62 protein-coding genes, 1 other RNA gene and 2 pseudogenes (2 of these 65 only partly in view) are annotated in these 56980 nt (G+C 46.2%); 16 read left to right on the top strand and 49 right to left on the bottom strand.

Going from position 1 to position 56980, the window contains the following annotated elements; all coding sequences use genetic code 11:
• The 3 genes from ACJJIM_RS18560 to ACJJIM_RS18550 form a co-directional block, all read right to left on the bottom strand.
• Positions 1-428: the 5' portion of an NCS2 family permease gene (locus tag ACJJIM_RS18560; RefSeq protein WP_413663622.1), read on the bottom strand. The gene continues 934 nt to the left of window position 1, outside the view; only the first 428 of its 1362 coding nucleotides appear in the window; its start codon is at positions 426-428; the stop codon falls past the left edge of the window.
• Between the two features lies 1 nt (position 429).
• Positions 430-1215 (bottom strand): outer membrane protein OmpK, encoded by a 786-nt coding sequence (locus ACJJIM_RS18555; RefSeq protein ID WP_444911695.1) that lies wholly within the window; start codon positions 1213-1215, stop codon positions 430-432.
• A gap of 763 nt (positions 1216-1978) precedes the next feature.
• Positions 1979-3586 carry an ABC-F family ATPase gene (locus ACJJIM_RS18550; RefSeq protein WP_444911694.1) on the bottom strand — a complete coding sequence of 536 codons (1608 nt, stop codon included), beginning with the start codon at positions 3584-3586 and terminating at the stop codon, positions 1979-1981.
• 502 nt (positions 3587-4088) lie between these two features.
• Here ACJJIM_RS18550 and ACJJIM_RS18545 point away from each other — a divergent pair.
• Positions 4089-4505, top strand: coding sequence for a VOC family protein (locus ACJJIM_RS18545; protein ID WP_413663619.1), 417 nt, complete (start codon positions 4089-4091; stop codon positions 4503-4505).
• A gap of 75 nt (positions 4506-4580) precedes the next feature.
• On the opposite strand, the gene ACJJIM_RS18540 is transcribed toward ACJJIM_RS18545, so the two are convergent.
• From ACJJIM_RS18540 to ACJJIM_RS18500, 9 genes are all read right to left on the bottom strand, one after another.
• On the bottom strand, positions 4581-5501 hold the full coding sequence (locus ACJJIM_RS18540) for a DMT family transporter (protein WP_413663618.1): 921 nt from the start codon (positions 5499-5501) through the stop codon (positions 4581-4583).
• Positions 5498-6088, bottom strand: coding sequence for a cysteine hydrolase family protein (locus ACJJIM_RS18535; protein WP_413663617.1), 591 nt, complete (start codon positions 6086-6088; stop codon positions 5498-5500). Before ACJJIM_RS18535 ends, ACJJIM_RS18540 begins: the two co-directional genes overlap by 4 nt.
• 87 nt (positions 6089-6175) lie before the next feature.
• On the bottom strand, positions 6176-7702 hold the full coding sequence (locus ACJJIM_RS18530; protein WP_413663616.1) for a cryptochrome/photolyase family protein: 1527 nt from the start codon (positions 7700-7702) through the stop codon (positions 6176-6178).
• A gap of 32 nt (positions 7703-7734) precedes the next feature.
• On the bottom strand, positions 7735-9177 hold the full coding sequence (locus tag ACJJIM_RS18525) for an ATP-binding cassette domain-containing protein (RefSeq protein WP_444911693.1): 1443 nt from the start codon (positions 9175-9177) through the stop codon (positions 7735-7737).
• Complete coding sequence (locus ACJJIM_RS18520; protein WP_444911692.1) at positions 9128-9295, bottom strand: AAA family ATPase; 168 nt, start codon at positions 9293-9295, stop codon at positions 9128-9130. Before ACJJIM_RS18520 ends, ACJJIM_RS18525 begins: the two co-directional genes overlap by 50 nt.
• Positions 9296-10358: 1063 nt before the next feature.
• A complete protein-coding gene (locus ACJJIM_RS18515) occupies positions 10359-11555 on the bottom strand; it encodes a CaiB/BaiF CoA transferase family protein (RefSeq protein ID WP_444911691.1) in 1197 nt (398 codons plus the stop codon).
• A gap of 53 nt (positions 11556-11608) precedes the next feature.
• Positions 11609-12757 carry an acyl-CoA dehydrogenase family protein gene (locus ACJJIM_RS18510; protein ID WP_444911690.1) on the bottom strand — a complete coding sequence of 383 codons (1149 nt, stop codon included), beginning with the start codon at positions 12755-12757 and terminating at the stop codon, positions 11609-11611.
• 105 nt (positions 12758-12862) lie between these two features.
• Positions 12863-15019, bottom strand: a complete 2157-nt coding sequence (locus ACJJIM_RS18505; RefSeq protein WP_444911689.1) for a 3-hydroxyacyl-CoA dehydrogenase NAD-binding domain-containing protein — start codon at positions 15017-15019, stop codon at positions 12863-12865.
• Between the two features lie 10 nt (positions 15020-15029).
• Entirely contained in the window at positions 15030-16238 is a 1209-nt protein-coding gene (locus ACJJIM_RS18500) for an acetyl-CoA C-acetyltransferase (protein WP_444911688.1), read from the bottom strand.
• A 385-nt stretch (positions 16239-16623) separates the two neighbouring features.
• Here ACJJIM_RS18500 and ACJJIM_RS18495 point away from each other — a divergent pair, with 385 nt between their 5' ends.
• On the top strand, positions 16624-17868 hold the full coding sequence (locus tag ACJJIM_RS18495; protein ID WP_444911687.1) for an OmpA family protein: 1245 nt from the start codon (positions 16624-16626) through the stop codon (positions 17866-17868).
• 93 nt (positions 17869-17961) lie between these two features.
• Here the strand turns inward: ACJJIM_RS18495 and ACJJIM_RS18490 are convergent, their stop codons facing one another.
• A complete protein-coding gene (locus ACJJIM_RS18490) occupies positions 17962-18996 on the bottom strand; it encodes an AraC family transcriptional regulator (RefSeq protein ID WP_282930930.1) in 1035 nt (344 codons plus the stop codon).
• A gap of 364 nt (positions 18997-19360) precedes the next feature.
• Between ACJJIM_RS18490 and ACJJIM_RS18485 the strand changes: the two genes are divergently transcribed.
• Positions 19361-19693 (top strand): helix-turn-helix domain-containing protein, encoded by a 333-nt coding sequence (locus tag ACJJIM_RS18485; RefSeq protein WP_413663608.1) that lies wholly within the window; start codon positions 19361-19363, stop codon positions 19691-19693.
• A 25-nt stretch (positions 19694-19718) separates the two neighbouring features.
• Here ACJJIM_RS18485 and ACJJIM_RS18480 read toward each other — a convergent pair whose 3' ends face one another.
• The 3 genes from ACJJIM_RS18480 to rpiA form a co-directional block, all read right to left on the bottom strand.
• Positions 19719-20096 (bottom strand): DUF4168 domain-containing protein, encoded by a 378-nt coding sequence (locus tag ACJJIM_RS18480; RefSeq protein WP_282930932.1) that lies wholly within the window; start codon positions 20094-20096, stop codon positions 19719-19721.
• 312 nt (positions 20097-20408) lie between these two features.
• The gene (locus tag ACJJIM_RS18475) at positions 20409-21035 is read right to left on the bottom strand and encodes a transglycosylase SLT domain-containing protein (protein ID WP_282930933.1); all 627 of its coding nucleotides are present in this window, start codon (positions 21033-21035) and stop codon (positions 20409-20411) included.
• 17 nt (positions 21036-21052) lie between these two features.
• Positions 21053-21724, bottom strand: coding sequence for a ribose-5-phosphate isomerase RpiA (gene rpiA, locus ACJJIM_RS18470; RefSeq protein ID WP_444911686.1), 672 nt, complete (start codon positions 21722-21724; stop codon positions 21053-21055).
• A gap of 207 nt (positions 21725-21931) precedes the next feature.
• Here rpiA and ilvA point away from each other — a divergent pair.
• Together ilvA and ACJJIM_RS18460 are read left to right on the top strand one after the other, a co-directional pair.
• Positions 21932-23449 (top strand): annotated as a pseudogene (gene ilvA, locus ACJJIM_RS18465) (threonine ammonia-lyase, biosynthetic); the annotation flags it as partial.
• 244 nt (positions 23450-23693) lie between these two features.
• The gene (locus tag ACJJIM_RS18460) at positions 23694-23831 is read left to right on the top strand and encodes a hypothetical protein (RefSeq protein ID WP_192879435.1); all 138 of its coding nucleotides are present in this window, start codon (positions 23694-23696) and stop codon (positions 23829-23831) included.
• A 93-nt stretch (positions 23832-23924) separates the two neighbouring features.
• On the opposite strand, the gene ACJJIM_RS18455 is transcribed toward ACJJIM_RS18460, so the two are convergent.
• The 4 genes from ACJJIM_RS18455 to ACJJIM_RS18440 all read right to left on the bottom strand — a co-directional run bounded on the left by ACJJIM_RS18455 (position 23925) and on the right by ACJJIM_RS18440 (position 25330).
• Positions 23925-24503 (bottom strand): 5-formyltetrahydrofolate cyclo-ligase, encoded by a 579-nt coding sequence (locus ACJJIM_RS18455; RefSeq protein ID WP_413663606.1) that lies wholly within the window; start codon positions 24501-24503, stop codon positions 23925-23927.
• Between the two features lie 28 nt (positions 24504-24531).
• Positions 24532-24712: non-coding RNA, 6S RNA (ssrS, locus tag ACJJIM_RS18450), on the bottom strand.
• Between the two features lie 85 nt (positions 24713-24797).
• On the bottom strand, positions 24798-25127 hold the full coding sequence (locus ACJJIM_RS18445) for a cell division protein ZapA (protein ID WP_413663605.1): 330 nt from the start codon (positions 25125-25127) through the stop codon (positions 24798-24800).
• A complete protein-coding gene (locus ACJJIM_RS18440) occupies positions 25127-25330 on the bottom strand; it encodes a TIGR02449 family protein (RefSeq protein ID WP_108734784.1) in 204 nt (67 codons plus the stop codon). Before ACJJIM_RS18440 ends, ACJJIM_RS18445 begins: the two co-directional genes overlap by 1 nt.
• Positions 25331-25538: 208 nt before the next feature.
• Between ACJJIM_RS18440 and ACJJIM_RS18435 the strand changes: the two genes are divergently transcribed.
• The 8 genes from ACJJIM_RS18435 (at position 25539) to gcvH (ending at position 33979) form a co-directional block, all read left to right on the top strand.
• Complete coding sequence (locus tag ACJJIM_RS18435; protein ID WP_413663604.1) at positions 25539-26093, top strand: UPF0149 family protein; 555 nt, start codon at positions 25539-25541, stop codon at positions 26091-26093.
• Positions 26093-27445, top strand: coding sequence for a Xaa-Pro aminopeptidase (gene pepP, locus ACJJIM_RS18430; RefSeq protein ID WP_413663603.1), 1353 nt, complete (start codon positions 26093-26095; stop codon positions 27443-27445). The genes ACJJIM_RS18435 and pepP overlap by 1 nt, the downstream gene beginning before the upstream one ends.
• A gap of 64 nt (positions 27446-27509) precedes the next feature.
• Positions 27510-28748, top strand: a complete 1239-nt coding sequence (locus ACJJIM_RS18425) for an FAD-dependent monooxygenase (RefSeq protein WP_413663602.1) — start codon at positions 27510-27512, stop codon at positions 28746-28748.
• 50 nt (positions 28749-28798) lie between these two features.
• Positions 28799-30037, top strand: coding sequence for a UbiH/UbiF/VisC/COQ6 family ubiquinone biosynthesis hydroxylase (locus ACJJIM_RS18420; RefSeq protein WP_413663601.1), 1239 nt, complete (start codon positions 28799-28801; stop codon positions 30035-30037).
• Between the two features lie 50 nt (positions 30038-30087).
• A complete protein-coding gene (locus ACJJIM_RS18415; RefSeq protein ID WP_413663600.1) occupies positions 30088-31056 on the top strand; it encodes a rhomboid family intramembrane serine protease in 969 nt (322 codons plus the stop codon).
• Positions 31053-32168 (top strand): CNNM domain-containing protein, encoded by a 1116-nt coding sequence (locus tag ACJJIM_RS18410; RefSeq protein ID WP_413663599.1) that lies wholly within the window; start codon positions 31053-31055, stop codon positions 32166-32168. Before ACJJIM_RS18415 ends, ACJJIM_RS18410 begins: the two co-directional genes overlap by 4 nt.
• 269 nt (positions 32169-32437) lie before the next feature.
• Complete coding sequence (gene gcvT / locus ACJJIM_RS18405) at positions 32438-33526, top strand: glycine cleavage system aminomethyltransferase GcvT (RefSeq protein ID WP_413663598.1); 1089 nt, start codon at positions 32438-32440, stop codon at positions 33524-33526.
• A gap of 66 nt (positions 33527-33592) precedes the next feature.
• Entirely contained in the window at positions 33593-33979 is a 387-nt protein-coding gene (gene gcvH / locus ACJJIM_RS18400) for a glycine cleavage system protein GcvH (RefSeq protein ID WP_444895858.1), read from the top strand.
• Between the two features lie 126 nt (positions 33980-34105).
• On the opposite strand, the gene ACJJIM_RS18395 is transcribed toward gcvH, so the two are convergent.
• From ACJJIM_RS18395 to ACJJIM_RS18380, 4 genes are all read right to left on the bottom strand, one after another.
• Positions 34106-34870 (bottom strand): tRNA(His) guanylyltransferase Thg1 family protein, encoded by a 765-nt coding sequence (locus tag ACJJIM_RS18395; protein WP_413663596.1) that lies wholly within the window; start codon positions 34868-34870, stop codon positions 34106-34108.
• A complete protein-coding gene (locus ACJJIM_RS18390) occupies positions 34857-35306 on the bottom strand; it encodes an AAA family ATPase (RefSeq protein WP_444911685.1) in 450 nt (149 codons plus the stop codon). The genes ACJJIM_RS18395 and ACJJIM_RS18390 overlap by 14 nt, the downstream gene beginning before the upstream one ends.
• A 442-nt stretch (positions 35307-35748) precedes the next feature.
• Positions 35749-36315, bottom strand: a complete 567-nt coding sequence (locus ACJJIM_RS18385; RefSeq protein WP_444911684.1) for an alpha/beta fold hydrolase — start codon at positions 36313-36315, stop codon at positions 35749-35751.
• A gap of 434 nt (positions 36316-36749) precedes the next feature.
• The gene (locus ACJJIM_RS18380) at positions 36750-37022 is read right to left on the bottom strand and encodes a hypothetical protein (RefSeq protein WP_444911683.1); all 273 of its coding nucleotides are present in this window, start codon (positions 37020-37022) and stop codon (positions 36750-36752) included.
• A gap of 1527 nt (positions 37023-38549) precedes the next feature.
• On the opposite strand from ACJJIM_RS18380, the gene csrA reads away from it, so the two are divergent.
• Positions 38550-38738 carry a carbon storage regulator CsrA gene (gene csrA, locus ACJJIM_RS18375; protein WP_444895861.1) on the top strand — a complete coding sequence of 63 codons (189 nt, stop codon included), beginning with the start codon at positions 38550-38552 and terminating at the stop codon, positions 38736-38738.
• A 93-nt stretch (positions 38739-38831) separates the two neighbouring features.
• On the opposite strand, the gene ACJJIM_RS18370 is transcribed toward csrA, so the two are convergent.
• The 19 genes and pseudogenes from ACJJIM_RS18370 to ACJJIM_RS18280 all read right to left on the bottom strand — a co-directional run bounded on the left by ACJJIM_RS18370 (position 38832) and on the right by ACJJIM_RS18280 (position 51009).
• Positions 38832-39176: a hypothetical protein gene (locus ACJJIM_RS18370; protein ID WP_444911682.1), complete on the bottom strand. Its 345-nt coding sequence runs from the start codon at positions 39174-39176 to the stop codon at positions 38832-38834.
• 312 nt (positions 39177-39488) lie between these two features.
• A complete protein-coding gene (locus ACJJIM_RS18365) occupies positions 39489-39962 on the bottom strand; it encodes an MBL fold metallo-hydrolase (RefSeq protein WP_444913406.1) in 474 nt (157 codons plus the stop codon).
• Positions 39963-41384: 1422 nt separating this feature from the next.
• Entirely contained in the window at positions 41385-41912 is a 528-nt protein-coding gene (locus ACJJIM_RS18360) for a hypothetical protein (RefSeq protein ID WP_444911681.1), read from the bottom strand.
• 122 nt (positions 41913-42034) lie between these two features.
• Positions 42035-42424 (bottom strand): hypothetical protein, encoded by a 390-nt coding sequence (locus ACJJIM_RS18355; protein WP_444911680.1) that lies wholly within the window; start codon positions 42422-42424, stop codon positions 42035-42037.
• Positions 42425-42520: 96 nt separating this feature from the next.
• Complete coding sequence (locus tag ACJJIM_RS18350) at positions 42521-42871, bottom strand: hypothetical protein (RefSeq protein ID WP_444911679.1); 351 nt, start codon at positions 42869-42871, stop codon at positions 42521-42523.
• A 36-nt stretch (positions 42872-42907) separates the two neighbouring features.
• Entirely contained in the window at positions 42908-43321 is a 414-nt protein-coding gene (locus tag ACJJIM_RS18345; RefSeq protein WP_444911678.1) for a hypothetical protein, read from the bottom strand.
• A gap of 53 nt (positions 43322-43374) precedes the next feature.
• On the bottom strand, positions 43375-43518 hold the full coding sequence (locus tag ACJJIM_RS18340) for an IS3 family transposase (protein WP_444913405.1): 144 nt from the start codon (positions 43516-43518) through the stop codon (positions 43375-43377).
• A 154-nt stretch (positions 43519-43672) separates the two neighbouring features.
• A pseudogene (locus ACJJIM_RS18335) lies at positions 43673-43795 on the bottom strand (hypothetical protein); the annotation flags it as partial.
• 499 nt (positions 43796-44294) lie between these two features.
• The gene (locus ACJJIM_RS18330) at positions 44295-44723 is read right to left on the bottom strand and encodes a hypothetical protein (protein ID WP_444911677.1); all 429 of its coding nucleotides are present in this window, start codon (positions 44721-44723) and stop codon (positions 44295-44297) included.
• Between the two features lie 100 nt (positions 44724-44823).
• A protein-coding gene (locus tag ACJJIM_RS18325; protein WP_444911676.1) for an IS3 family transposase occupies positions 44824-45977 on the bottom strand; the annotation gives its coding sequence in 2 pieces (ribosomal slippage) (positions 44824-45695 and positions 45695-45977; 1155 coding nt in all).
• A gap of 118 nt (positions 45978-46095) precedes the next feature.
• Entirely contained in the window at positions 46096-46347 is a 252-nt protein-coding gene (locus ACJJIM_RS18320; RefSeq protein WP_444913404.1) for a DUF4253 domain-containing protein, read from the bottom strand.
• Positions 46236-46487: a hypothetical protein gene (locus ACJJIM_RS18315; RefSeq protein ID WP_444911675.1), complete on the bottom strand. Its 252-nt coding sequence runs from the start codon at positions 46485-46487 to the stop codon at positions 46236-46238. Before ACJJIM_RS18315 ends, ACJJIM_RS18320 begins: the two co-directional genes overlap by 112 nt.
• Before the next feature lie 895 nt (positions 46488-47382).
• Entirely contained in the window at positions 47383-47748 is a 366-nt protein-coding gene (locus tag ACJJIM_RS18310) for a hypothetical protein (protein ID WP_444911674.1), read from the bottom strand.
• Positions 47749-47824: 76 nt separating this feature from the next.
• A complete protein-coding gene (locus tag ACJJIM_RS18305; RefSeq protein ID WP_444911673.1) occupies positions 47825-48172 on the bottom strand; it encodes an SMI1/KNR4 family protein in 348 nt (115 codons plus the stop codon).
• Positions 48173-48897: 725 nt separating this feature from the next.
• Entirely contained in the window at positions 48898-49119 is a 222-nt protein-coding gene (locus tag ACJJIM_RS18300) for a hypothetical protein (protein ID WP_444911672.1), read from the bottom strand.
• A gap of 66 nt (positions 49120-49185) precedes the next feature.
• Positions 49186-49623, bottom strand: coding sequence for a hypothetical protein (locus ACJJIM_RS18295; protein ID WP_444911671.1), 438 nt, complete (start codon positions 49621-49623; stop codon positions 49186-49188).
• A 61-nt stretch (positions 49624-49684) separates the two neighbouring features.
• Entirely contained in the window at positions 49685-50131 is a 447-nt protein-coding gene (locus tag ACJJIM_RS18290; protein WP_444911670.1) for a hypothetical protein, read from the bottom strand.
• Between the two features lie 114 nt (positions 50132-50245).
• The gene (locus ACJJIM_RS18285) at positions 50246-50602 is read right to left on the bottom strand and encodes a hypothetical protein (protein ID WP_444911669.1); all 357 of its coding nucleotides are present in this window, start codon (positions 50600-50602) and stop codon (positions 50246-50248) included.
• Between the two features lie 65 nt (positions 50603-50667).
• On the bottom strand, positions 50668-51009 hold the full coding sequence (locus ACJJIM_RS18280; protein ID WP_444911668.1) for a hypothetical protein: 342 nt from the start codon (positions 51007-51009) through the stop codon (positions 50668-50670).
• A gap of 531 nt (positions 51010-51540) precedes the next feature.
• On the opposite strand from ACJJIM_RS18280, the gene ACJJIM_RS18275 reads away from it, so the two are divergent.
• Positions 51541-52467, top strand: a complete 927-nt coding sequence (locus ACJJIM_RS18275; protein WP_444913403.1) for an IS110 family transposase — start codon at positions 51541-51543, stop codon at positions 52465-52467.
• A gap of 28 nt (positions 52468-52495) precedes the next feature.
• On the opposite strand, the gene ACJJIM_RS18270 is transcribed toward ACJJIM_RS18275, so the two are convergent.
• From ACJJIM_RS18270 to ACJJIM_RS18245, 6 genes are all read right to left on the bottom strand, one after another.
• Entirely contained in the window at positions 52496-53104 is a 609-nt protein-coding gene (locus ACJJIM_RS18270; protein WP_444911667.1) for a tetratricopeptide repeat protein, read from the bottom strand.
• A 119-nt stretch (positions 53105-53223) separates the two neighbouring features.
• Positions 53224-53490 (bottom strand): hypothetical protein, encoded by a 267-nt coding sequence (locus ACJJIM_RS18265; RefSeq protein ID WP_444911666.1) that lies wholly within the window; start codon positions 53488-53490, stop codon positions 53224-53226.
• An 81-nt stretch (positions 53491-53571) separates the two neighbouring features.
• Positions 53572-53892 carry a hypothetical protein gene (locus tag ACJJIM_RS18260; protein ID WP_444911665.1) on the bottom strand — a complete coding sequence of 107 codons (321 nt, stop codon included), beginning with the start codon at positions 53890-53892 and terminating at the stop codon, positions 53572-53574.
• Between the two features lie 492 nt (positions 53893-54384).
• The gene (locus tag ACJJIM_RS18255; protein WP_444911664.1) at positions 54385-54639 is read right to left on the bottom strand and encodes a hypothetical protein; all 255 of its coding nucleotides are present in this window, start codon (positions 54637-54639) and stop codon (positions 54385-54387) included.
• Between the two features lie 76 nt (positions 54640-54715).
• Positions 54716-55228 (bottom strand): hypothetical protein, encoded by a 513-nt coding sequence (locus ACJJIM_RS18250; protein ID WP_444911663.1) that lies wholly within the window; start codon positions 55226-55228, stop codon positions 54716-54718.
• Between the two features lie 89 nt (positions 55229-55317).
• Entirely contained in the window at positions 55318-55644 is a 327-nt protein-coding gene (locus ACJJIM_RS18245; RefSeq protein WP_444911662.1) for a DUF440 family protein, read from the bottom strand.
• 673 nt (positions 55645-56317) lie between these two features.
• Between ACJJIM_RS18245 and ltrA the strand changes: the two genes are divergently transcribed.
• Positions 56318-56980, top strand: partial view of a group II intron reverse transcriptase/maturase gene (gene ltrA / locus ACJJIM_RS18240; RefSeq protein ID WP_413663583.1) — the 5' portion only. It continues 609 nt past the right edge of the window; the window shows 663 of its 1272 coding nt (coding positions 1-663); its start codon is at positions 56318-56320; its stop codon lies beyond the right edge, outside the window.

Genomic DNA, 56980 nt, shown 5'->3' with positions numbered 1-56980 from the left:
AGTTTGAAGATACTGAGCAGCAGGAAGATTACCCCTGATATAAACACCGCCCCCAGGGCTACTTGCCAGCTGTATCCCATTTCACCGACGACAACGTAGGCGAAGAAGGCATTGAGGCCCATACCTGGCGCCAATGCGATGGGGTAGTTGGCGTAGAGCCCCATAATCAGGCAGCCAATAGCGGCTGCAAGACAGGTCGCCATAAACACAGCACCCTTATCCATACCCGCTGCAGCCAGGATATTGGGGTTCACAAAAATGATGTAGGCCATCGTCAGGAATGTGGTAACGCCGGCAATCACTTCCCGGCGAACATTCGTCTGGCGCTCTGAGAGCTTGAACAACTTCTCCAGGAATGAGGCATTGCCTCCCACCTGCGGGATGTCGGACCCTGGGGTCGCCGATGTTTGGATATCAGTGGGTTTCATATCAGAAGTGGTACTTTACTAGCAGGTTAACGTTGCGCTCGTTGGAATCGACACCATAAGTGCCATCTTTGATTCCGAACTTGTCGTTCCAGTGTACGTACTCAATACCCGCGTACAGGGTCTTGGGTTCACCCCAGGCAGCGCCGGCATCCCATTTCAGCTGGGAGGTAAAGTTAGTGCTCGGATGTGAATCTTCAGAAGCACTGGTCCAATCGATAAATCCGTCGTAGACAAAGCTGGCATCACCCAGGGTAAAAGGCATGGCCCAAACCAGGGTCAGCTGCTCGTTGCTGGCCTTGTCATCGTTATCGCGGTGGTAAACATTCGCCTGTACAAAGGAGAAACCGGGTACCGCGAGATCAAAGCCCACACCCGTCAGGTAATTGGTAAAGTGGGGGCCGGTTGCTGCCAAGTGGTCCGGATCATCCATATTGCCCAGCTCAACTGCTGTGGCGATCAGTACATCGGTAACCGGTCCGAAAGCCAGTTCACTGCCGCTGAGCTTGCCTAAGCTCAGGCGGGGAGAAATCTCACTATACAGTTCTTTGGAGCCATCTTCCGAGTCCAGGTAGTCGGCAAAAATAAAGAGGTCACCCCAGCTGTGGCCACTGGCGTGCTCAAAAGTTACTACGGATCTCTCAGAGTCATCCGTGTTCTTGCTGTAGTCGACTTTGTAATCGTGGCCGTAAAGAAGGCTCAGGCTGTTGTCACTCCAGGTCATCTCAGCTTGGGCAGCTACGGACAACAGGCTAGAGGCCAGCAGTAGCAGGGGCTTGGTTGGTTTCATTCTATTACCTCTGTTACAGCGACAGGCGAATTTCGCACTGGCGGCCGATGAGAAAATCGGCAGTTGGTTAAAAAATAGTCGCGGAATGTACCAGAACTTAACCCCTGTTTTCCAGTGTTTTTTCTCGGCATTTACGCTTTTTTCCTAGCTTTTTAAGTAACTCTGCACCAAAAAATCACGCTTGGGGAAAACGAGATACTCATTTATTGGTTAGCGATGGGCCGGTGTAGCAAAAAAGTATTGTTTAATTGGTTTGATAGTAGGGAATCGCTACATTGCAGGGGCAAATTAGGTAAATAGTCCAGAAAGTCGGCATCTGCTCCCCAGTGGTGCTTGCACAGGCAACATGAATACTTTTGGTGCTTTTAGGGTTCGCGATAATAGATGTTGTTTAACTTTGATGACACTGGAAGTCATCCGCTTGGTAGCAGAATAAGGATGGTTGAAATGTATCTTCTGAGCGTCTTTCTTATATAGGCAGACATCGGCCTGAGGTCGATGGTGATGGTTGGGAAAAGTAAATCAACTTTTAACCTGTATAAAAATTATTTGGCTGTTTGGTTTTTTGGCTAGTTAGTTGGACATTGGCCCAGGAATGAGTCTGGAAGGGATTGCAGTAACGGGGGGCGACTTTAGGGGGGCTCAGGTGATGCCTACCGAGTCCCGTATTAGCTGGTGGTGATTGGTTACATTTTGCAGCTTTTGAGACCTGGGGCGAGTATTGTTATCGCCCCAATATGCCTTTTCCGATTCGAGTTTGGAATCAGGCTACCTGCTGTTCTGTACCTGACTGGTGCGCCACGTATTCCTCGTAAGTGCCTTGGAAATCAATCATTGCTTGATCTTTGATTTCAATAACTCGGGTTGCCAGGGATGAGACAAACTGACGATCGTGACTCACAAAAATAAGTGTGCCCTCATATTTCTCCAGTGCCTTGTTCAGGGCTTCGATGGCTTCCATGTCCAAGTGGTTGGTTGGCTCATCCATGATGAGCACATTGGTGTCCATCATCATTAGCTTGCCAAAGAGCAGGCGATTTTTCTCGCCGCCAGAGCAGACCTTTGCCTTTTTATTGGCATCATCTGCGGTAAATAATAGTCGGCCCAGAATACCCCGCACAGCCAGATCATCGTGCTTGGGGGTGCGCCACTGGGACATCCACTCAAATATCGTCAGGTCACCATCAAAATCTGCACTGCTGTCTTGCGGACAGTAGCCGATAGCGGCATTTTCTGACCACTTGACGACTCCGCTGTTTGCTTGGATCTCATTGACAAGACAGCGCAAGAAGGTTGTTTTACCAACGCCGTTCTCACCGATAATTGCCAGGCGCGCACCGGCTTCCAGCAGCATTTCGCCACCTTGAAATAGCGTTTCACTGTCAAAACCATGGGTAAGCCCCTCAAGAGTCAGTGCCTGGCGGTGCAATTTTTTACATTGGTTAAATGTAATATAAGGACTGACCCGACTGGAGGGTTTGATTTCGTCCAGCTTGATTTTTTCCATCCTCTTCGCGCGGGAGCTGGCCTGCTTGGCTTTGGATGCATTGGCAGAAAAGCGGTTCACAAAGCTCTGTAGCTCGTCCAGTTCGGCACTTTTCTTGGCATTCTCTGCGTGAAGTTGTTCTTGTATTAGCGTGGAGGCCGCAACAAAGTCCTCATAATTGCCGGGGAAAACCCGCAATTCACCATAATCTATGTCGGCCATATGGGTGCAGACAGAGTTCAGGAAGTGGCGATCGTGGGAAATGATGACCATGGTGCTTTTGCGTTGATTCAGTACATCTGCCAACCACTTGATAGTGTGGATGTCCAGGTTATTGGTCGGCTCATCCAACAATAAGATATCTGGGTCGGCAAATAGCGCTTGGGCGAGTAATACACGCAATTTCCAGCCGGGAGCTACCTGTTTCATCAGGCCAAAATGCAGGGATTCGTCGATGCCAGCTTCAAGCAGGATTTCTCCCGCACGGCTCTCTGCACTATAGCCATCCAGCTCAGCAAATTGGACTTCAAGCTCGGCTACGCGCATGCCGTCTTCTTCGCTCATTTCCGGTAGCGAGTATATACGGTCACGTTCCTGTTTAATTTCCCACAGGCGGACATCTCCCATGATGACCGCATCGACGACGGTGTACTCTTCAAATGCAAACTGGTCTTGGCTCAAAGTACCCATGGTGCATCCAGGCTCAATGGATACGTTGCCGGCCGAGGGCGCCAAGGCACCACTCAGGATCTTCATAAAGGTTGACTTTCCACATCCATTGGCCCCGATAAGGCCATATCGGTTGCCATTGCCGAACTTTACAGAAATGTTTTCAAACAGTGGTTGGGCACCAAACTGCATGGTGATATTCGCGGTGGAGATCAAGAGAGTATTCCTGAGGATTACAAATGGGCTCTGGTAAGCCAGTTTCGCCAAAATAGGAGGCGTGATGTGGGGGCCGCACTATAAGGATTTGGCGCTGAAGTGTCGAGGAGTACGTTCAATAACTAAGCAGTTTCTCCGCGGGTTCGATATTAGAGATTGAAATATATATGTTAAAGTATACTCCTAGGCTAGGAGGATATTCCATTTCGGGGTGGGGTGCGATGATATGCATCTGTATACTCCCTGAGTTCGGGCTCTTTAGCTAAAGCTATGGGCCCTAATATTAGGAATATTCCCGGTATAAGTTGCCAGCGCGTAAAGCGGCCACTTTTATTTAAATAATTAACGGGATCACTTGATCCTATTTGTATCCTTTGGGTGGCTCCGACGGCAAAGTAAATGTTAATGCAGTTAGGGGGGAGGGTTGAAGGGCTAATGACTAGCAGATGTCAGTCAATCAATTTTTGATCTCTATGAGGAGCTAGCAAAGGCTGGAGGCTATATGAAATCGAATTGTTTGCACCTTGCGATTCCGGCAGGGGACCTGGAAACCGCCAAGAAATTCTATTGCGATGTTTTAGGCTGCAAGACCGGCAACAGTGAAGAAGGTCGCTGGGTAGATATCGACTTTTGGGGTAACGAACTCACCCTGCACCAGAGTGAGGAGAAGCTCCCCAATGTTCGCCACAAGGTGGATATGGGAGAAGTGGCTGTTCCTCATTTTGGCATTCACCTGCCGGAAGATGAGTTTCAGGCACTGAAAGGCCGTATCGAAGCTACCGGGTTGGAATACCTGGACAAGCCCTACCGTCGCTTTGTCGGCAATGAATACGAACAGGAAACTTTCTTTATCGAAGATCCAAATGGCAACGTTCTGGAAATGAAAACGATGGTTAATCCTGAACTGATGTTCAAGTAATCGTCTGGGCCCTGCAGATAATTGAATCTGTGGGGCTGAGTTTCTCCCGCTATTCCCTGTCCTCGCTTATCCTTGCTAAGAATGAGATGCCTTAATCTGGGGTTGAGTTCTGATTGCCTGAATAATACCTCCGATAACTATCAGTAAGCTGCCGGCATAAGTATTCCAGGTTGGGAGTGTGCTATAAACAAACCAATCCAATATGCCGGAGAAAATCAGGCTTGTATATAAATAGGGAGATAGGCTGGCAGGCCTGTTTACCCGACGATAGGCTTTAGTGCGCAAGGATTGATTACTGATTGTCGCCAGGCTAAAAGCAATAATCACAATCACAAAACTTACCGAGTCTGATAGAGATACCGCGACTTTCGTAAGCTCCCCAAGATTTCCTTCAATCAATAAAATGGCAAGCATATAGAGGCTGGATAGGCCGAACATCTTGGTGGTTGAGGATATCGTATTTTGCTTCTTTGAAGAGTGGTGCATTACAAACTGTGAACAAGCTCCAAAGAAGCCCGATAGCAGGCCCACTATCATATAGCTATCAAAGCCAGCAGTTGGCTTCAATATAAAAGCAACGCCGATAAAGCTGATTAAACAGGCCGCTACTGTCTTCTTTTTTATCGGATCCTTTTTGGCAAACCGGGTAATAAAAGGGAGAAATAAACCTGACGTTGAAAATAGAAGGGCGGCGACAAGTAGAGAGCCTTTGGACAAATAATAAAACAGGCAATACTGAGCGAGACAAGTGAATAACGCCCTTGCACCATCAATCCTGTCTATTCGATGAGTTACAGGGTTTTTATCGAAAACAATGAGGCAAATCCAAGTTAGGAGTAAAAATGGGGCAAAGAAACGAATAAAGACCACCAGTGATAAGGAGCTAAAGGTGGTTAGTTCTTTACCAAATAGCCCGGTTAGCGACATACAGCTGGCCGCCAGAATTGCGGTAATGACACTGAGGGCAAATTCTCTATTGGAAATGCGGGTACTCATGGTTTACTAACACCCTCACTAGCAATAATCTCATCGACAGTTTTTACACTGCCTATCTTCGTGAGGAAGTTCAGGCTATTCTGTTTATTGTATTCCGTGTCAGATTCACAGGCATCTGAGGCAATGAGTACTGAAAAATCTCTATCGTGAGCTTCCCTGGCTGTCAGTTCGACTGTATTTTGTGTTGATACCCCACAGAGAACAATCCTTTCTATATTGTTGCTAGCAATAAGTACTGGGAGTTCGGTCCCATAGAAGCCACTGACACGCCTCTTATAAATAGATATATCGCTATCAGTAATATTGAGTTCATCAACAAAAGCAGTGCCCCAGCTTTTCTGACGGAGGGCGCCTATATCTTTGATATAGCTGAAGAGGGGAGAGTTAGAGGAGAATTCCCTGTAGTCGGTGGAAAAAGCGACTCTGATATGGCAAATAAGATGATGTCTTGCTCTTCCCCACATAAGGAGTTTATTGGTGTTCTCAATAACTCTATTCTTATGGACTCTTGGGGCCGCTGCTGATATTTGTCCTTTTGGATGACAAATATCGTTGATAAAATCGAGGGTAATGATTGCAGTATTCATGACCAGAGTCTAATAAGGCGAGTATTGGCTTAGTTTAGTAATGATTAAGGAAGCCTTCGATAAAGGATTTTATGATCTATATAGAGATTACGATTTCTTTGTCATAAATTGCTTTGCCCTTTTTTTTATTGCTGTCACTTCACTCTTCTCAAGCTTATCCAAAAGGCTGAACATCATTGTCATTCTATGATTGCCCTCTAGCATTTTTCTTTTTTCAATTAAGAAATTCCAGTAGAGACTGTTAAATGGGCAGGCCTTCTCTCCAGTTCGTTGTTTGACGTCATAAATACAGTCGCTGCAATAGTTACTCATTTTGTTGATATAGGAGCCACTACTAATATAGGGCTTTGTTGCAACCAATCCACCATCGGCGAACTGGCTCATTCCCCGGGTATTAGGCATTTCAACCCACTGAATAGCATCTATGTAAATACCGAGATACCAACTTTCCACCTGGTCAGGGTCAGTTTGTGTTAATAGCGCAAAATTACCGGTAATCATAAGCCTTTGGATATGGTGAGCATAGGCATTTTCCAAGCTATTCCTGATGGTGTTGTGAAGGCAGTTCATGGTCGTTTTGGCATCCCAGAAAAAATCTGGCAAATTATTTTTATTCTTCAACTTATTCTGATGCTCATAACTGGGCATAGACATCCAGTAGACACCACGCATATATTCTCGCCAGCCCAATATTTGGCGTACAAAACCTTCAATCTGGTTAAGTCCTATTGAAATTTTTCCATCTTTCCAAGATTTTATCGCTGTATCGATAGCCTCTTTTGGAGATATGAGTTTACTATTTAGGGAGAAGCTAATTCGGCTGTGATAAAGAAAGGCTTCATCTGGATCCATTGCGTCCTGAAAATCGCCAAAATGAGCAAGTAGATGTTTACAAAAATGACGAAGTAGTTTTATAGATTCCTCTCTGCTGGTTGGCCATATAAAATTCTCTGGATCAATCTCTCCAATACTCTTAACTCCAGACTTTTTTATACGAGATAAAGTTGAAGTGACATTACTTGTTATTTTTCCCTGCTTGGGTTTGTCCAGCTTTCCATTCCATTTCTTTCTATTGCTTTGGTCGAAATTCCATTTTCCCCCTTCAGGTTTTTCATTATTCATCAGAATGTCATGCTTCTTCCGCATATAGTGGTAGAAGCTTTCCATAAGTAGCGATTTTTTCCCCTGGAAGAAGTCTGCCAGCTCTTTTCGGGTGGTTAAAAAGTGCTCAGTGTCGTAGGCTTGAAATTCTATTGATAGTCTCTTTTCTAGTTGTAGCAGCTGCTGATCTAGTCGGTACTCATCGGGAAGTTGGTACTCAAATTTTTCAATTTTGCGTTTTCTAATAATATCTTCGATATTTTTTGTAAGGTTTTGTTTGTTGTTTTTATCGTCTATTCGATAGTAGATGACATTGCAGCCCCTATTTTTAAGCCACTCTGAGAAAATCTGCATAGCTTCAAAAAAGGCAACAATTTTTTGGATGTGGTGAACAACGTAATCGGTCTCTTGGCGCATTTCAGCCATAAAGTAGATTTTATCCTCCTGGTTACCTCTAAACCAGGAGTGTTTTTGGTTCAATTGATCCCCTAATAGCAAGCGCAGCGTTTTCACATCTCACTTCCTTTATTTAGGTCTTAATATGCCTATAGATAGACCCTTCTATTCACTCCCACATTTTCTACAAAAGTAGAGTCATGGGAGATCAATAAAAATGTCCCGGGGTATTCTACCAGCGCAGTTTCCAGCGCTATACGCGACTCCAGATCCAAATGATTATCCGGTTCGTCCAGTAGTAGCAGGTCTGGTGCCTCAGTGCCACGAGTAGCGGCAAGTAAAGCAACCTTTAGTCGCTCCCCTCCACTTAAAGTATTGGTAGAGCGAAGTGCAGAATCACCTCGAATATTCATTGTGGCTAGGGCTGTGCGCCAGAAGTTGGTATCTTTATCAGAGTGCAGGCGGGATAAAGTTTCCAAGGCAGATAGATTTCCATTTAGTTGACTTAGGTTCTGATCCAGATAAAAACAGCTGCCAAAAGTTTTACACAAACCGCTGCGAGGTTTAACTCGACCAGCAATGATCTTTAGTAGCGTTGTCTTTCCGCTACCATTGGCGCCACAAATATGCCAGCGATCGCCACTGTGCATGGTAAGTGATATGGGATCACTCTGAATACCGTAGGGCAGTTTGAGATCCTCAACATGCAGACGAATACCGCCAGTTAGCCCTGTTTTACTAAGTTGCATATTGGGGAGCTTATGACTCTTATAGTCCTTTTGGCAACTTTCTAAGTCTAGCTTTAACTTTTGGTGCTGACGATCCAGGTTTCTAGTCAGCTTGCCTAAACTTTGCCCTGCACGATCTTTTTTCGCATCTAGTAGCGATTTACATTGAGAACCTTTTAATTTCTTACCCTGGTTTTTTCTGGTTGTAGTTTTTTCAGCAGAACTTTGCTTAAGTTTGTTTAGGCTTTTTATATTCTTTTTGGTACTTTCAATTTTCTTTTCTACAGACTGTCTCTGTATCTCTTTTTCTTTCTTGTAGTGTGAATAGTTACCACCATATGTGCGTAGTTTTCCTGAATCTAGTTCCACTATCGTGTCAGCTTGTTGGAGTAAGCTTCGATCATGACTGACCAATAGAATTCCGGCAGAATGGTTTCTAATTTTCTGCTGTAACCATTTTCTACCGTCTGAATCTAGGTGATTACTAGGCTCATCCAGTAGTAGGTAGTGTTTTTTATGAGAGAAGGCATTGATTAAAGCCAGTCGGACTCTTTCACCACCGCTAAGATTGCCGATAGGAGTGTCTAACGTGAGATTTATTCCGGTGCTGTATAAATGCTGTTGCCAAATTATAGGTAGCTCCCATGAATCTGAGACACGCATCAGATCTTCCTCACTCTGATTGCCAGATTCAATACGTGAAAAACAGTCATAGAGGCCCGTAGGGTCGAATATATCTACAATTCTCTTGTTGGAATTGCTGCTCACTTGATCCACTTTAAGATAGTCTGTATACCAAGTAATACTTCCCTGTTCAGGCTTTAGTTTCCCAATCAAAGCCTCTAAAAAAGGTCGATTTTCCACTGCCATTATTTCCCACTAAGCCAGTAAATCCCGGAGGGAAGTCAAGATGGATCCCTTTAAATAGAGATTTCTCAGGGACGTTTAAGTAAAGATTTTTTATAGAACAAATGCTCTGCATTTCACCCTCCGGTAGTCGGAATGGGTGGCGCAATACCATGATCTTGAGAAAAAATTGTAGAGAATGGAGTACGCCACTTGCACGGGAATTGATGGCCTCTTAAGAAACCGGTTTATCTCCAGTGTGTGCAAGGCTTAATTCATTGGCGTAGATAGCTCCAAAAAGAAAAGTTGTTAAGTGTTAGATTAATAAAAATTCAAAAATACTTCAAGTCCCAACTTATAAGCGCTCGCTTGGTACTCTCAACTCCTAAAATAGAGTGGTATAAGAGTGTTATTGATATTGCATTGAGATAAAGCATTTTTACGACTTGATTTAGAACAATAATTGTTTAAAAGTGGGGGTTACTATGGTAATTGAAGGTTTTATAGCAATTTGTCTATTGATCGTAAGTACTATGCTTTTTTCTTTTACCGAAAATCACGGCGGGAACGATTTTTAAGAGACTATCAATTCCATCCGTCTCTCAAACAAAGAGTGAAGAAAAAATACCCTCATCTCAGCAACAAGCAGCTGGGTATGGTACTTGATGGGTTGAGGGAATATTTGTCAAACGGCTGGTAGACAAATGATCGCTATGCCATCTCAAGTGCTTGATGTCGCTTGGCATGAATTTATATTAAGCACACAGGTGTATCGCAATTTTTGTAATAAAGCTTTTGGACACTTTCTGCACCACACACCCAATGAAGTTTTGCCAGATAAGGATATAGCTAGTGAGGGGATTAAGAGGATGTGGCGAATTGCTTGTGCTCGAAGTGGTATAAGTCCATCCAAGCCAAAGTCGTTACCTCTGGTTTTCTCAATTGATAAAAAGTTGGGGATTAAAGATGGATTTCATTATTCGCTAAACTGTCGATCGAGAAATAGTCCCGCTGCGGATCACTGTGCCAGTCATATTGGTTGTGCCGCGAGCTGTCAAGGCGGAACTTCCGGCAGTGTCTTCTCTGGTATTTGGGGTGGCGGCTCCTCTTCAGATTCTGGAAGCAGTTGTGGTGGGGGCTGTGGCGGGGGTGGCAGCTAGAGGCAGCTATCACTGCTCTAGCAACCCTGTTCAACGTGATTAATGAGTGACACCCTGAACTTCGCAAAGCTCTTCAATTTCTTCAGCGCTAAAGCCGAGCTCACCCAGCACAACGTGATTGTGCTCTCCCAGAGCTGCCCCTCGGTTAAATAAGTGGGGCTTTTGGCCGTTAAATCTAAAGGGTGTGTTGATCTGTTTAATGTCTCCATTCACAGAGCAGATCATCTCTCTGGATTGGATAAGATTGCTATCAGCAGCTTCTGTAAAATTAAGTACGGGTTCAATGCACGCATCAATATCCTGAAATATATCAATCCATTCTTTCTGGGTTTTTGTAGCAATAATTGCTGCAATATCTTTCTTAAGTGTTTCTTGTTGTCCGTCTTGGACAATGCGAGTCAGCCACTCCTTTCGGCCTATTTTTGTTAAAAATTGCTCAGCAAATTGTGGCTCTAAACTTCCCACAGAAAGATAGCGGTTATCTGCCGTGCGATAGTAATCATAATAACTTCCACCGTTTAGCAGCTCGGATTCCAGCTTGGGATCGGTATTTAAAGCCAGTGCATTGGCCCCACTAATTGCGTTTAACGCGAAACTACAGTCCGTCATACTGATATCGATATAACTGCCTTCCCCGGTTCTCTGGCGATGATATACCGCAGCCAGTATCGACATAACCGCATGGTGTGAACCGCCGGCGATGTCTGCTATCTGTGTGCCGCTCAGGCAGGGGCCATGGTCACGGTTGCCGGAATAGCTGGCCAGGCCAGATAGTGCGAGATAATTGATATCGTGCCCAGCACGTTGCTTTAATGGTCCAGTCTGGCCATATCCGGTAATCGAACAGTAAATAATGTCTGCGCGCTGTTGGCTTAAGCTTTGGTGGCCAAGGCCCAGCCTATCCATCACTCCGGGGCGGAATTGCTCGATTACAATATCGTATTGCTGAAGCAGTCGGTGAATCACCGCTTGCGCCTTTGGATTTTTTAGATCGATCGCCAGGGAGCGTTTGTTGCGGTTAATGGTTGCGTGGGCGGCGGATAGGGAAGCCGTGTCATCGACTAAAGGGGGAAAGCCCCGTAGTAAGTCTGGCCGTGTGGGAGACTCGATTCTTAGTACTTCTGCGCCTAAGTCCGCCAATAACATAGTGGCATAGGGACCGGGAAGTAGGGTAGAAAAGTCGAGTACTTTTAGCCCCTCAAGAGGGGCGCAGTGATTCTTCGTTTGCTGTTTCACTTTTTATTTCATTATTTTAATTGAGAACAGAAATTTCAATCTAGCACTTTAATTTAGTCATCGCGCAGGAGGTCTCGGGAAATAATTAATTTCATAATTTCATTGGTTCCGGCATAAATACGTGCTACACGAGCATCGGCCCAAGACCGGGCGATGGGGTATTCCCACATATAGCCATAGCCGCCATGTAACTGAACACATTCATCCAAAAGTTTGCATTGGAAATCTGTACTCAATAACTTGGCTTTCGCTGCAGTTGCAACGTCGAGTTCCTTATTATAGTGAAGCTCCAAGCAGCGATCGATAAATACCCGAAGAGCGGTTAACTCACTATCCAGCTCAGCCAGCTTGAATTGTGTATTTTGGAAGGCAGAGATGGGTTTGCCGAAAGCCTTGCGATCCCGTACGTAATCAATCGTCCATTGCAGGGCTGCTTCTGCATTAGCTATTGCATAAATTGCCACACTTAAACGTTCTTGAGGCAATTCCTGCATTAAATAAATAAATCCCTGTCCCTCTCCACCGAGAAGGTTTTCCGCAGGGACTTTGACATCATCAAAGAACAGCTCTGAAGTATCCTGGGCCTTCATGCCTATTTTTTCTAGGTTACTGCCTCTCTTGAATCCAGGGCTATCTGCTTCCACAAGCAGCAAACTGACCCCAGAGGCCCCTTCGTGAGGGTCGGTTTTGGCCACGACAATAACCAGGTCTGCCTGCTGTCCATTGGTAATAAAAATCTTGGAACCATTGAGCAGATAGTGATCCCCTTTGCGCACCGCTGTGGTTCTCACGCCTTGGAGATCCGATCCTGCACCGGGTTCGGACATGGCGATAGCGGTAATCATCTCACCACTAATGCATTTGGGAAGGTACTTTTTCTTCTGTTCTTCCGTGCCATAATTAATAATGTAGGGCACTGCAATATTAGAGTGCAGGCCCCAGCCAATACCGGAAAGTCCCGCTCGGGCTACCTCTTCATCAATAATGGAGTTGTAGCCATAGTCCAGCCCCAAGCCACCATACTTTTCGTCAACTTGCGGACACAGAAAGCCCATTTCTCCAGCTTTATTCCACAGTTTACGATCTACCTGACCATCTTTTTCCCACTGATGGTGGTAGGGTACAGCTTCATTCTCTAAAAATTTACGTAAAGTTTCTCGAAACTGTTCGTGATCTTCGTTGTAAACAGTTCTTGGTACCATCCTTACACCACCGCATTTTATTACTGAAAAATTGAACCAGTGTTTTGATTGGCGATGTAAACAGCAAGACTTTAAAAGCCTGTTTACATCGCTCAAACCCCTGGGTTAAGGGTTGTCCGCCAGAGCTTTTCCTGACTCTGCCAGATCCAGCAAAATTGCTGGCGGGGCAAATCGATCCCCATAGGCATCAGCCAGTTGCTGGGCGCGTTGGGTAAACGCTTTCAGGCCAAACTGGCTGATGTATTGCAATGCACCACCGGTCCAGGGTGGGAAGCCGATACCGAAGATAGAGCCAATATTGGCATCGCGTACGCTGCGTAGCACATCCTCTTGATAACAGCGAAGTGTCTCCAGAGCCATAATAAACAGCAGCCGTTCCTTCACATCTTCTATCGGCAGTGCCTCTTTGGCGGGAAACTCCTTCTCAAGGCCACTCCATAAGTGCTTTTTCCCGCCCTCAGGGTAAGTATAGAAGCCGCCACCTGCGGCCTTACCAGCGCGACCCACTTCAAGCATTCGGTCGATCACTCCGTCGGCGGGATGCGTGGGGGCGGGTTTACCCTCTTTTTGCAGGTCATTGATGGTCTGCTGGCGTATCCGGCTCATCAGCGTTAAGGAGACCTCGTCACTAACAGCTAGAGGGCCGACTGGGAAGCCAGCTAGGGCTGCGGCATTTTCAATGGTGGCGGGATTAACCCCTTCGCTGAGCATGCCGATACCTTCATTGGTAAAGCAGCCGAATACCCTTGAGGTGAAGAAGCCACGGCTGTCGTTAACAACGATAGGAGTCTTGCCAATCTGCAATACAAAGGCGAAGGCTTGGGCGAGAGTCTCATCACTGGTTTGCTCCCCACAGATAATTTCCACCAGTGGCATCTTGTCGGCAGGGGAGAAGAAATGTAGACCGATAAATTGCTGGGGACGGTCGGAAGCTTGAGCGAGCCCAGTGATCGGCAGTGTCGAAGTGTTGGAGGCAAATACTGCATTTTTCGGCAGCTGTACTTCGGCTTCCTGGGTAACTTTACGCTTGAGTTCCCGGTCTTCGAAAACTGCTTCTATCACCAACTCACAATCAGCCAGGTCGGTATTGCTGTCTGTGGGCGTGATACGGGAGAGGATCTGATTGACCTTGTCCTCGGTAATGCGACCCCGCTGTAAGCGTTTTTGCAGGGATTTCTCTGCATATTGTTTGCCGGCTAAGGCACCTTCCATGGATACATCTTTTAATACGACATCAACACCTTTACTGGCACAGGCGTAGGCAATGGCTGAGCCCATCATGCCGGCGCCGAGTATGCCAATTTTTTGCATGGGCGACGTTTTATGATCGCGGGCGGCGGCGGGCAGTGATGCTCCGGCTTTGACCTCATTGAGTGCAAACCAGAAAGTACCGATCATGTTTTTGGCAACCTGCCCGCAAGCGAGGCCTACAAAATGTCGGGATTCAATTCGCGTAGCAGTTTCGAAGTCGACCCGGGACCCTTCGACGACGGTTGCCATTATCGACTCTGGCGCCGGCAGACATCCCTTGGTTTTTTTCTCCAGCATTGCTGGGGCGATCATCAGTAACTGCGCATTTTTAGGGTTCTTTGCGTCCCCTCCCGGCATCCGGTAATCCGGTTGATCCCAAGGCTGAGCAACAGGTTGCTCACTATTCTCTCGAATATAAGAGACAGCCTTCTCTAGTAATTCATTTTCACTGGTAACGAGCTGATGTACCAGACCGGCTTTGAGAGCCTGTTGCGGCCTCACCTGTTTTCCTTCCAGTAAGTAGGGTAGAGACTCCTGGATGCCTAAAAGGCGGGGCATACGTACACAGCCGCCACCACCAGGTAGTAAGCCTAATGTGACTTCAGGCAATCCCAGTTTTATTGCGGTGCTATCGATAACAATACGCTGATGGCAGCTGAGGGCAATTTCCCAGCCACCGCCCAAAGCTGTGCCATTAATCGCAGCAACGACGGGTTTACCCTGGGTTTCCAGCCAGCGCAGGTTGGCTTTCATTGATTCGCAAGATTCGAAGAAAGGTTTAGCTTCTTCAATTTTTGCCGCAAATAAAGATTTGAGGTCGCCGCCGGCAAAAAAGGTATTTTTTGTGGAGCGAACAATAATTCCAGAAAACTCTTGCTGCTTGAGTTGTTCAACCGCTGCGCTCAGCGACTCGGTAAAATCCCGGTCCATCACATTGGCTGAGGCATTGGGGTTGTCCATGATCAGGTGGACAATATTGTGATCGTCTTTTTCCAGGCGAATGGATTTCATAGTCTGCCCCCTAAACTCTTTCGATAATGGTTGCTACACCCATACCGCCACCCACACATAGTGTGACCAGGCCGTAGCGAAGTTGCCGTTGTTCCAGCTCATCCAGTACTGTGCCGATCAGCATTGCACCAGTCGCGCCGAGGGGGTGGCCCATAGCGATTGAGCCGCCGTTAACGTTGAGTTTTTGTGGGTCCACGTCCAACTCGTGTTGGAAACGCATCACCACTGCCGCGAAGGCTTCATTCACCTCAAAGAGGTCAATATCCTGCACCGTCAGGCCTGCGGCCTTCAGGGCTTTGCGAGTGGCGGGCGCGGGGCCTGTGAGCATGATAGTGGGTTCGGTACCCACTACCGCAGCGGAGACAATACGGGCGCGGGGGCTGAGCCCCAGATCTCGCCCGGCCTGTTCACTGCCGATCAGTAGGGCGGCTGCGCCATCGACGATTCCTGAGGAATTTCCCGCAGTGTGAACATGGTTGATTGATTCGACCTGTGGGTAACGGGATATGGCAATGCTGTCGAAGCACAGCTCACCCATCCCGGCAAAGGATGGCTTGAGTTGTGCCAGGGCCTCTATGGACGCATCTGGGCGCACCAGCTGGTCGTGATCGAGAATGGTCAGGCCATTTTGGTCACGTACGGGAATCACAGATTTTTCGAAAGCACCGCGTTTCCAGGCGGCTGCCGCTTTGTGCTGAGAGTCCAGCGCAAAGTTATCCACATCCTCGCGGGAAAATCCTCCGAGTGTAGCGATCAAGTCCGCGCCAATGCCCTGGGGTGCAAATCCAGTATCTATTGCTGTGCGTGGGTCCATCGCCCAGGCGCCGCCGTCGCTGCCCATGGGCACCCGCGACATGGACTCTACGCCTCCGGCCACTACCAGATGCTCCCACCCGGAGCGAACTTTGGTAGCGGCGAGATTGACCGCTTCGGCACCGGAGGCACAGAAGCGATTTAGAGTTACGCCACCGATATCCCAGTCCCAATTGGCAGCTAAAGCTGCAACTTTTGCGATATCGGCACCCTGATCTCCGATCGGTGTAACACAGCCCATAACGATGTCGTCCACTTTGGCAGTGTCGAATCTATTGCGGGTCTGTAATTCTTTCAGGAGATCTGAAAGCAGGGTGATAGGTTTGACTTCGTGAAGGGCACCGCTGGATTTGCCTCTGCCCCGCGGGGTGCGGATAGCATCGTAGATGTAGGCTTCGGTTGGCACGGTTTTAGCCTCTTTTTATTTTATGGTTTCGCTTATTACCATAGTGCGGTGCAGCTTGGGTTCAATGATAAAAATTGCCACGGAAGATGACTCAGCTTCCAGGTACTACCGAAAAATTCCTAGTCAAATATCTTTTTATTTATTCCAAATTAACCTAACCATGTGGAGGTACTGCCGTACACTCAAGTAAGGCGCCTAAATCTATTGAAATTTTGGCACGGTAAATTGGCACTTAAATTATCTTTGCGGCTGGAGAAATTCCATGTCAGGCAGGGTAATGGGTGATTCAGGGCATCTGAGAAAAGTTTGAATGGGTAACACACGGGTGACCCCGGACAAATAAATGTACTTTGACGGTCCCTGAGGTGGTGAGCGAGGTTTGGCTATGGCGGATAATGTTTTGGATATGGCTACCGGCCAATTGGGCTCCGGGGGTATTGATGCGCTGACAAAGGCTTTGAATTTGCCGGCAGGGCAAGGTGAAGCTGCACTCTGCTCAGGCGTTGCTTACATACTGGCTGGTATGTTGAACAGGGCCAGTAGTAAAACAGGAATGGGTTATTTATTTAATTTAATTTCTGAAAGTGAAGCGCTGGATTTGTCTAAATTCGCCACCGCTATTTCCTCACCAGAAAAGTTGAAGTCAATTACAGACATCGGTGAGAAAATGCTGGAAAAAATTTTCAGCAGTCGTAAAAAAGAGGTCCTGGAAGTTGCAGCGAATAATTTGGGGAACGAGGGCGGAGATCTATTGAGTGTATCCGCACCGATAGTTACTTCGTTGATGCAAAACCAGGCCAAAGCTCAAAAAATGGATATTTCCGACTTGGCTTCATTCCTGATTGGGCAGCGGGAGCATTTACAGGGGTATATACCGGATAACCTTCTTCAAGCAATCGACGTTCCAGATTTTGGGAAGTTGGGAGATGCTCTGGTTACCCATGGCCACGCCAAACCCCAGGAACCTCGGGCTACAGCAATTCAAGGGCCCGAAGAAAAACGTAAACCGGTTAGTTTCAGTAGCTGGTTTTTTCCTTTGCTGTTGGTACTTGTGGTTCTCTACGCATTGAATATGTGTATGTTGAAAGGAAAAAAGGAAAAATCAGAAAGTAATCCTTCCATGACCTCCCAGGAAGCGAGCTTTATGGAGTCCGCTTCACAGCCGGTAGGGGATTCCCCCCTTGAAAAAGCGGAAGAGGAAGCGCAACTGGGCCCCGATAACTTTTCCAGTAATTTACGTGATTATCTCAAGAGCTTTTCAGACAATCCCGACCGGGAATTCCCCATGCGAGTGAACTTTGAAAAGGGAACTGCAAAAATCACCAACCCTGCAGCTGAGGATATCGATGCTCTGGCAAAAATCATGCAGGACAACCCCAACTTAACCATTGCTATTGAAGGGCATGTAAAAGGTGAGGGTAATGAAATTGCAGAGCAGGAAATGTCCCAAGAACGTGCGGATGTAGTGAAAGAACTTCTACTGAAGAAGGGGATAGCGGCAAATCGTATCACTGCAACAGGAATGGGCTCAGCTAAGCTTGTCCCGGAAGATATGGCGGAGAAGAGGGACCAAAAAGCCCTTAATGTTGAGCGAGTTAGTATCCGGGTAGTGACAAACTCTCAGGAGTAGCCGGGATACGGGAATCCCTTTAAAGGATATTTTCCAAGGTAGATTTCATTTATAAAAAATCCCGGTCTTTTGACCGGGATTTTTAGCGTCGCCTTAACTACGGAATTTATCCCTGTAAGCTCCAGGAGCTAGCCCCGTCCACTTTTTAAATGCGCGATTAAAAGCGCTGGGTTCGGAAAAGCCCAGGCGCTCGGCAATTTCAGCTACAGCAGTTTCCTGCTGCTTCAACTGGTAAACCGCCATATCCCGCCGAACAGAGTCTTTAATATCCTGCCAGCTGTTGCCCTCCTCTTTGAGGCGGCGGCGCAGCGTCTGTGGAGATGTGTATAAACGTGCGGCGACATCATCCAGTGACAGATTTTCGATACTGTTTTGCTGTTGCAGCATACGGCGAATACGACCGGTGAAACTGTGGTCGGATTTGTATTGGGTCAACAGGCACTCGGGGGCGCGGGACAGGAAGTCTGCCAGCTGTTGCTCATCGCGTACCAGGGGCATTTGCAAATAGCGAGTGTTAAATACCAGGCAGGTTTCACCTTGGTTAAAGTAGTGCCTGCAAGGGAACATATCGCTGTAGTCTTCGTTGTAGTCGGGCGGGGGAAACGCCAGAAGAACGCGCTCTAATAAAATGGTACGGTCGATCAGCCAGCTAAAAAAGCGCAACCAGATTACCGCGATAGATTCGACGAAAATTTGGTTGGGCAATTTTTTTTCATTGGTGTGGTGAATGATCAGTCGAGCTTCTTCACCGTCCTCGACCAGCTTGATGTGCAAGTCGTCACTCACCATGCTGATAAAGCGGCTAGAGCGAAGCAGAGCTCGGCGCAGGTTGGGACAGGTGATACAAGCGTGCCCCATCATGGCAAAAGTGCCCGGCAGCCAAGGGCGCGCCAGGAATCCTCCTGACTCATCGTTCAGAAAATCCCACTCAAGGCGTAACAAGTTGGCCATCTGCTCCCGGCCAACGCGGCTATCGGGATCATCTAGCTGGGCGGGGGCGATTCCGCTATCGATGAGTAGTTGTTGGCAGTCCAGTCCGGTCGCTTGTGCGCCAACCAGATGGGCCTTTACCGCAGCGGCGGGAATACCTAGCCCCGCTTCGCGGAGTTTGGGGTTTTCATTGTCCACTCTTTCAGCCTCACAATTATTTTCTGTCTGCTGCTGTATTACGGTATGGATTATGCGCAAACAGAGAGAGAAAGTCAGGCTTCTGCTTAATTTATATGCAACTGCCTGTGCTTTTATTAGTGGTGACAGTTTCGAACTTAATGGGCTTATGGAATAAAAGTTGTCTATTTCTGTCTTTTAATGTGTATTTTTTGCGTTAACGACTGAAAATCCCAGTTTTGCTCTCAACAATTTTCTATGCTTGATCCTCTGTGGACTGACAGTTCTTTTAAAGTTTGATAGCGATAGTGAATCACTATTTCCTCGACCTGTAAGTCATATTCGTCAACAATAGGAAAAATTCCGTTAGTGAAGGACTGGTCAAATGTCACCGACGTCTGTTGCAAGTCTGTTAAACCCGACCATCTGCCGGCGAATGTTGATTGCTTACCTGATCGAGCATATTCCGCGTCCCAATAATCCTACTTTGGAGGAGGCAACTGGATGGCCTCGCCGTACGGTGCAGGACATTATTGCGAAAGGATTGCCGGGGCATGGCACAGTTGTAGAGTTCATTCAGGAAGGCGTGCGCCACAATGACGGCTACTACCTGCTGCGTGATTGGGGCTCTTTTGACAAGAATTGGGTGAAAACCAATTTGCCGATTATTTGCCAGGTGTTAGATGTAAAGCTGGATTTGAGTGACGCAATGAGCTGATCAGAGCGCCACTCACAAAGTTGTATTACTGCTGTGGCGCGTGGCTTTGCTGAAGAATTTTGTTCACTTTCTCCAGTAGGGCGGGATTCGATTTAATGCTGTTGGCAATTTCCTGGTATTTGGTTTTGGAAAGGCCGGCTTTTTCAATTGCGGCGATCATTTTTCCCTGTGCTTCTTTGTTGATCGCTTCCGCTTCCTTGATATCGGCAGCCGCTTTCAGTTTGGGTGCGTATTCTCGACTCAGCATCACGATAGAGCGATAGGCGTTGGCAAATTGCTTGAGCTGCGGTTCGCTAAACGAAGCTTTGGGGGCGGTTGTTTGGCTGGTAGCAGGTTGTGCGAAGGTCATCGGCACGCTGAGTGATATTGCCAATACAGCCAGGTATTTCAAAAAGAGCTTCATCGGGCACTCCAAAAAGTATAAGGACGCTTTTGCTTCTCAGAGGGAGCACCCAGCGTCACGTTGGGGCTGTAAATTTATGCTTGTGGCGGAGCTTTAGTGACCTGTACCAAGTCTAAAGCGGGTAGCTATTAGTCTTCAGCGTAGTCAGTTTCTGGCGCCTTGTAGCGCCTTTTTCCGCCAGCAAGGAGAATTTTTCCTGGAGTGGTTGTGAGGTCATAAAATTTAGTGAGCGGCTGCCGCCGCTCATAATGCAGAGAACTGCACCGAATTTAAACCGAGGTGGGCCTTGCGACTAACGGTCGCTGTGATCAGCTAGAAAATCCAGAGAAATTTCTTGCGTTTTTTCAGCGACTGTTCGCAGCTATTGAGTTGTTGCTGATATTTTTGCGCCCTGGCAGATACCTTGTGGGATACATTCTTTAGCCAGGCTTTATTCTGGAAAGTGCGCCGATTAAAACCACCGTGCCCCTCGTGGTAGGCGAGGTAAAGGCTGTAGGTGTCATTGGCGCGTATCTGGCACTGGCGTGCACTGGTGTTGTTATACCAGCCGATAAAATCGATGGCGTCGCCAAAATCATCCCGATCGGCACCGTAGTTAAAGGAAGACCTTTGGTAGTGGCGCCAAGTGGTCCCCAGAGCCTGGGGATAACCGTAGGCATCGGACGGCCTCGGGCCGGGGATAAAGCCCAGGATCTTGGTGCGCGGGGGCTTGGCATCATGCACAAAACGGGATTCCTGGTGCATGATTGCCATCATCACTGCAATTGGAGAGCCCCATTTTTCCTCCGCATCTTTTGCCTCGCCGTACCACTTCTTTTTTTCCTGGAAAATAGAGCAGACGTTGTCGAGATTACTTGGAGGCGCGGTTGCACAGCCGCTGCTCAGTGCAACAGCACTGAGCAAAACCAGCAGTCCGCATTTTTTATTTTTTTTGTGCATAACTATTTACGACATGTTTAAACGGTAATGGTCTTCACTCCGGCACCGGTGCCAAGCAGTAAAATATCGGCGGAGCGCTTGGCAAAGATACCATTGGTTACCACACCGGTAATGTTATTGATGGTTTCTTCAAGGACAGTGGGGTGTTCGATACGCAGATTGTATACATCGAGAATGGCATTGCCATTATCTGTGATCACACCTTGACGATAAACCGGATCACCGCCCAGTTTAACCAGCTCCCGGGCAACCAGTGAGCGTGCCATGGGGATAACTTCAACCGGTAGGGGAAACTCTCCCAGGACTTTTACCCACTTGCTCTCATCGGCAATGCAGATAAATTCTTCAGAGCAGGCCGCCACGATTTTTTCTCTAGTCAATGCAGCACCACCACCTTTGATCATTTCAAGGGCCGGGTTCACTTCATCGGCACCATCCACATAGAACTGGATGCCGTCGACGGCATTAAGCTCATAAACGGGAATGCCGTGGGATTTGAGTCGCTGTGCGGAGGCTTCAGAACTGGCCACAGTACCGTCAAAGGTACCTTTGATCTCCGCCAGGTAATCGATAAAGAAGTTAGCGGTGGAACCGGTACCTACGCCGACAATGGAATTGTCCTCCAGGCGCGGGGCGATATAGTCGATAGCGGCGCGAGCTGTCGCCTGTTTCAATTCATCCTGGGTCATACTCTGGATAGTTTCCTTTGCAATTATTTCGCCTTAATTTGTATCTGACGATAAAAAAAAGCGCATCTGGTTGTTTTTTGTGGCAAATATGCTTCTCAAGGCTTAGACTGTCATGCCGGTGCTGCGCTTCACACAGGGCCTTTGTAACCCTGCTATTAGTCTACGCTGAGTCGCGCACAGTAATTAACCGCTACGGCCGTCAAACACGTCATGCCCAAGTCCTATATCAAGCGCATTTTAGACGCACGTATTTACGATGTCGCTACCGAGACGCCATTGGAGCAAATGCGCCAACTCTCCCATCGCTTTAACAACCGGATTCTGTTGAAGCGCGAAGATCTGCAGCCGGTGTTTTCCTTCAAGATTCGAGGGGCATACAACAAGCTCCTGCAGTTGCCCGCCGAGGAGCGGGCCCGGGGAGTGATTGCTGCATCGGCGGGTAACCATGCCCAGGGGCTTGCCCTGAGCGCTGCCCAAATGGGAGTGCGCGCCACTATAGTGATGCCCAAAACCACCCCGCAAATTAAGGTGAGTGCTGTGCGCATGCGCGGTGCCGAAGTCGTGCTACATGGAGATACTTTTGATGAAGCGGCGGCGAGGGCTCGAGAGCTGGTTGAAGAGCGGGGGTTGGTATTTATCCACCCCTACGATGACCCCGATGTAATCGCCGGCCAGGGCACCGTGGCTATGGAGATGCTGCGACAGCACTCGGGTAACCTGGACGCGGTGTTTATTCCGGTCGGAGGGGGTGGTTTAGCTGCGGGTATGGCCGCCTATATCAAATATGTACGTCCGGAAACCAAAGTGTACGGTGTAGAGCCGCAGGATGCTGCCTGTCTGGAGGCCGCGCTGAAAGCCGGCGAGCGCGCTCGGCTAGCGGAGGTGGGCTTGTTTGCCGATGGTGTTGCCGTTGCACAAATCGGTGAGGAGACCTTCCGGGTTCTGCGCGAAACCGTGGATGGGGTTATCACTGTTAGTACCGATGAAATCTGTGCGGCCATTAAGGATATATTCGAGGATACACGCTCTATCGCTGAGCCGGCCGGGGCCGTCGGTTTGGCGGGGCTGAAGAAATATCTGGAGCAAAACGACAATCGCAATGGCACCTTCGCCACAGTGTGCAGTGGAGCCAATATTAATTTTGATCGCCTGCGCTACATTAGTGAGCGCACTGAGATCGGTGAAAAGCGCGAGGCGGTCCTCGCAGTAAAAATTGCTGAGCAACCGGGAAGTTACCTGCAGTTCTGCCGGGATTTAGGGGACCGCTCAATTACTGAGTTTAACTATCGTTTTGCCAGCGATAACGAAGCGCATATCTTTGTGGGCCTGCAGGTGGTATCTGAGGAAGACCGCAGCCAATTGGTCAGTCAGCTTGAGTCCAAAGATTATCAGGTTACAGATCTCACCGATAACGAAATGGCGAAACTGCATATTCGCCATTTAGTGGGAGGTAGAGTGCCGGGCTTGCCCGACGAAGTTATTTACCGCTTTGAATTTCCCGAGCGCCCGGGGGCCTTACGCAAGTTCCTCGAGCATCTCGCCGGGCGTTGGAATATAACGCTGTTTCACTACCGCAATCACGGTGCAGCTTATGGGCGTGTCCTTGTGGGATTGCAGGTGGAGCCGGCAGCGAGGGACGAACTACAGACACTATTACACCAACTTCAATTTCGTTTTTGGGATGAAACGCAGAATCCGGCTTATCGGTTATTTTTGGGCGCTTAAACCATCGCTTCCCGATACCTGAGAAAGACGTCTCATTTATCGAAACGTGTATAGACTGCAAATCCTGTTTTGTCGAACTTGCTTGTCTAATTTTGAGACAAAAAACTCATAAAATATCCAATAAACGGTTACTATTACGCCGCTTCTTGAGTATTGTCTATTCGCGTGGAACTTTTGCTGTGGCTCTGGTCATAAGCGGGGCGAAACGCATATAAAAACAAAATTATCGTACAGGATGGTCCCAATGAAAGCCGATGCGCTGACAATCGCTGTGGTTGTCTTTGTCGCGGGCGTTCTGTTGAGTACCAGTGGTTTATCTGAGGTATTTTCTTCCGAAGCTGAACCGCCGGCTGCTCTGCAACAGGGAGTGGTTACCCGTTAGGCTGATGCCGGGGGGGCGCTCTGCCCACGAGCAAACACAAAAAAAGCCGGACACTTAGGTGTCCGGCTTTTTTTGTACTCCACTATCCACTTTTTAGCGGCAGCGGTAAATCCTTTGCTCTGTAACCACCATATCCAGTGGGATATCCCAATTGTCTGTGGGCAGGTTATCCACACATTGTAGATGGTGCGCCGCGCCGATAAGTTGTGGTCCAGTGCCTGGTAATAACTGTTTGCGCTCAAAAGTCCGATCGTAGAAACCGGCCCCCATACCCAAGCGCGCTCCGCTGGGGTCGAAGGCGACCAGAGGAACCAAAACAAGATCCAGGAGCTTGGGAGCGCGGTGAGCTGTGCGCACAGGCTCCGGAATGCGATAGCGATTGCGAAAAGCCAGGGGTTCGCCTTGCCAACGCCTGAACCGGAGGTGGGGGTGTGGTTCTGCCGGCAGCTGTGGCAAATAAAAATGTTTTTGTGGAAAACGTTGCAGCAGGTAGCGGACATCCAGCTCGCCATCAGTCGGCCAATAGATACCGACATGCACTGCTCGATTCATTTGTGGGATACGGCTCAGGAGAGTGATGGCTGCACGGCCATGCAAACGCTGTTGATAGGCGCTGAGTTCCCGTCGCCCCGCGCGCATACGGCGGCGCAGTTGCGTTTTGGTTTCAGTCATTGTGGGAAGAGAAGAGCGTGAAGAAATAGGGTACCCCGAGTGTGCGGCTGTAGACGGAGCCTTGAACCGTAAGGTTCAAGGTGGTGGGATCCGGAGTACATAAGGCTTTCCGCTACAAGGCGGACTTGCTCACCAGCACCCGCTGGAAACCACCGGGGTAAGATTATCGGCTCAAGGACATAGTCTGCTGGCCAACACCCCAGGGTATGAACCAATTATAACTTGTAGAGCGGGGGGCTGTTAACCAGAAATTTAAATGAAGTGACCGGTAGCAGAAAGTGGCTTCTTGTCACCTTACTCCTGAAGTTTTTCTTCCGAGTCTATTTCGCCCAATGCACTTTGCACCTTATCAGTAAGCCGCTCCAACATTTCCTCTTGCAGGGGAATGGAGCTGAGCTCAGCTTTCGCCTGGATAAGCTCGTGGGCAATATTAAGCGCTGCCATTACGGCGATACGCTCTAAGCCGATGACAGTACCTGTTGCGCGGATGCGGGACATGCGTTCGTGTAGCAGGTGTGCCGAAGCCTGTAGTCCGGCGCGCTCGCTTTCCGCGCAGGCGACACGGTACTCTTTATCGAGAATAGAAACAGTTACAGTTTCGGAGGGTGATGCGGTTTCAGACATCAGGTATCTTGCGTTAGCCCCTTAAGACGGTTAATCATAGCTTCTACCCGCGAGCGGGCGGCCTCGTTATTTTTTATCAGGCGCTGGCGTTCACGCAGCCAGTCGGCTTCCTGCCGGCGTAATTCACGATTGTCATCCGCCAATTGTTGACAGCGGGCAATGAGTGAATCCACGGTGCTTTCTAGCGCTTGCAGCTTATCCATATTTCCTGCATTTGAGGTCGACGTCTGAGTTCGCAACACGACAGACTGCGAGGGATTCCGCTACTATATTGCCGGCGTATTGGTGGGTCAATCGCTGCACCTGCGCGGACAATCACAAAATTGTCTCTTAATGCCTCAAATTCCCGGTTTGGCACTAGTGTGACGGCCGGATTGAAAAGCCTAATTTACAAAAAGCTGTACGGTAACCATGACTTCTGAAGCTAGCCGATTTGAACTCCTCGCCAACGCCATTCTCTCAGCTGGGGGGCAGGCTGACCCCAGTGAATTGCACGGTTTTATCTGTGGCATTTTGGCGGCGGGCGAGCGACCGGACAAACAGCGTTGGCAGAATGAGCTGGCCGGATTGCTCGATGTGGAGGCGGTGCCGGCAGATCTCAATCGGGATTTTTTCCAGCTGACTGAGGAAAGCCACAAGCAGCTCGACGGCTCTAACTTCGATTTTCAGTTGGTGCTGTGCGATGACGAAGATGTTGTCTCCCGCGCTCTGGCGCTGGGTCATTGGTGCGATGGATTCCTGCACGGCTTTGGTGTCGGCGGGGCCCGGGAAAAATTGATGCCCACCAGTGACGAAGCTTTAAAAGATATTAGTGCCATCGCTCAATTGGATGCCGAACATGTTGAAGAGGGTGAGGAGACTGAGCTGCAACTGGTGGAACTGCAGGAATACGTGCGCGTAGCCGTACTCAATATATTTACTGAGGTAAAGGGTAAGGACTCCAATAGCGAGCCCACCATTCACTGATGTCTAAGACCCCGAAAACCACAGCGGGAATCAGTCGATCTGAGTACGCCCGCCGACGCAACCGCCTGATGGCAGATTTGCCCGCAGGTAGTTTGGCAATCGTGTCATCTGCTGGGGAGCAACTGCGTTCCCGGGATACTTATTTTCCGTTTCGCCAGGACAGTGATTTTTTGTATTTCACTGGGTTTGATGAACCGGAAGCGCTGCTGGTTTTGGTGCCGGGACGAACACAGGGAGAAACCCTGTTGTTCTGTCGCGAGCGCGATGCGGAAAAAGAAAAGTGGGATGGCCCGCGCCTGGGGCCGGAGCGCGCGATGCAGCAGTGCGGCTTGAACGATGCATTTCCCATCGGTGATCTCGATGATATTTTGCCGGGGCTGCTAGAAGGGCGCGAGCTGCTCTATTTCCCCATGGGCCGCTACGCCCATTTGGATAAGCGAATCCGCAATTACCTGGAGCGGATTACCGCAGCGCCGGATACCGGGGGGGCACCGGAAATGGTCGACCTCGATTACCAGTTGCGGGAAATGCGACTGATCAAGTCGGCCCAGGAAATTCGCTTAATGGAGCAGGCGGCCAAAATCAGTGCCGAGGCACACAGCCGGGCTATGACCCGATGCCAGCCGGGCCTTTACGAATACCAGCTGGAGGCTGCTCTCCTGCATACCTTTGTCGACTCCGGAGCTCGGGAAACAGCCTATCCCACTATCGTTGGGGGTGGCGGCAATGCGTTGGTGATGCACTATTGCAGTAATAATGCCCAGTTGCGCGATGGGGACTTGGTGCTGGTGGATGCGGGCTGTGAGTACCGTGGTTATGTGGCCGATATTACTCGCACCTATCCGGTTAATGGTTCATTTAGCGGACCGCAGCGCGCACTTTATGAGATCGTTTTGGCGGCACAGCAAGCGGCGATTGAACAGGTTTCAGTGGGCAATCACTGGGACCATCCCCACGCTGCCAGTGTTGAGATAATCACTCAGGGGTTGGTCGATTTAGGACTGTTGCGAGGCGACACCCAGGGGTTGATAGAGTCTGGCGCTTATCGGCAGTTTTATATGCACCGGGTTGGCCATTGGCTGGGCATGGATGTGCACGATGTGGGTGATTATCGCATTCATGGAGCCTGGCGCCAGCTGGAAGCCGGAATGGTAATGACGGTCGAACCCGGAATTTATGTCCCGGAGGACGATGAGAGTATTCCCGCAGAATTTCGCGGGATCGGGATTCGAATCGAAGATGATGTCGCACTTACCAATAGAGGGCCTCAGATCCTCTCAGCAGCGGCTCCAAAAGCGATTGAAGATATTGAATACACCATGCTTCACGGACGGGACTTACTGACCCGTTAGAAGTGATTGTTGGATTGTTCGGCCAATAATATTTCAATGCCGAATAATCAAAGGGGGAATTGGGATGGGTGAGTCGGCGCGTAAAGTAGATGTGGCCATTGTCGGTGGCGGCATGGCGGGAGCCAGCCTGGCATTAATGTTGTCACATTTTTGTCCTCAACTCAGTGTGGCGCTCCTGGAGCAGAGAGCACTGCCGGATGCCGCTGCCAGTATTCAGTTGCCGAGTTTCGACACGCGAGCCACAGCCATTGCCGCAGGCAGCTTGCAGTTGTTTGCGGAGCTTGGACTCTGGCCTGCTCTGCAAGCCTATAGCGCCCCGATTGATCGTATTCATGTGAGTGACCGGGGGCATGCATTTGGCGCCGCCCTCTCGACCCGTGAGGGACAGGGAGTCAACTTTGAGGGCATTCTGGGTGCAGTGATAGAAAATGCAGCGCTGGGCCCGATTCTCCACAGTGCACTGACTAGCACTTCCACCCAATTATTAGCGCCGGCGCAGGTTACTGACATTAACATGACCTCTGCGGGCGCAAACCTGTTGTGGCGATCCGGTGAGAATTCCCCCGATGAGGCACTGTTCTGCGGATTGGTGGTCGTTGCCGATGGGGTGAACTCTCCCCTTTGCCGCCAGCTGGGAATAGAAATCAGCTCGGTTAAGTACCCTCAGAGAGCGCTGGTCGCTACTGTCGCTCTGCAACAGCCTCACCAAGGTGTGGCTTACGAGCGCTTCACCCGAATGGGGCCCATGGCACTTTTACCGCTGCCAGATAGAGAAGGGCAGCACCGCGCGGCACTAGTGTGGGCTTGCGAGGAAGCAGAAGCTGAGCGTGTCGGTGTAATGCCTGAGGCTGAACGCCTGAAAAAACTGCAGCAGGTATTTGGTTGGCGTGCCGGACGTTTTATTAAGGTTGGAGCCGTTCAGGGGTATCCACTGAGTTTATCGATCGCCCAGGAACAGTGGCGCCGGAATGTGGTGTTGATGGGCAATTGTGCCCACTTTTTGCACCCAGTAGCAGGGCAGGGTTTTAACCTGACTCTGCGGGACTGTTATGGATTGGCACAAGCGCTGTCGACAGTGACGTCGGATACATTGCCAGGGCGGCTCGATTTCCTGCAGCAATACGGAGAGATGCGCCAGCTGGACCAGCAATTGACGATTGGATTCAGTGACCGTATTCCCACACTGTTTTCCTCTTCCGGCTGGCTGCAACAGGGAATTCGTCAGTTGGGAATGCTCGGCCTTACAATGGTCCCGCCGCTGCGCCGGGAATTTGTCAGTCAAGCGGCGGGATTTGGGCTTTAAAAGGTGCAGGGTCGGGGACGGCTACTGCCACTTCAGCGGAATTGGCTTTTATGAACAGACATCGTTTGGATTTTGCCATTGTGGGTGCGGGCATGGTGGGCATGGCCCAGGCAGCGCTGCTGGCAGTTCGGCACCCGGGCATGCGTCTGGCCTTGCTGGAGGCGTCCCCGGAAACAACGCCGCAATTGTCACCGCAGTATGAACCTCGCGTGGTGGCCCTGACACAGGCCTCCCGCGAGCTGCTCGAAGAGGTGGGAGCCTGGGATGATATTGCCAGCCGCCGCGCCTGCCCCTATGTGGAAATGCGGGTTTGGGATGCAGATGGAACCGGCTCAGTAAGCTTTAACAGCCGCGATGTGCAGCTGCCGAATCTCGGTCATATCGTCGAGAATAATGTCATTGTCGCCGCGTTAAGAGCACGGCTGGAAACCCTACCCAACGTGGAGTTGGTCAATGGTTTTCGCCTGGAGAGCTGGTGGCGCGACTGCGGACTCTGGCATTTACAGCCCCGCGGTGAAGATCGCTTAAATGAAGAGGATGGCCTCCGTGAGCAACCTGAGATAGTGCGCACCCGCCTGTTAATCGGTGCCGATGGCGCCCGCTCTAAAGTGCGGGACTTACTGCATATCCGCTCCCAGGATACCGATTACCATCAAACTGCGTTGGTGTGTGTCGCGCGCAGTGAGAAATCTCACCGTCACACCGCTTGGCAGCGCTTTTTACAAACGGGTCCACTGGCATTTTTACCTCTCGCGGGGTTGGGGGATGACAATCACTGCGCCGTGGTTTGGTCTGCGGATGAAGCGTTGGCGCAGGAGCTATTGATGCTGGATGACCAGGCCTTTGCCCTGAACCTGGAAAAAGCCTTTGAGAGCCGTTTGGGCAAAGTGGAATCCGTCAGTGAGCGCTTTTCCTTCCCCCTGCGCGCGCGCCATGCAGAACGTTATCGTGGCCCTGGTGCTGTATTGGTGGGAGACGCCGCCCACAGTATCCACCCCCTCGCGGGCCAGGGTGTAAATCTTGGGCTGCAGGATGTACGGGTGCTGGCAGATGAAATTGACCGCGCTATGGCACGCGGCCTGGAGCCCTCTCACTCTTCAGTTTTGGCCCGCTACGAACGCCGCCGTCGCGGCGACAACGCCGCCACTATGAAAGCGATGAGTGCCTTTAAGTCTTTGTTCGGTGCTGGCGATGTGCACTGGCGCTGGCTGCGTAACACTGGGTTGAGCATGGTAGATGCAAGCCCCATGTTAAAGAAGCGGATTATTATGCGGGCTATGGCGGTTTAGTTGTAGCTCGGATTTTGACTCAGATTCTATTAGAAAAAAGGTTGTGATAAGTGAGCCAATGGATAACCGTTTATTCTTTCCCGATGGAGAAAGAATTGACGGAATTAGCCCGTTTTATACAAAGTCACGGTTTGCCAGTACGAATTATTGAAAAAGGCAAACAACAATGCGTAATAGCCGAAGATACTAAATTGGCGGAACTCTTAAGGCCACTGATTAGTCACTGGGATACTGAAAAAATAGATCTTGATTTTTATTTTTCTCAGTTGATCCGGGGTTTGGAAATTAATGAAGTGGATTCAGAGTTAAATGAATCTAAAGGCAAGGAGAGTAGCGAGCCAGATTCTGAGAGGGGTGAGAGGACTTACTATATACCAAGCTTCCCTCTGGATAGCACCCCTTTAACTTTTCTGTTAATTACTCTTTGTTTTCTGGGGTGGTTTTTATTCACTAGTAGCTTGGCGGGCTTGCTTTTAATTACTCCTGACCCGGCTGGCACTAGCGTCGGTCAGTCAACATTGGCTAAGCACTTGCAGGAAGGTGAGTATTGGAGGTTGTGGAGCCCTGCAATTGTACATTTTTCATTCTTGCAGGCCCTTATGAATGCTTTAGCCCTATGGATTTTAGCCCGGCCAATTGAAGTTCGAGGAGGGGCCTCAGTTTTAATTGCGTTGGTGGTGCTTGGAGGGCTTGTGGCAAACCTCACACAGTTCTTGTGGGCTCCACAGTCCTATTTTGCCGGCATGTCGGGAGTAATTTACACACTTGTTGGTTTTGCTTTGGTAGTTCAGCGTTGGCAACCTGCTTGGCAGGATATTCCTAGGAGTATTTTACTCGTAATGACGGCTTGGCTTGTTCTAAGTGCGTTGGGGATATTTGGTTTCATCTTGGGGGTTAATTTTGCCAACCCAGCAAATATTGGAGGGCTACTCAGTGGATTGCTGAGTGGACTGATTTATTGCGCAATAGGTGGAGCGCGAAACTTTTATTCTGGTGATATTTACGCTCGAGAATTATGATTTTACTGATAACCTACATTTTTATTGCCCTTGGCTTTTCTTTTCTGTGCTCGATAGCCGAGTCGGTTATTCTCAGCGTAACAACGCCATACGTGCGCCTAATGGAACGGGAAGGGCATAAAGCGGGGTCTTTGCTGCGCAAATTAAAATCCGATATTAATGCCCCCCTGGCCGCTATCCTCACCCTGAATACCGTCGCGCACACAGCGGGTGCTGCAGGTGCCGGTGCCCAGGCAGCAGCGGTTTTTGGCAATGAATACCTGGGTATCGCATCAGCGATCCTGACTCTGTTGATTCTGGTCTTTTCTGAAATTATCCCCAAGACACTGGGAGCCGTGTACTGGCGCCAACTGGCCCCCACTACCGCTTATGTATTGCGCGGTCTGGTTTGGTTGCTCCACCCGTTTGTAAAAATGTCCGAGTGGTTGACCAAAGGCCTGTCCCACGGCCCAACCCTTACGGGCTTTAGCCGCGATGAGTTCGCCATTATGGCGGAAATTGGCGAGGCCGAAGGGCAGTTAGAGCAGCGGGAGTCCAGTATCCTGCGCAACCTATTCTTCACCCTGCGGGACCACTCCGTGCGCGAGGTGATGACTCCCCGCACGGTGGTCTTCTCCCTGCCGCAGGACATCACTGTGGAAGAGGCCTACGAGGATGCAGAGAAAGGGCGTTTCTCCCGTATCCCGGTCTATGAAAATCGCGACCCGGATTGTGTGGTGGGTTTTGTATTGCGGCAGGAGCTATTGCTGGCCTACGCCAAAGGCGAGCACCAGAAAACTCTGGCGGATTATCGCCGTGAAATGTTGATCCTGCCGGAAACAGCCACTATCTACCAAGCGTTCCAGAAAATGCTGTCCCGCCGCGTGCAGATTAGTGCTGTTATGGACGAATATGGCAGTCTCGAAGGTTTGGTGACCCTGGAGGATCTGCTGGAGACCCTGCTCGGCGAAGAAATTGTCGACGAGGCAGATAAAACACCCGACCGCCAGGAGCTGGCTAAGCGTTTGTGGCGCTGGAGATCGAAGAAGTACGGCCTCAAAGTCGACGAATCTGCAAACACAGAAGAGAACGCGGAAGAGGCTGGTCAAGGGCGCGACCGGGGCAGCGACTGATTAAGAATTTATCTGATCAAAAAATGATCATCTCTGCACTAGCCCAATACAGCGGGTATTGGGTATTGCCCGATTCCCAAACGCGGGCGAATGCAGGATAGAGCGCCAGCGGAATCTTTGACGGCCTCTGTGAACCTGGACAGGTTTTACTACCAATGCCTGCTAGGCTTGCAGAGCATATATATTGCCGCGCCTGCCCCGCTGGAAAGGCCGGTACCCAAGCCGCTAGAATACGCCGCTTCGGAACCTGACGGACTGAGATTTTAAAAATGGGAAATAGAACTCCTCTGTATGACACGCATGTCGCTATGGGCGGCAAAATGGTGGATTTCGGTGGATGGGACATGCCGCTGCACTATGGTTCGCAGCTGGATGAGCACAACAAGGTGCGCACCGATGCGGGGATGTTCGATGTCTCCCATATGACCGTGGTCGACGTAGATGGCGCCCAAGCTCGCGACTACCTGCGCTACCTGCTGGCCAATGATGTGGCCAAGCTGGATGGCAACCCGGGTAAAGCCCTTTACACCGGCATGCTCAATGACAAAGGCGGCGTGATTGACGACCTGATCGTCTACCTGCGCGATCCCGGCTACCGAGTGGTTGTTAACTGTGCAACTCGTGAGAAAGATCTGGCGTGGATGCGCAAGCAGGCAGAGTCCTTCGATGTGACCCTGACAGAGTGCCCGGATGTAGCGATGGTCGCTATCCAGGGCCCCAATGCCATCGAGAAAACCAAAGAGGTTTTGGGCATTGATTGGACTTCCGCGATTGATGCACTAAAAGTTTTCCAAAGCGTTGCCCGGGGTGGCTGGTTCGTAGCGCGCACCGGTTACACCGGTGAAGATGGCCTGGAAATTATGTTACCGGGTGAAGACGCCAGTGGTTTCTGGCGCGCCCTGGCCGAAGCGGGCGTTTCCCCTTGTGGACTGGGTGCACGCGACACCCTGCGCCTGGAAGCGGGTATGAACCTGTACGGGCATGAGATGGACGATGAGACCTCTCCACTGGTTGCCAACATGGCCTGGACGGTTGCCTGGGCACCGGAGAGCCGCAACTTTATCGGCCGTGGTGTTCTGGAGCAGGAAAAAGCCGATGGCGTTAAGCACAAGCTTGTAGGCCTGGTGCTGGAAGAGCGCGGTGTATTGCGCGCTGGTCAACCAGTAGTGGTAGACGATAGTGATGACCGGGGTATCATTACCAGCGGCACTTTCTCCCCCACACTGGGTTACTCTATCGCCTTGGCGCGAGTTCCGGTGAGTGTTGGTGATACCGCACAGGTGGAAATCCGCAAGAAACTGCAGCCAGTCAAGGTGGTTAAGCCCTGCTTCGTACGCAACGGCAAGTCAGTTATTTAAGCGTCGCCCAGAGGTGTACGCGTCACTAAGACAATAAACTTAGATGCTTAATCAAGGGATAACAGCATGAGCGAAATCCGCAATGAATTGAAATACCTCTCCAGCCACGAGTGGGCACGCCTGGAAGAGGACGGCACTGTAACCATCGGCATCAGCGATCACGCACAAGATGCCCTGGGTGATGTGGTTTACGTTGAGACTCCAGAAGTGGGCACCAACCTGGCTGCTGGTGACGAGGCAGGTGTAGTTGAATCCGTTAAAGCTGCCAGCGATATCTACTCCCCGGTTTCCGGTGAAGTAGTTGCTGTCAATGAAGCTCTGGAAGATGCTCCGGAAACTGTAAATTCCTCTCCTTACGACGATGGCTGGTTCTTCCGCATCAAGCCCTCCGACGTGAGCGAGCTGGACAATATGCTGGATGCAGACACGTATCGCTCAGAGTCTGAAGACTAATAGAGCGAGTGTGCTAAAAAGCATATTAAAAAAAGGCTGTGGGTAATCCCCACAGCCTTTTTTGTTTTATAAGCGTCTAAATCAATTTCTGCTTATTGATCAAATGATACCGCGTTGCGAATTTCCTCATGTGATTTCAGGAACGATATCATCAATAAAATCACTGTATTGGTTCTTCATCGGAAGATTGAGGTCAACTTTCAGTCGGTTGCGACTTGCTTTAACTGCCTCACCGGTAATGGGATTATATGCGTCTTTTTCGTAAGGCTCCCAATAAATTCCCACACCTCTTTTTTGCCAGTTCGGAAGGTCATTGAAGTTGATTCCCTTTTGGAAAAGGAATTCATTTTTATGAACTACTGACATTTTTGTAAATGTAGCGGCAGACTCTTCGGGAGATAAGCCTTCCTTGCGTAGACTCCAGTAGCAGTGGGCATTCAGAGCGTTCCTGTGAGCATCCTCATTCCTCCAACGGAAATAATCGATGACAAGCTGCCTATGGGGCAGCTGGCAAATACGGCAATCAAAAGCCCCAATGTCGCCTAGAAGCAAACTAAATTTTGCACTCGCCTCTCCTGCAAGAATTGAATTTAGTTTTCGCTCCTTCCTCTCGAAAGTATTCTCATTCAAATCAAGAAGTAGTGATATTTCATCGCTTTGTGTATATCCATAAAGAACCTTAAATCCACATTGCATCAAGTGTTTAACGGTTTCGACCATCATATCTCGAAATTTGGGGTCATAAGGTGCTTCAAAACTGTGCTTATCTTTAGTTAGTGTTGTAAAACAACGACCATCAATCCGAGCAACGATATATATACCGGGTAAAACAATGTGATCATGCGCAGTTTCATATACGCGCATTTTCTTATCTAACTCATTGAACTTCATCTTTCCACTCTTCTATTGTGAAACCCCCGTTTTTCATTGTTACATAATATAACTTGTCAAAACCTTCTGAATATTCCGGTAGTTCCAGCTTGTTGTATGTCCCTTTTAGCCCAACGTCTGGTATTCGCTCTTTACCCTCTCTGGAGGCATTTCTTTGAATACAATCAGCCAAATTTGATGAAAAATAATACCCAATGACTTCAAAGCGGTGCTCTTTAAAGCCATTAATATACTTTTCCCGCTCTGCTTTCGTTGGATTTGTGTTGTCAATCACAACTGGCTGCTTAGATTTCAAGCAGGCATTGAATAGAATCTTCTCTCTATGTCGTGTTCTAAGCATATCCAAATTCAGGCGGAGATGGCTTTTATAGAAATTTTTAAGATAAAAAGAGGATTTCCCGCTGGCCTGTAAGCCAATGAATATAACACCATTCAAGGTTCGTCACTCCGTTTAATAGTGGATTAAATGCTAAGCCGGTTATGCCGAAATCGTCATCTTGATAGCTTGCCGAACCAGTGAATTAACTCCCGACTTTCATTGTCACCAATTATTGACATACTTGGGTGGTTTCGGTCGTCAACTTTTACAATTGAAACACTATTCGATGCTAGATTGCTATAGCTTCTGTGTGGAGCAATAGGATCTGAAGATGATGCAAAAATAATTATAGGTAAATTAGAAGATCCAATAATTGGCTTAATGTCCGTCTGTTCAAGGGTGATATCGGATCTAACTAAACTATCTAACGCTCCTTGCTTGATGCTTTCCTCTGAGAAAAGCATTATCATACTCGGAAAGTTAGCTTTAGTATAATTTAAAACTGCCTTATCAAATCGAAGCATTGGAGCTTATAGAAATATTCCATCAATGTCATTTCTTAAAGTAAAATGTGCATTGCAGTTGTACCGCCCATAGAGTTGTCAACAATATACAGGGTATTATTTTCATATTTGTTGATAATTTCGTTAACTATTTTACTGTCACCAACACCATATTCTTTATCCTCATCAGATTCACCATGCCCTAATAAATCAGGGACTATAACTCTAAAACCTAACATCCTGATGTACAGAGTCGAGTTCAGCATAAACTCTTTAGATGCCCTAAAACCATGTATAAGAACAACTGTGCCTGAATGTAATTCAGGTAGTGAGCTTTTTGAAATATCTAAGCTGACAGTACTTTCCACACCGCTAAATGATTCCAGGAAAACCTCATAGCGAAGTTTATTTTTTTCAAGTGGCTCCCCTAGAAGGTTATTTGTGCATACTTTATACTCTATAGAGCAATGCCTGTTATTTTTAAATCCATAAGTTTCAATACTATCGAAAGAAACAATCTCTTTAAAATCAAAGCTATTAGACCGCTCAATATATTCTGTAACTACTGTGGAACAGCCAATAGCTATGCTGCTCACAAATGCTAATATCAATTTCTTAATCATAATCTTTAATGATATAGGGAAAGATAATGCTCTTACCTGTTACACTTGATGCCAAAGCTCAATAGATTGTGTGGTTGGGCCTTCTCCCCATCTTATTGTGATATTACCCCTGCTGAGCACAGATGGAGCATTAATAAAGATAACCACTTTATTGCCAAAGCTACATATCTCTAGGTACAGCCAGATAGATTTCGACTTCACCCGAATAAGAGTTGGACTAATTGTATTTGAAAATATAGCCGGAATCTGATCGCCCGTAAGTATTATATTTTCAGAGCTATCCATAAGCTCTAGTGATGAATGATAAAGAGATGTTAACTGTTCATTAGTCAAACGCTTTGCTGCGACCACTTTATCAGATTGTGCTGTGCACGAGTTTTCACCACAACTTATAATTAAATTGGTACATGCTATAAGAACTAGAAATTTAAGTTTTACAAATTTACGTAACAATTAAGATTGGACCCTATTGCTAATAAAAATACATCTATTGACAAGTTCTCAGTGCCGGTTGAACTAGTGTCTAAGACACTATTTACACTTACTTCTGATTTTTCAAAATTAAATACAAGGTCATAAACATTTCCATTAAACTCTCTAAAAGCTATCGATGGGTTAAGCTTAGCTTCTTCAACAGTCGCTTCAATACGCCCTATCAAGCGCTCGGAGAGCTCTTCACGAATAAAATCTTCTAGTAACACACCCATTGTTAGGCCTTTCCGCCGATTAGGTTCCATCTCTGTATTAAACCAAGCGAATAGGTTAATCCGAGAATTAAACATATGCCTGAGCTGGTTAGCCAGAAAGTTAGCGAATTATCTGGGAAGGCTGGCATTATGAAATAAAAACCCAGCGCACGAGCCAAAAATATCGTTGAGATTAGTATCAGGCCAAGCCGAATCAGCGGTAACCTAATAATTAAACCCGCCCCAGAAAAAGCGTAGCTAGCCCAAAGCAGTAGGACGGCTGAAATTACGCTAGTTACAATAGTTGGGTAAGGGTGGCCACTTTCAGCTAGTTGAGCCATATGCTCACCGGCACCGAGAAACCGATACCAATCACCACCAAATACTATACACCCGATATGAACTAAAGCAGCCAACACTGTGAGTATCCCTGCTACCTGCAAATAGTTAATTCTCTGACTGACCATTTACTCTCCTTGACTGGTTTATTCGTATATTCGAAAGTGGACGAAATCATATCACTTATCAGCATGCCCAGAGAATGGAAAACGACTAAAATCAGGGAAAGATACCCACTAGTATACTAACCAGTATCGATTGAAGAATATTCCAGTGACCATATCAGGTGTATAGTATATTCGCTTTGAGTCCTCTTTTAGAAAAGACAAAAATCTGTATATATCAATGATTTAGGATGATTTATGCAGTATTTTTAATATCAGAATGTATGATAAGTAGCTCCCAACCAAAACAGATGGCTTAAGAAGAGTAACTAATGATTTTTCAGGGGCATTGAACTTGTAAATAGGTACGATCATGCAAGAAATCTCCCCTAAATTCTTGACGGAAAATCAGAGTGCCAGTGCCAATGAGTAAGCCACATAAAATCCATGGCAATGTTTGCAATATATTTCGCCTTTTTCTTTTGAAATGAGGAGTACGTTCAGGTAGCTATTTTTAATTATCAAGTGCCTTGAGATTCTAACGTAAGGGCCATTAAAGATTGCCAATCTAATTGACCATTTTTTACATACTCCGATATTTTCCAAGGCGATAACCTACAAAAAATAGGCACAAAAATGATCTTATTAAAATTTATTAAGTTTGTTTCAGTGTCAAATCTGCGTAAAATCGATAGATATTTATTGGTATTTTGGTCGTAAATGAGTCGCTTTTGAAGGCCTATAACCAAAGAGATTCAATAGAACAAGATTTTCTGTAAGAACCACCCTCTTAAAGGAGAACGGTAGTGTGATGTAAGAGTAAGTAAAAGGCGCTGACCCAAGGTGCGGGAACACCAGGGGCCAGCTAACCAAGTTGATAACTAGACTATCAAAATGGCTATATGGATCATACGCTAGAAACCCGCTCGTCTTCAATAAAGTGGAGTACATCCAGCGGCTTGGAGAGACTTTCCAAGCTCTGGGAGCGTTGCGTCCGCCTTTTCTTCTTCTATGCCTATCGTTCTCGCGCTCCCCCTGCATTCTTCAACAGATTAGTTTCTCAGCCGTCCATCAATAAAAGTCTTGAATATCAGAGAATAGAATTATGTTGATCTTAAAGCGCAGAACTGGTGAAAACCTAAGGATCGGAGCTAATGTCTCAATCACAGTATTGGAAGTTAAGGGAAATCAGGTAAAGATAGGAATACAAGCTCCCAGATCACTTCCAGTTCACCGTGAAGAAATTTACATACGTGTCCAGAAGGGAAGGGTGCAGGGGAATAGAAACTGTTGAGAGCTTGGTCCTAATTGTGGAGCATCCAAAGCATCGGCATCAAAACCTTAGCAGAACCGCGGTCTTGGTGCCAGGTGCCGTTGCTAGTTACGTCTATTCACCTGATGGTACCACTTGATAAATACCGGCCTCATCTAGTAAAACGCCATTGGACATCATATAAGCAAAAACTAACACAGATAAGATAACTAAAGCTAAATGAATCTTCATTGCTGAATTGGCGTACTTAGAAAAATAACCTAGGCCATTCTTTTGGCCTGAAGTGGCTGCAATGGCGAATGGTAAAAATACAACTATTGCTAGTCCAGCTAAGAAGAAGTATGAAAGATATTCCTCATAATAATAAGGAAACCATGACTCATAGAAAGCCGTAAAAGTAAGGTAATATGCAGCAAGTGCAAGTAGGAGTGTAATGGTAAAAATCAATAGTTTCTTCAAATCAAATACCAAGACTTTCAATAGAGCGTAGGCTCTTGTAGTTAACAAGTTTTACAGTGAAGGGTTCTTCCTCAGAAGAATAATAACAAAAGAAGGGTACTAAAGCTCACCTCATCAATGAGCTTGTTGCAAACTCTCTTCATTATCTATCACGGAGATTGTTCTCTCTATGAATCTTTTGTAAGCCTTTTCAGGTATAAATGTGGCTCTATCGCTCATGTTGAATTTCTGCAAAATACTCTTTAATTGTGTATCCACAATTATTTTCTTTAGATCCGATTCTATATGATAAAGTTCTCGAACACTATTTATTTATGCAAAAGTATTTTCTCTAAATTCAATTAGAGATGATTTATTGGCAGTAACACCATGCCCGGGTATGATCAAGCTTTGATCATTACCCATATTTAAAATAGTATCAACTGCGTTGCTGAAGTCTTTAATTCCACCCGCATAAAATATGGGGTGCCAGCTAGTATCGAAAATATCATCAACAAATATTGCGTTACTCTGCTTATGATAAAATATATTGTCAATCGATGAATGAGATTCAACTCTAATGTGAGTAAACCCTTCTAGGGGGATGTCATCCTCTATTAGGTTTCCACCTTTATTTTCAAAATACTTATTTCCTCCAGTGTGATCAGAGTGTGCATGTGTATTAAAGATAAAAATAACAGGTTTATTGTAGATTGACTGAATTACTTGGTCTAATTCACTCAGGTGATTATCTCCCGGCATTGGGTCGATTAATATCAAGCCATTTTCTACGGCTAGTAAACCGATATTAGTACCATATTTTTTTAGACTTAAGATATATAGTTGTTTAGATGTTTACGTCTCAACTATACTTGAGGAGGCAGTAGAACTGGTGAGTATAACTATGATTGAAAATAAAACTTTAAAGTATTTCAATGCCATTCTTTTTACATTTTGATCAAAATTTTCTGATGTATTAAATATCGTTATAAATAACAATCAACATGTCGAGAACATTGATTCCAAAATTTTACTTACCTTACGTAATTTAGCTATACCTCTGTATTAGGGCTAAACCTAACTATAAAGGGTGTCTACTAAACGTGGGTAAGTCTTACACCTGACGCCGTTATATGTGAGAAATTTTTGTTATTCTAACGTAAGCGTAAAGCACAAATTAGAGCGCCGGAAAGTTTGTTCAACCCAACAACGTTGGGCGTGTATGATAGCTTTGTTACAAGGCACTACAGTGATCTACGTAAATTCGAAATAAATTGAGATGTGGCTGCAGCTAGAAATGCCCAGAAGCATAAGAATAGCTTGCCGCTCCCTCCGTCTAAATAAGTTGAGAATACTACGTGCGGGGAATGATTAGTTTTTACAGCGATAAAGAGCATGATTGATCCAAAAACCAATGTACTACCAAGGTAAATCCAAAAAGCCATTACTGGCTCACTACTATCTTTGTGGTCCTGAATTAGCCACATAATAGTTCCTGCAAATATAGCCGCCCAAATCAATTGTATATTCCTTGCTAATGCATGTAATGCCCTAATAACGGACCTCAACTCAGACATGGTGTGCCGAAGTGGGTGAGCCTGCTTGTTAGCGGGCGTTGATTAATTTGTTATGCAATTTGTTCACGAGTTATAGTTTCTAGAGAATTACTGGAACAATTGTAATGTATGGCAATGGCTTCAGTCGTTCTTCCATAGCAAGTTTAACAATTTCATTGCGAGAACTAGCCGTCCATATTGTAACAATGCCGGTTTCTACTAACACCTTAATGCAATATGTTTCACCTTTTTGTACTTCGAGAGTGAATGAAAAATATGTCACTAAAAGTTGAGGTGTTTTAGGGAGTGTGCTATCAGACAAAAATACCACTTTTGTAACTATATTTCTTGTTTCTGAGGGTATTCTATAAGCAGCTTAAATGGATTTTATCCATACTACAGGTTTAAGTTCGACGCCATTTGATAGCGAGAAAACGAGTGACAACAATTGGCCTTCATGTCTCGAATGCCCACTCTGAAGACTTGCAAAGTCATCACATTCAACTTCAAACTGTGTATTAGCACAACCGTAATTCAATAAAATGCAACACAGTATAATGTTAGATTTAATAATCGTGATTTCATATTGTAGGTCACCTGATTGGATGGTATTTAGGTCATGTGCAGGCGACGAAAAGCGGCGACTGCTACATGCACCTTCTTGTTAACTGAATTACTTCCCCAAATAAGAAACAATATCTGGATGTTTTAATGCTTCTATCACTGCAATTGCGATAGTTCCATCAAGGGAGCCTTCCATGGTATTAAAAATTGGGGAACCTTGGCTGCCTTCAATCTTCACAAGGCTTCCATCTCCTGTTTCGATTTCAACAGATATACTGCATTTTCTTACGTACGATCCAAACCCAACAGTGCAGTTAATTTTATTAACCTTAGATATCAGTTTTTTGTTATTTCCATCTTCCTTATTTGGATCTCTTAAGGATATTTCTTTTTGAAGCAAGGTATTAAATCCATCAGTGATGTCTTTATTAGTATATTCCCACTTGTGGCCTGAAGCCTTTACATATTTTTCTTTAGTGTCATTTTGACTATTCACAAGATTGACGTTTCCTTTCACATCCAATTCAGGAATTCTGCTCTCTTCAATATTGTATACACTCGGAGTATATGTATGGCTACACCCTGCAAGAAAACTCAAAGCCGCTGCTACTAAAAAATAAGTTCTATAATTTTTCATATCTACCTTACTCCTAAATTTTTGGTAGTAAACGAATTATTCGATATGGTTAACGCTTGAAGCACCAATGGCAAAACCAAAACGAAGCGACAGATTTGACGTTGGATACCTTTACCTGTTAACTAATCCCCGATTCGGTCTATCACTTCAACTCGCGCACCTTTTGGACAGTAAATTGTGAGAGTTTCTGAATGGGAGTTTATTGTTCCCCAGTCTCTATCAATCCGCCACTCTGGCATATCATCTGAATCTTCACTTGAAGGGCCTACTGCAAATGACCAGTGGCCTGAGTAGAACGCATGCACAAAGATACCTTGGATTTCGCCTGGGACAGTTATTTCAAGAGTACAAACATAACCAACTTCCCATAGTTTAGGCTGAGAAGTTATGTTGAACTCATTTTGACTGCAATCTATTCCTTTGCAGCAAACCATTCGATCACTTGCCCCCCAAAATACAGCCTTTTTGCCATTAGATTTAGTATCAATAGATTCTTTCTTTTTGAAAAACATTCCAGATTCTATAATACAGTTAACGACTACAATAGGGGTGGCAGCGTAGATTGTCCCGCGAAGGGTCAAAGGCTCGTAGCAACCTGCTTGTACTTGCTATAAGGAAGCCCTGTAGCTGATAAGAACATCATCTGCATTTGGACGAACACTTAATTCGCCATTGACATCTACTACAGGTAAGTTGTACCGTCTAATACTAATTCCAGCTTGCTCCATGCGTATGTGAAGCGTATCGGCGACCTCTTTGTCATCGACGATGTAGTAGTGGTAATTTACGCCGGCAGATTTCATATCCTTAAGCATCTTTTGGGTCCAACCACATCGATCGCGCCCATATATTGCGACATAAGAGCCATCTTCAATTGGTTCAACTGATTCCTTTTTAACTTGCTCCCACCCTTTATAAAGCGCAAACCCGATTGCCAAGATAATTATTAAATTTTTCAACTTGCGATCTCCTTATAACGCAGCGCTCGGCCGCGGCTAACCTTGTGTGCTTACGATGCCCTGTAACTTACTCACAAAATCCTTTTCTTCATATCTTCGGACTTCGCCAGAAGCTCCGCATGACCCTATATGGTAATCCTCACCTTTAAAGAAAATTACATATGCTTTACCAGTGGTCATAGGAATGCCGCAATCTCCACCACCAAATCCTGTGCGTACTGTCTCGATTTTATTTGGAGTACCCTTAATTATGGTCTCAACTTTGAAAGTACCTTCTATATAGGGCCACTCTTTCTCCGACTCAGGGATTATGACCTTTGAGGACATAAGTACACCCAAGTAAATATTATTTGCATTCTCAACATGCTTTTCTATAGGTTGATGTAAACAGCTACAAGCGAACGCAGAAAATGGAAGTGCCGAAAGTATAAAAGCTAAAATTTTTATCATCGAAATGTTCCCATCGTGTACCAGGTCTTGCCCACAAAAAGTAGACACTCTAACTATGTATATTTACACTCATACTCTGCCGGACTTACATAGCCCAATGCAGAGTACCTACGAACCCTATTGTAGAAAATTTCAATGTATTCAAACACCTCAGATTTTGCTCGCTCTTCGCTTTCGAATGTTCCGGCATAGACCAGCTCGCCTTTAGCCTGCTAAAGAGTGACTTCATTGCGGCATTATCCCAACAGTTAGTCTCACGAATCATACTCGGCTTGTACTTGCTTTCGGACAGGAGATCCTGGTATTTCCGCGAACGATATTATACACCCTCTGTCAGAGTGAGCTATTATTTCAGACTCTATTTTTTCGTCGCTCTACAGCCATTTTGAATACTCGACGTGTCAATTCATTGGTCATCTGCGAGTCGAATGCCCAACCTACAATACGTCGAGAGTACAGGTCGTTTACTACCGCGAGGTAGAACCACCGCTACAAAATCCAGATATACGTAATTTCACTGGTCGAGCGGCAATTTGGTCGATCCACATCGAAGCAACGCTTAAGTAGGTTGGCGGAGATATTGATGCTCCCCTCTACAGGCTAACTATATGGAAAGCTCTTGCCATTTCTCGCTCTAATATGTTCCTGTTGCATAAGCTTAGCGACGTAGTTCCGTGAGCATGGCTCACCTAACTCTTGTGTCACAGAAGCCGTTGTTGCTCCAGGTTTTTCCGCTCTTTTAACTGCTTCTCTACGGAACTCCTCCGTATACGCCTGAGTTCTTTTCTTACCCATGTTACACCTCCGTGTTAGGTCTAAACCTAACTATACAGGGTGTCTACTAAACGTGGGTAAGTCTTCTACCTAACGCCCGGAACATCGGGACATTTTGCTGACGGCTTCTTTACCGCTCAGCGCTAAAAAGATGACAGGAGAATTTATCTGATGGAGCCGTTGGCTATTCGATTTATATTTAATCAAAGTAGCCACTTGCCCCAATTGCCACTGATTCAAAATACTTGCCGTCTTCATCGTGCTCGCTTTCTGGCAATGTTCCTCGCCATAAGCTTAGCTGCAGCTTTTTGAATACGTAGCTATAACCGAGCTCGGGATCATTATTATCGTAGCTATCAAATTTGCACACATGCTTGAGGGCTTGGATCGCTGTGACATTGTGAAGGTTTATGCCGTTATACGAGGCTTCAAACAATTCTGATTTTGCCAACTCGATGAACTCGACATGATTTGATTTATCGAAATAAACCATAAAATCTGACAGGTAAGTTATCCGTTCATTATTTTCGAATTCAAGTTTACCAACTAAATCTATTAATTCAGCTTTAGACATTCCAAGTTTAATTGGGCCAATACCCACATTAGGTTCAATTTCGAAATATTTCATAATTTTCGTGCACAATGATGCGCCCAGCTCTGGATGTGATCTTGCCCCGATAAAACGGACACACTAATTTTCATACTGCTATTCGCTCATATTCCATTGGTTATTGATAGCCTACAGCTGAATGCAGCCGCTTACGGTTGTAAAAATCATTAATATATCGAGCCAAAGCATATTTTAGATGGCTCATTGTCTGAAATCTAGTTTCTCTAATCAGTTCAGCTTTTAAGCTATGGAAGAACGACTCCATATGAGCATTGTCCGTACATTTACCCGCTCTACTCAAGCTATGCTGGATTCCATATTTTCTCAACTCTTTTTGATACTCGGACCCTCTGTACTCTACACCTCTATCCGTGTGTAATATTAATCCCGGTTGTGATCCTCTTTTCCTTACAGCATTCATCAGGGTTCTTCGGGTTAATTCTGTTGTTCTCTTTGTATCTAAACTCCAACCGATTACTCGGCGAGAGTACAAATCCATCACCACTGACAAGTACTGCCATTGATCCTTAACCTTAAGGTAGGTTACGTCAGCGACCCAAACTTGATTCTTGCTTTTAGGCACAGCTCCATCAGGTCTGAGATTCTCCCCAGAGGCTAGGAAACGCTTTATACCTGGTGCCCTACGTGTCACTCTCGTAACTCTGGCTACAACTCCTAATTCCTGCATCAGCCGGGCTACGCGCTTACGGCTAACTTCATATCCCTTGGTCAGCAGGGCTTTCCAAATTCTTGGGCTACCATATCGCCCTGCAGAGTCCTCTGAAATCTTTTGAATCTGAACCTTTAGATGATCATCTTGGTGTTTTCGATGCGATCGCGGCCTCTTCAACCAGCCATAATAGCCACTACGTGATACTCCTAGCCACTGACAAGTTCTTTTGATACCTAGTTCTGATCCGAACCTCTGGATGAATCGATATCTTGCTGATGTTCCTCCGCAAGAAACCGTTGCCACTTTTTTAGCAAATCAAGCTCCTGCTTCAATTTACGATTCTCCGCCTCTAAACGCTTTACCCTAGAAAGTTCCTTTTCTGTTTTAGAGACTACACCAGTAAGCTTTCTTAGTTTATTTGCCACAATCTTCCCTTCCTGAAACTCTTTTCGCCATCGTGACAGCATGAAAGGGTAAATGTCGAGAGTTTCGGCCACTTCTTTAACTTGAATACCCTCTATCAAGCTAAGCATTACCGCTTTCACTTTGAATTCGTTTGAATACTGCCAAGTCTTTCTAGGTTTTTTGTATTTCGGCATAAGACACCTCGTCTGTTTAACTTTGGTGTCCGTTAAAACGGGGCAAGATCAACTTTTGGTTGCAGCGCCTTGTTATGGCTTAGTCCCACCAAAAATACCATGAGTTATGATTAATGATTTAAGCACCTAAATTTGAAATGGTTTCTAAATTTTGATCAACGATATCGTAACAATATAAATACTGTTCCCACGCAAGTTGCATTGCTCCTTCTTTAGTTTTATGAGGATTAGTAATGTGAGCTTCAATAACGTCATTACTTAGCTCAACAATCTGAGTTCCATATTTCTCTTGCCAATATTTCCAAATAGCGCAGTGTAACTCTGCTTCTGGGCATTCATTCCATCCACCATACTTGAAATGAGATGGAATGTTCCAAGATTGGTCAGCTTCAATGCCTGCACCACCAAATCTTTGTGTGGTTTCCCAGACAACATATCAAAAGGTAGTGTAAACCCTTGCTTCGCTTCTAGTTCTCCAAGCCATTCACCTAATGACTCGTTCAAATCCATTTCAAAATCTTCTTCGAGTTCTTTTTTACGTTCACTAAACCAGGCTTGGATATCGATTTTTTCAGGGCCGGAAATTATTTCATCAACACTTGGATTTTAACCTTCCATCCCTTATTCAATATATTGTTTATCTTCTTCCGAGCCACACACGACAATGCGATTATTACCTTGCAGAGAATCAATTGCATCCTTAAAGGCTGTTTGTTGTTCTAATTTTATAAACTCCATTCCTTATCCTTCTATCTATATAGAGCGATCTCTCAAAAGGCTATAACTCCGCAATTGCTGGCGAGCGTTGCAACGCAGCGTGAATCCCTGCTGGCCTAGCCAGCAGCTTGGGTAGATAGCTTTGTTAGGAACAGACCTGCCTTTGGTTACCATTAAAGTAATTGAATATTTTTTGCCCAGCAAACTGTACGCCTAAAAATATAAACAATAGATCTAACAAGAACGTAAATATCAAGGTGAAATATAAAACACTACTATCTAGTCCGGTGGTTGATTCAAATGAAACATAATACCAGAGTGCCCAAAAGTCACATATTAGAGCCCAAACGGTCAAATATATTACCAGGCGTACTTTTTCATTCGTAAAAAAGTACCTGTGATAGAACTTGGACATATACAGACTGATCGGAGTAATTGATAGATAGATAATCAAAATCAACCCCGCGATACCTAAACGTGTATCAGGAAAGAAATATGCCATTACCCCACCAATGGAAAACCAAATAAATGGGAGCAATAGCGAACATAAAAATAATTTTGGGTTTCCCTTTATTTTAGACATTTGATTTCTCCTATTTGATGCTTAACGTCTTGCGAAGGGGCGAAGGGGCGAAGGGGCGAAGGGTGCAGACACTTTGTCTCGCCTGCGCAATTTGTTAAGTGATTTTTACGGTATGGCACAAACATTGGTGGCTTCCAGCTTTATTTTTGTATGGTCATCGGGCAGCGAAACTAGTTTAAATACTTTGCCTTTGAAATAGCTTACGAGGCGTTGCGACCTGGCTAAAAGTGCCTCGCCTTCTTCCCTGTTTGCCGCAATACCACTTTGAAAATAGTCGCCTCCAGCGTCACCGCTACCAAGATCAACGTACTCGCCACCTTTCAACTCAAATAAGTAGTAGGTGCTTGAGCCCGTCTTTTGGGGATACATAATACCCAGAATAGAGTCTTCGTACTTGCAATACGAAATGAACGCTTCGACGGCACTAGCTTGTGGCGGAAAAATTAGGAGCAGAACTATCAGATATCTCATATTCACTTAATGTCCGTAGCATGGGTGAGGAGCATAGCGACGAGTCCAGCTCGCAGGTCATTCATGGTTACGTTTGTTAAGTACTTTGTACATATTCACTGAATGATTTCCACTTTACAGCAGGCTCCATATCTCCTTCATTGTAATACCACACCTCTGGATTTTCGTTGCCATCGCATACGAAGTACATGAATTGATAGCCTTGATGCATTAGAAACACGAAGCTGTTTTCAGGTAGTTTAAAATTAGAATTATCTTCTTCCAATAACTCCCGAGCCCATTCTTGTAATTCAGCTAATCTAGGAAAATCTACGTCAGTTCCGACAAGGCTTTTAACCTTATGGCCTCCTTGGTTGTACCACTCATTGTACTTCCTTGGCAGAGCAATACTGTACTTCTTTTCCAGATTCTTGAGAGTATTCATACCTAATACGCTTAACGCCCGCAATAACCGGTCGGAGGCGCGCTAGCGCCGGAGGTCCGGCGGAAGCCACGAAGTGGCTGATGCGAAGTTAATTACCTTGTTATGTTTCTGGGCCTCGCCACTTAAGACGATGCCTTTGATTTTGCGGCACAGCATCAAATAGCTCATTTATTAGCCCAACTATAATCCTACATTCTGGTTTTCCAGTCGCGTACTGGCAGTATGACCGTGCGTGTATGTTTAGAAAATAGAAATCATGATCAACAAAGTCAGTTTCTAAAATAGAAATTACAAGATCATGGGTTAACTGACACAATTCATATGCGCTTTCTTTGCTTCGACCAACGGGTAGCTTCCGAGAAAGCTCATTTCTTGCTCTTGGGATGGTGTGCCGTAATAGCGCCACATATATTTCTTGTTTAACACTCATGCTCTATGGGTACTTCGAAACATAACGCCTCAATAACGGACAGTCAAACCGTAGGTTTGGTGTCCAGCCGAAGGCGATCGTTGATTGATTTGTTAGGCATTCGACGCAATACGATATGAAATTATTGATAAAGCCAAAATACCTATAATACAGAACAAATGAACTACTGGAACAAAACGCTCAAAAACATATGGATCTGTAAGGTAATAATTGTAGTTTTGACCACAGAGGTGATTACCTAAGATTGATTTGCCAATAAATATTGGTAGCCAAATAAAGCAAACAAAACAAGCAGCTATGGGTGGAAAACAAGCAATAATTTTCCAGAGTTAACTTTACGAGAAGGCCATAGAAGGCCCGCTACTAATAGAAATAGTGAAATTGCTACAATCAATGATGCCAAAAAACCGCCATCATCACCCATGGTGCATGTTCCAGCTACTGCTCCAAGCCATGTTATAAATGCATAAATATATGTAAAAGCTACTCCGCTAAGTCTTCTTATCATAATATCCAATTTATTACCTACCGCCAAGCTCACCTGCGGAGGCGTGAGAGCGTCGGAGTCGGGTGCAGCTTCTTGTTAACCCTTTTTATTTAAAACATGTTTTTGAATTTGGTCAGCAATGTTTGCGTAAACTAACTTTAGCTTATTTGGGTCCAGTGTTGATTGAAACTCAATAACCAGGCCCTCGAATCCATTTTGCGTTGTGCTAATAACGAGTTCCATTGACGTGTTTTCTTGGAACTGATGTAAGTCTATGCCGGCTTTTGCAAGTTCTGAGCTTAATTGTGCCTCGTTGAGAGAGAAGCTCCCCAATTTTTCTTGTAACTCCCGAGCACTAGAAACTGACAACTCGTTTGCAGGAATCGTGTAATCAAATCCTCGTGTTACAGCTGGCTCTATGATGCCGCTCTTTACAGCGGCATAGATAAGTAAGATGATGAGTACAGTGCCATTAGCGAATTTAGAAAGCTTTGACTTTCCAAGTGTGATGAATGGTTTTCTTTCTTGAGCCATTACTTTCCTCGTTGGACGTCCCGCTGAGGCCCAAAGGACCGGAGCATTCTGCTTGCGTTTGTTATGCTGATTCTCGCAAAGTTGCGCAGTCGTCAGCTGTAACCAGGTGCTCTACCAGTATATTTCCATTCGGAAGCCTATACCTATAAGCGACTGAAAATCCTCCGCTAAATATATCATTGCTTTCTTCTATAGCGCAAAACTCTTCAACCGTTTCTGACTTAGGGATTGCACTATATATTTCATTTAATTCCAGATCTTCCGGATCCAGCATTTCAAATATATACACAATTTTCTGATCTTCTCGATAGACTCCAATCATAGAAACTTCATCATTGAGATTTTTTGGAAAGCTTTTGTTTACTTCCGCAAACTCCGCATCCATATCTTCTAGAGAGCTATTGTATCGATATCCGAGAAAGACCAATCCCGCAATAACTAGGATTGTTACCAACCAATAAAGCATGAATATATGGAAAGTGCCTAGGTATTTTTTCTTAGAATTCACGAACTACCCCAAAATATGAATAACGCCCACATAAAAGGCCGGCTGAAGCGCAGCGTAAGGAGGTCCAGCGGAACACTGTGGAGCGATTTTTGATCCGTTGGTTATGTATTTTACTTAATGAGCCAAGGTTCCTGTTGCCTTAGTTCCATCCCAGTCGAATGTTGTGAAATTTTTAATATTTTTATCGAAGAGCAAATGCATTCTATCGGTATACCCTTCCAGGACGATTTCATTAGCACCAACTACTACCCAACGCACGTCTTTCCAGCTTTTTAGTTTAGAAATCGATCCATCCTCTTCAAGGACAAATTTATAGTTACGCCCTCTCCAGGTATAATTCCACTCACTATTGCTAAGCCTACTTGCAAGCGTAACAGCCTTCGCTACAGCTTGCGGATCATACCTTTCCAATGGATCGGCATTACTGAAAAATGAAAAGAAAAGGGACATCAAAAATAGACAAACTCGCATATATCTCCCTTACTATGTTGATGCATAATGCTTCAATAATGGGCAACCTTGTGGCGAAGCCACGCTTAAGCTTGTCCAGCCGAAGGCGACATTGATTGATTTGTTATGGGGCATTTTTCACCGTGTTCATCATATGGATATTTACCAAGCTGACCGCAGCGATTACCCCAACAATTAATTATAAATTCTATGCATCGGCCACCACCTTTATAAAGAAAAGTATAATCTGGTTTAGGTGATGTTTTCGAATTATAAGACTGCAGTTGTTCTACAGGCATCTCATTTTTGACAAGGTACTCCTCAACAATTTTCCTAGCCTGATCTTCAATATCTGATGATTGAGCTAAAGCTAAACTGGGCATACTTACCACAAACAAAATGGCAACGATTGCGTACTTAAATTTCATACCAACACCTAGCTCAGGCTCCATAACGCCGCTAGCAAGGGCAGCCGAAGTAACACGTAGGTTATCCAGCCCAGCCCAGGAGGGGTTGGGCGAGCTTGACTAGCCTGGTTATGGCTGGCGCGCACTGAACCACCTACTTGCTCTCTACCAGCCAAGTTTGGCTGGCCACTGCCCGATAAATTTAAAGGGAAAAATACCATACTTTCCCAACCGGTCAACTATCTGATTGGCACTCCATGATGGCGTAGCTGACTTGCAGGGCTTGCTGACTTAAAACGATGGCACTGGAACGAAACTGCAGTACCAAATTGCAGGAAAACTCTCAGAAAAAGTGCTCAGATAGAGATTGATGCTTGCAGCAGCTACAGAACATCTAAAAATCGGCCGCCACAATAAGGCCCACAGCAGGGGCGACCGAAGCGAAGCGTAGGGCGTCCCGCGCAGGCCCTACGGGCCAGAGCATTCTGTCTGTGCTTGTATGGTTGTTCTTGATCGATTCTGATGTTGAAAATCCTTTTCGCTAACGGGTAAATTGAGACCCACCTTGTCGGTATCGATACCAGCAGTAAACAACTCGATATTTATGTGAGACCTACTGGCCAATTCTTTAGCGTTGCCAATGATAAAAATGGCATTAAGGATGCCATTAAACAATTACAACCTCTTAAACCTCAAAGAGTATTAATAGAGTCTACAGGAAGACTCGAATTAGAGTTTGTTTGCGCCGCTGACAAAGCAGGATTACCTGTTGTTGTTTGCAACCCTTCACAGATAAGAAGCTTCGCTAAATCCGCAGGGCGCCTCGCCAAAACTGACAAGCTAGATGCAATAGATATTGCACATTTTGGTGAGGCCATGAAGCCAAGGCTGTCGGTGCTAAAGCCAGAAAAGCTTAGGGAGATCAGTGACTTACTGGCGGTAAGAAGTCAGTGTTTTGAGATGAGTACAATGCAAAAGAATCGGCTTCAGAGAATGCCGAAATCAGTACACAAACCCATACGGACCATTCTAAACACCATCAAGAAAGAGCTACAAGGTATCGACAAGCAACTGGATAAACTGGTTAACAGTGTGTCTGAGTGGCGGGGCTTATTGTTGAGTGCTAAAGGGGTCGGAAATGTATTGGCTTATACGTTGATGAGTGAACTTCCTGAGCTAGGAAAATTGAACCGTAAAGAAATCGCTGCATTTGTCGGTATCGCCCCAATGAACCGTGATAGCGGCAGCTTCCAGGGAAAGAGATATATTCGGAGTGGAAGGCATCGTGTACGAACGGTTTTGTTTGTTTCCATCATGTCGGCCATACAGCATCATCCCAAACTAAAGCCGATGTACAAGCGATTAGTCGACGCTGGCAAACCTAAAAAGGTCGCTCTGATTGCCTGCATGAGAAAGCAGATTACGATCCTTAATACGATGGTAAAAAATAACACCTACTGGGATGAAAGTATGGCTTAATAACTTGACGAACAACCATAGTCACTTGTTATAAATCATTTTTTAGCACCCAAGTTGCCGACAATTTACTGAACTCTGCTTTTTGGGTATCAGTAAGCTCTTCCTCAATTTTTGACTTTAAGTCAGTAAATTGAGTTTGCCGAAACCAGCGACCGCCAGACCAGTCACAGCAGAAAAAGACTTGTGGTTCACCATTTGATTTTGCAATTACATTGTTGATGATAAGCAAGGCAAGTACGAGATTTTTATCGCTGCCTTCACCGTTATAGTAGAGATCAGCCAGCCGGTATTGAGCGATAAGCGCATCATTCTTTTGCCCAAAGTAACCGTACTCACCAGTTGCATCAACGAGATAGCCTTCAGCCCACTTGCTTTCCTCGAGTTGACGCGCGGCTAGTTTGTACCACTTTATCGCTTCAGGAATATCAACTTCGATGCCGTATCCAGAATTGTAGTAAATACCCAAACGCAATTGAGCCCAAGGGTAGCCTTGCTCGGCTAACGGTCTAGCCACCTCAATTGCCCTGGAGTAATTGCCTTGCTCCCAATTAGTATCGGTTGTTCTTTCACCGGGATTTGGGTTCATTCCTGCGCAAGCAGTGAGAAGAAGTGTTAGTAATACAATGCTTAGTTTCATGCCACTCCTTATGATTTATAAAGCCTTGCTAAGGGGCAGCCGAAACGCAGTGTAGGCTGTCCCGCGGAGGCCGCGCTTTTTTGCGGCCGGAGTGTACTTGAGCAACTTATTATAAGGCATTACTCGAAGCACCTTTTTATTAAGTAATCACATACCCACGCCAGACCAAAAAAGATACCTGATATGGCAAGCAGACCAAAGCTTGCACCAGCTAACTGAAGAGTGAACTCATTGTCAGTAGATGCAAGCTCAGTAATTAGTATTTCGATTATACCAACACTGAAAATACTGAATGCAACGAGACCGATGAGCATAGAAAAGAACACTAGAGGCTTTTGTAGCTTCTTAAACTGTATTTCTAACAGTCTTGCTTCTATTAATCCCATAGTTGAATCTTGTATGCCCTATAATGCTGGCCACAGCCGCCAGAGGTCTGATGCTGGCCCTGGTTAAGCGTACTGTACACTTCAATCCGCTCCAATGGCCTTTTTAAAAATTAGCTTGCCTTCTTTAAAGTGTATTTCACAAGCAAGCCTGAAAAATGGTGCATCATGGTTAAAGACCATTAGCCTATCACTCTCATCCATATCTATAAAAGGCGTATTAAGTGCTCTTTCATGAGCCATTTTCACAGCATTATCAAAAGCCATACCCGTTGTGAGTGAATCACAATAGCTGTTTATTGGGTACATTTTCCATATCGCAAAACCTATAGTTGCGGCGGCCAGTATTGAGAATACTAAAATGAGTTTTCCAAAACCAACTAAGATTTGCTTTATTACATTCACAGACTACCTCTAACGCTAAGCTAACGGGCAGTGACGTAGCGGCATAATCGCGAAGCGCCGCTGCGTTACTGTCCCAGTGTGGCACGCAGTGACACACGTATTAAGCGCCTTGTTATACGCTACAGCTAAAATCATCCACTATACCCCACACTATTGCCGCCAAAAACATACACCATGTAATTAGGATTAAACGTCGTCTCATACCAAAATTTGATACATATCTTGCCTCTGGTATATGAGGCACATTCATAGGTAACTTTAAGAAGAAATTAATATTTAAATTTACTAAATAGGCAAGGCTAAGAAATAGAACAAATGGCCTACCTTTATCTGCGGGGCAGGAATAATGACTCGCTGCCAAAATTGCAATGACTAAGTAGGATAGAAGTAAAATCCATTTAAGAGCTTTGTTGTTCATTTTTTCCGAAGCGTACCGTAGGCTGTCCCGCGAAGGCCGCGCACTTTGCGGCCGAAGTGTACTTCAGCAACTTGTTATAAGTTGTTGCCACCATCATGCCCTGTGGTTAATAGTGTGATATACACCATAAAAATGGCACTTGCTATCGCAATCAATGGGATACTCACTGTCGCAGCCATAAACCCAAAATACACAAATACTGGCGCAAATAAGAAGAGAGCTAATGCTGTTGAAATAATGCCGATTACAGACGATGCATAGCTTACAGTGAGAATCTGTACACCACACCCCTCGCAATGAAGAACGTCGCCATCAAAAATCAACTTCAACTTCGAAATCAATCGGAGTTTACTTACTGTATATTTAGGGCATGAGAGCATATTTGTTCTTGCGATTTATAACGCCCTAATCAGCCGCGCCGCCGTTTGGCGTCGGTTGAGTTTGCTTGTTAGGTGCTGATTTCTGAGGTTTCACAATTGAACCTGAGACAACCATGCCACAGTCAATTCTTTCTTGTGGTGTTGGCAGCTTATTACACTCCAATAGTTTCGGGTAAGCTACTTCGAAACTCTCTGGAACATGTAACCCTTGAAGTTGTCTGTGACAAGATTCAGCAGTAAAAGCTGAGTATGACCTCATCTCTAAATCTTTAAATGTATAAATTTCATCTGCTATCCGATACATATTTTGGGCTAAGTGTTTTTGTTTCGAAAAAGGCATCACAATTAAAATTGTGAGATCTGGAAGAGGCGCTAGCAATTGTTCTTTAGTCATACCTTTTTCTTTGTGCATAAGTGCTGAAGTGGCAATCTTGTAGAGTTGATTACATAATGGTTTTAAATCGTATTCACTTTTATTTTCCTCAGACCAAACAGCTTCACTGAATACCAGCAATAAAAGTGTTGCAATAAACTTCATAAGGCACCTAACGTTTTTGTAAATGGCGAGCGACGCAGGAGCGAGTCCAGCGGAACGCCAAAGATGTGTAGCGTTGTTTGACAATCTTGTTATTTTTTTGGACGCCAAACAAACTTCGTAAACTCATTACTTTTTTCACGGCAAATAAGTACTTTTGCAAAAACTTCCGGTTGTTCGCCGGGATCAACTGCCAACCCAATCGTTACTTGAGAGTAAAATGTGGGATCTGGAACGAAACCTATGATCGGCTCCCAAGAATCATCTGGAGCATTGTGTGCGACAAAGCCGCGAGAATCTGATTCCCGATTCCAAGTTTCAATATCTTGCTTCGATAGGTGATCACTGGCGATTTCATGAAACTTCTCATGAGCCAGATTAGATATCTTTGGGATGCCCCATCTATTTTTCTTGTCCATTATTCGTACTTACACATAACGCCGGTAGCAACGGCGGCTGAAGCGTAGCGTAAGACGTCCAGCCAGCGCGCTTTTTGCGCTGGCGATGTTGCCTACCCTTGGTACGCCCAGCATGGGCGTGAATTAATGGGGTGAAAGTCCCCTGTAGGAGGATCACCGTTTAATGGATTGCATTAAATGCTAACTACTAGCGAATGGCAACTGCAATACCGCGAGGTCTTGTGGGGAGGAAGCCGCTAGCAAAGCTACGAGCTGACGGACAGAAACATCATATAAGGCTTAGCCTGGAGGCGAGGTGGCCAAGGACACCGAAGCCATGTGATCTAACGGGTAGAGTAAATGATGCAGTTGTGTAGTGAAAGTTCACGTTCTTATCTGGGGAGATCTGTTTAACTCGTTGCTGTGAAGCTGTCAGCGTGGCCACTGACTAATAAATAGGCCCACTCCGCTAGCCATCATCGCGGGGATCGACAAAAGTGGTGGAACACATCAGCGCCTCGGTAAGTAATGATCAAGGTGATTAAACAGAAGTAAGCAGACGGCATAGTAGCCAAATGCCAAGATTAATACCTTGGACAGGGTGAAGGCCTGAACCTAAATCCATGAGTTAAAAGACAGGGCTAGCCTACCGACATGTTGCCAGCCGGATATAAAATTGACGTAGTGCACTGCCATGACACTTAACTCAAATGAAAATCTACTCGACGCTATCCTCAGCAAAGAAAACCTCAATGCTGCATGGAAGCACGTTCGCGCGAATAAAGGTGCCGCAGGCATTGATGGGATTACCGTTGATGATTTTGTGCAGCACTTCAAGGCAGTCGGCGATGAAATTATCGAAGCCATTCGGCAAGGTCATTACCAGCCGCTGCCTGTTAGACGCGTCTACATTCGCAAGTCAGACGGTGGTCAGCGAGGTCTAGGGATACCTACGATTTTTGATCGTGTTATTCAGCAAGCAATCGCGCAAATCATCAACCCTATTTTCGATGTGACTTTTTCAGAGTTTAGCTATGGCTTCCGGCCAAAGCGATCACAGCATCACGCGGTGAAAAAGCTACAAAAGTATATCGAGGGTGGCAAGCGAATAGCGGTGGATGTCGATCTATCCAAGTTCTTCGATCGAGTGAATCATGACTTTCTCATGAGCTTACTCGGCCAAAGAATTAACGATAAGCGTTTACTCAAACTGATCGCAAGCTACTTGCGCGTAGGCTGGGTAGAAGATGGATGTTGGCAAGCGTGTTATGAGGGGGTGCCGCAAGGTGGCCCTTTATCGCCGCTGCTGTCCAATATTGTACTCGATCTGCTCGACAAAGAGCTGGAAAAACGCCAA

Source organism: Microbulbifer maximicatervae (SeqCode), from assembly GCF_052467615.1.
Note: the sequence above shows the minus strand (reverse complement) of the source record. Positions and strands in the feature narration are given on the sequence as shown.

Bases quoted from the DNA above. Each gene is read 5' to 3' on its own strand.
- ACJJIM_RS18535 (WP_413663617.1), bottom strand. From the start codon at position 6,088: ATGAATACTGCAATCATTACCCTCGATTTTATCAACGATATTTGTCAT.
- ACJJIM_RS18540 (WP_413663618.1), bottom strand. From the start codon at position 5,501: ATGAGTACCCGCATTTCCAATAGAGAATTTGCCCTCAGTGTCATTACC.
- ACJJIM_RS18295 (WP_444911671.1), bottom strand. From the start codon at position 49,623: ATGGCTCAAGAAAGAAAACCATTCATCACACTTGGAAAGTCAAAGCTT.
- gcvH (WP_444895858.1), top strand. From the start codon at position 33,593: ATGAGCGAAATCCGCAATGAATTGAAATACCTCTCCAGCCACGAGTGG.
- ACJJIM_RS18445 (WP_413663605.1), bottom strand. From the start codon at position 25,127: ATGTCTGAAACCGCATCACCCTCCGAAACTGTAACTGTTTCTATTCTC.
- ACJJIM_RS18505 (WP_444911689.1), bottom strand. From the start codon at position 15,019: ATGAAATCCATTCGCCTGGAAAAAGACGATCACAATATTGTCCACCTG.
- ACJJIM_RS18440 (WP_108734784.1), bottom strand. From the start codon at position 25,330: ATGGATAAGCTGCAAGCGCTAGAAAGCACCGTGGATTCACTCATTGCC.
- ACJJIM_RS18555 (WP_444911695.1), bottom strand. From the start codon at position 1,215: ATGAAACCAACCAAGCCCCTGCTACTGCTGGCCTCTAGCCTGTTGTCC.
- csrA (WP_444895861.1), top strand. From the start codon at position 38,550: ATGTTGATCTTAAAGCGCAGAACTGGTGAAAACCTAAGGATCGGAGCT.
- ACJJIM_RS18485 (WP_413663608.1), top strand. From the start codon at position 19,361: ATGTCACCGACGTCTGTTGCAAGTCTGTTAAACCCGACCATCTGCCGG.
- ACJJIM_RS18315 (WP_444911675.1), bottom strand. From the start codon at position 46,487: ATGGATTTGAACGAGTCATTAGGTGAATGGCTTGGAGAACTAGAAGCG.
- ACJJIM_RS18480 (WP_282930932.1), bottom strand. From the start codon at position 20,096: ATGAAGCTCTTTTTGAAATACCTGGCTGTATTGGCAATATCACTCAGC.
- ACJJIM_RS18420 (WP_413663601.1), top strand. From the start codon at position 28,799: ATGAACAGACATCGTTTGGATTTTGCCATTGTGGGTGCGGGCATGGTG.
- ACJJIM_RS18425 (WP_413663602.1), top strand. From the start codon at position 27,510: ATGGGTGAGTCGGCGCGTAAAGTAGATGTGGCCATTGTCGGTGGCGGC.
- rpiA (WP_444911686.1), bottom strand. From the start codon at position 21,724: ATGACCCAGGATGAATTGAAACAGGCGACAGCTCGCGCCGCTATCGAC.
- ACJJIM_RS18270 (WP_444911667.1), bottom strand. From the start codon at position 53,104: ATGAAACTAAGCATTGTATTACTAACACTTCTTCTCACTGCTTGCGCA.
- ACJJIM_RS18380 (WP_444911683.1), bottom strand. From the start codon at position 37,022: ATGGGTGTGTTACTAGAAGATTTTATTCGTGAAGAGCTCTCCGAGCGC.
- ACJJIM_RS18330 (WP_444911677.1), bottom strand. From the start codon at position 44,723: ATGAAATATTTCGAAATTGAACCTAATGTGGGTATTGGCCCAATTAAA.
- ACJJIM_RS18250 (WP_444911663.1), bottom strand. From the start codon at position 55,228: ATGAAGTTTATTGCAACACTTTTATTGCTGGTATTCAGTGAAGCTGTT.
- ACJJIM_RS18280 (WP_444911668.1), bottom strand. From the start codon at position 51,009: ATGAAATTTAAGTACGCAATCGTTGCCATTTTGTTTGTGGTAAGTATG.
- ACJJIM_RS18305 (WP_444911673.1), bottom strand. From the start codon at position 48,172: ATGAATACTCTCAAGAATCTGGAAAAGAAGTACAGTATTGCTCTGCCA.
- ACJJIM_RS18395 (WP_413663596.1), bottom strand. From the start codon at position 34,870: ATGAAGTTCAATGAGTTAGATAAGAAAATGCGCGTATATGAAACTGCG.
- ACJJIM_RS18310 (WP_444911674.1), bottom strand. From the start codon at position 47,748: ATGAGATATCTGATAGTTCTGCTCCTAATTTTTCCGCCACAAGCTAGT.
- ACJJIM_RS18435 (WP_413663604.1), top strand. From the start codon at position 25,539: ATGACTTCTGAAGCTAGCCGATTTGAACTCCTCGCCAACGCCATTCTC.
- ACJJIM_RS18545 (WP_413663619.1), top strand. From the start codon at position 4,089: ATGAAATCGAATTGTTTGCACCTTGCGATTCCGGCAGGGGACCTGGAA.
- ACJJIM_RS18475 (WP_282930933.1), bottom strand. From the start codon at position 21,035: ATGCACAAAAAAAATAAAAAATGCGGACTGCTGGTTTTGCTCAGTGCT.
- ACJJIM_RS18520 (WP_444911692.1), bottom strand. From the start codon at position 9,295: ATGCAGAGCATTTGTTCTATAAAAAATCTTTACTTAAACGTCCCTGAG.
- ACJJIM_RS18355 (WP_444911680.1), bottom strand. From the start codon at position 42,424: ATGTTTTTCAAAAAGAAAGAATCTATTGATACTAAATCTAATGGCAAA.
- ACJJIM_RS18245 (WP_444911662.1), bottom strand. From the start codon at position 55,644: ATGGACAAGAAAAATAGATGGGGCATCCCAAAGATATCTAATCTGGCT.
- ACJJIM_RS18510 (WP_444911690.1), bottom strand. From the start codon at position 12,757: ATGGTACCAAGAACTGTTTACAACGAAGATCACGAACAGTTTCGAGAA.
- ACJJIM_RS18385 (WP_444911684.1), bottom strand. From the start codon at position 36,315: ATGATTAAGAAATTGATATTAGCATTTGTGAGCAGCATAGCTATTGGC.
- ACJJIM_RS18410 (WP_413663599.1), top strand. From the start codon at position 31,053: ATGATTTTACTGATAACCTACATTTTTATTGCCCTTGGCTTTTCTTTT.
- pepP (WP_413663603.1), top strand. From the start codon at position 26,093: ATGTCTAAGACCCCGAAAACCACAGCGGGAATCAGTCGATCTGAGTAC.
- gcvT (WP_413663598.1), top strand. From the start codon at position 32,438: ATGGGAAATAGAACTCCTCTGTATGACACGCATGTCGCTATGGGCGGC.
- ACJJIM_RS18495 (WP_444911687.1), top strand. From the start codon at position 16,624: ATGGCGGATAATGTTTTGGATATGGCTACCGGCCAATTGGGCTCCGGG.
- ACJJIM_RS18360 (WP_444911681.1), bottom strand. From the start codon at position 41,912: ATGAAAAATTATAGAACTTATTTTTTAGTAGCAGCGGCTTTGAGTTTT.
- ACJJIM_RS18460 (WP_192879435.1), top strand. From the start codon at position 23,694: ATGAAAGCCGATGCGCTGACAATCGCTGTGGTTGTCTTTGTCGCGGGC.
- ACJJIM_RS18345 (WP_444911678.1), bottom strand. From the start codon at position 43,321: ATGATAAAAATTTTAGCTTTTATACTTTCGGCACTTCCATTTTCTGCG.
- ACJJIM_RS18285 (WP_444911669.1), bottom strand. From the start codon at position 50,602: ATGCGAGTTTGTCTATTTTTGATGTCCCTTTTCTTTTCATTTTTCAGT.
- ACJJIM_RS18265 (WP_444911666.1), bottom strand. From the start codon at position 53,490: ATGGGATTAATAGAAGCAAGACTGTTAGAAATACAGTTTAAGAAGCTA.
- ACJJIM_RS18455 (WP_413663606.1), bottom strand. From the start codon at position 24,503: ATGACTGAAACCAAAACGCAACTGCGCCGCCGTATGCGCGCGGGGCGA.